The 57,671-nt window shown below is 37.7% G+C and carries 36 protein-coding genes and 1 pseudogene (1 of these 37 running past the window's edge); 22 read left to right on the top strand and 15 right to left on the bottom strand.

Translation table 11 applies throughout. The features are described from left to right. The 5 genes in view from ACM5QX_RS22845 to ACM5QX_RS22825 are tightly spaced (at most 27 nt apart) and all read left to right on the top strand, a layout consistent with a single transcriptional unit that may run on beyond the window. Window positions 1-586, top strand: partial view of a hypothetical protein gene (locus ACM5QX_RS22845; RefSeq protein ID WP_414755645.1) — the 3' portion only. Its footprint begins 44 nt before the window's first position; only the last 586 of its 630 coding nucleotides appear in the window; the start codon falls outside the window, past its left edge; the stop codon is at window positions 584-586. Between the two features lie 19 nt (window positions 587-605). Beyond that, window positions 606-3,539: a DUF1156 domain-containing protein gene (locus ACM5QX_RS22840; RefSeq protein WP_414755644.1), complete on the top strand. Its 2,934-nt coding sequence runs from the start codon at window positions 606-608 to the stop codon at window positions 3,537-3,539. Window positions 3,540-3,550: 11 nt separating this feature from the next. Beyond that, window positions 3,551-5,227 carry a DUF262 domain-containing protein gene (locus tag ACM5QX_RS22835; protein WP_414755643.1) on the top strand — a complete coding sequence of 559 codons (1,677 nt, stop codon included), beginning with the start codon at window positions 3,551-3,553 and terminating at the stop codon, window positions 5,225-5,227. Between the two features lie 6 nt (window positions 5,228-5,233). Next, complete coding sequence (locus ACM5QX_RS22830; protein ID WP_414755642.1) at window positions 5,234-8,416, top strand: helicase-related protein; 3,183 nt, start codon at window positions 5,234-5,236, stop codon at window positions 8,414-8,416. Window positions 8,417-8,443: 27 nt separating this feature from the next. After that, window positions 8,444-8,902, top strand: coding sequence for a GIY-YIG nuclease family protein (locus ACM5QX_RS22825; RefSeq protein WP_414755641.1), 459 nt, complete (start codon window positions 8,444-8,446; stop codon window positions 8,900-8,902). Window positions 8,903-9,085: 183 nt separating this feature from the next. Here ACM5QX_RS22825 and dpdA read toward each other — a convergent pair whose 3' ends face one another. Both dpdA and ACM5QX_RS22815 read right to left on the bottom strand, forming a co-directional pair. Next, window positions 9,086-11,194: a tRNA-guanine transglycosylase DpdA gene (gene dpdA / locus ACM5QX_RS22820; protein WP_414755640.1), complete on the bottom strand. Its 2,109-nt coding sequence runs from the start codon at window positions 11,192-11,194 to the stop codon at window positions 9,086-9,088. 103 nt (window positions 11,195-11,297) lie between these two features. Then, window positions 11,298-11,918: a hypothetical protein gene (locus ACM5QX_RS22815; RefSeq protein WP_414755639.1), complete on the bottom strand. Its 621-nt coding sequence runs from the start codon at window positions 11,916-11,918 to the stop codon at window positions 11,298-11,300. A gap of 270 nt (window positions 11,919-12,188) precedes the next feature. On the opposite strand from ACM5QX_RS22815, the gene ACM5QX_RS22810 reads away from it, so the two are divergent. Genes ACM5QX_RS22810 through ACM5QX_RS22790 form a run of 5 tightly spaced genes read left to right on the top strand, consistent with a single transcriptional unit; the run spans window position 12,189 to window position 20,204 of the window. After that, window positions 12,189-14,414 carry a DEAD/DEAH box helicase family protein gene (locus ACM5QX_RS22810; RefSeq protein WP_414755638.1) on the top strand — a complete coding sequence of 742 codons (2,226 nt, stop codon included), beginning with the start codon at window positions 12,189-12,191 and terminating at the stop codon, window positions 14,412-14,414. A 9-nt stretch (window positions 14,415-14,423) separates the two neighbouring features. Further along, complete coding sequence (locus ACM5QX_RS22805; RefSeq protein ID WP_414755637.1) at window positions 14,424-16,076, top strand: type I restriction-modification system subunit M; 1,653 nt, start codon at window positions 14,424-14,426, stop codon at window positions 16,074-16,076. Beyond that, window positions 16,073-17,380: a restriction endonuclease subunit S gene (locus ACM5QX_RS22800; RefSeq protein WP_414755636.1), complete on the top strand. Its 1,308-nt coding sequence runs from the start codon at window positions 16,073-16,075 to the stop codon at window positions 17,378-17,380. Before ACM5QX_RS22805 ends, ACM5QX_RS22800 begins: the two co-directional genes overlap by 4 nt. Before the next feature lie 35 nt (window positions 17,381-17,415). After that, window positions 17,416-19,275 carry a DUF3696 domain-containing protein gene (locus ACM5QX_RS22795; RefSeq protein ID WP_414755635.1) on the top strand — a complete coding sequence of 620 codons (1,860 nt, stop codon included), beginning with the start codon at window positions 17,416-17,418 and terminating at the stop codon, window positions 19,273-19,275. A 2-nt stretch (window positions 19,276-19,277) separates the two neighbouring features. Further along, window positions 19,278-20,204 (top strand): MIT C-terminal domain-containing protein, encoded by a 927-nt coding sequence (locus tag ACM5QX_RS22790; protein WP_414755634.1) that lies wholly within the window; start codon window positions 19,278-19,280, stop codon window positions 20,202-20,204. A gap of 261 nt (window positions 20,205-20,465) precedes the next feature. On the opposite strand, the gene ACM5QX_RS22785 is transcribed toward ACM5QX_RS22790, so the two are convergent. After that, window positions 20,466-20,840 carry a hypothetical protein gene (locus ACM5QX_RS22785; protein WP_414755633.1) on the bottom strand — a complete coding sequence of 125 codons (375 nt, stop codon included), beginning with the start codon at window positions 20,838-20,840 and terminating at the stop codon, window positions 20,466-20,468. 89 nt (window positions 20,841-20,929) lie between these two features. Here ACM5QX_RS22785 and ACM5QX_RS22780 point away from each other — a divergent pair, with 89 nt between their 5' ends. Further along, complete coding sequence (locus ACM5QX_RS22780) at window positions 20,930-21,949, top strand: endonuclease NucS domain-containing protein (RefSeq protein ID WP_414755632.1); 1,020 nt, start codon at window positions 20,930-20,932, stop codon at window positions 21,947-21,949. Window positions 21,950-22,161: 212 nt separating this feature from the next. Further along, on the top strand, window positions 22,162-22,569 hold the full coding sequence (locus ACM5QX_RS22775; RefSeq protein WP_414755631.1) for a nuclease A inhibitor family protein: 408 nt from the start codon (window positions 22,162-22,164) through the stop codon (window positions 22,567-22,569). A gap of 8 nt (window positions 22,570-22,577) precedes the next feature. Here the strand turns inward: ACM5QX_RS22775 and ACM5QX_RS22770 are convergent, their stop codons facing one another. Further along, window positions 22,578-23,402: a DNA/RNA non-specific endonuclease gene (locus tag ACM5QX_RS22770; RefSeq protein ID WP_414755648.1), complete on the bottom strand. Its 825-nt coding sequence runs from the start codon at window positions 23,400-23,402 to the stop codon at window positions 22,578-22,580. Window positions 23,403-24,158: 756 nt separating this feature from the next. Between ACM5QX_RS22770 and ACM5QX_RS22765 the strand changes: the two genes are divergently transcribed. After that, entirely contained in the window at window positions 24,159-24,893 is a 735-nt protein-coding gene (locus ACM5QX_RS22765) for a nuclease-related domain-containing protein (RefSeq protein ID WP_414755630.1), read from the top strand. Window positions 24,894-25,185: 292 nt separating this feature from the next. Here the strand turns inward: ACM5QX_RS22765 and ACM5QX_RS22760 are convergent, their stop codons facing one another. The 4 genes from ACM5QX_RS22760 to ACM5QX_RS22745 are packed head-to-tail and all read right to left on the bottom strand — an operon-like array spanning window position 25,186 to window position 27,874. After that, window positions 25,186-25,458 (bottom strand): hypothetical protein, encoded by a 273-nt coding sequence (locus tag ACM5QX_RS22760; RefSeq protein WP_414755629.1) that lies wholly within the window; start codon window positions 25,456-25,458, stop codon window positions 25,186-25,188. A gap of 36 nt (window positions 25,459-25,494) precedes the next feature. Next, complete coding sequence (locus ACM5QX_RS22755; RefSeq protein WP_414755628.1) at window positions 25,495-26,439, bottom strand: ParB/RepB/Spo0J family partition protein; 945 nt, start codon at window positions 26,437-26,439, stop codon at window positions 25,495-25,497. Further along, window positions 26,439-27,191, bottom strand: a complete 753-nt coding sequence (locus ACM5QX_RS22750) for a ParA family protein (protein ID WP_010994064.1) — start codon at window positions 27,189-27,191, stop codon at window positions 26,439-26,441. Before ACM5QX_RS22750 ends, ACM5QX_RS22755 begins: the two co-directional genes overlap by 1 nt. 41 nt (window positions 27,192-27,232) lie before the next feature. Then, window positions 27,233-27,874 carry a hypothetical protein gene (locus ACM5QX_RS22745; RefSeq protein WP_414755627.1) on the bottom strand — a complete coding sequence of 214 codons (642 nt, stop codon included), beginning with the start codon at window positions 27,872-27,874 and terminating at the stop codon, window positions 27,233-27,235. Window positions 27,875-28,134: 260 nt separating this feature from the next. Here ACM5QX_RS22745 and ACM5QX_RS22740 point away from each other — a divergent pair, with 260 nt between their 5' ends. From ACM5QX_RS22740 to ACM5QX_RS22730, 3 genes are all read left to right on the top strand, one after another. Further along, a complete protein-coding gene (locus tag ACM5QX_RS22740) occupies window positions 28,135-28,482 on the top strand; it encodes a hypothetical protein (RefSeq protein ID WP_414755626.1) in 348 nt (115 codons plus the stop codon). 155 nt (window positions 28,483-28,637) lie between these two features. Beyond that, window positions 28,638-29,048 (top strand): hypothetical protein, encoded by a 411-nt coding sequence (locus tag ACM5QX_RS22735; RefSeq protein ID WP_414755625.1) that lies wholly within the window; start codon window positions 28,638-28,640, stop codon window positions 29,046-29,048. 6 nt (window positions 29,049-29,054) lie between these two features. Continuing rightward, window positions 29,055-29,909 carry a hypothetical protein gene (locus ACM5QX_RS22730; protein ID WP_414755624.1) on the top strand — a complete coding sequence of 285 codons (855 nt, stop codon included), beginning with the start codon at window positions 29,055-29,057 and terminating at the stop codon, window positions 29,907-29,909. A gap of 15 nt (window positions 29,910-29,924) precedes the next feature. Here the strand turns inward: ACM5QX_RS22730 and ACM5QX_RS22725 are convergent, their stop codons facing one another. The 6 genes from ACM5QX_RS22725 to ACM5QX_RS22700 form a co-directional block, all read right to left on the bottom strand. Next, window positions 29,925-32,903, bottom strand: a complete 2,979-nt coding sequence (locus ACM5QX_RS22725; RefSeq protein WP_414755623.1) for a hypothetical protein — start codon at window positions 32,901-32,903, stop codon at window positions 29,925-29,927. 206 nt (window positions 32,904-33,109) lie between these two features. Further along, window positions 33,110-34,078 carry a tyrosine-type recombinase/integrase gene (locus tag ACM5QX_RS22720; RefSeq protein WP_414755622.1) on the bottom strand — a complete coding sequence of 323 codons (969 nt, stop codon included), beginning with the start codon at window positions 34,076-34,078 and terminating at the stop codon, window positions 33,110-33,112. 513 nt (window positions 34,079-34,591) lie between these two features. After that, entirely contained in the window at window positions 34,592-35,749 is a 1,158-nt protein-coding gene (locus tag ACM5QX_RS22715) for a trypsin-like peptidase domain-containing protein (RefSeq protein WP_414755621.1), read from the bottom strand. A gap of 141 nt (window positions 35,750-35,890) precedes the next feature. Next, window positions 35,891-39,571: a tetratricopeptide repeat protein gene (locus ACM5QX_RS22710; protein ID WP_414755620.1), complete on the bottom strand. Its 3,681-nt coding sequence runs from the start codon at window positions 39,569-39,571 to the stop codon at window positions 35,891-35,893. A 224-nt stretch (window positions 39,572-39,795) separates the two neighbouring features. After that, a complete protein-coding gene (locus ACM5QX_RS22705; protein ID WP_414755619.1) occupies window positions 39,796-43,830 on the bottom strand; it encodes a tetratricopeptide repeat protein in 4,035 nt (1,344 codons plus the stop codon). 184 nt (window positions 43,831-44,014) lie between these two features. After that, a complete protein-coding gene (locus ACM5QX_RS22700) occupies window positions 44,015-44,557 on the bottom strand; it encodes a COP23 domain-containing protein (protein WP_414755618.1) in 543 nt (180 codons plus the stop codon). A gap of 614 nt (window positions 44,558-45,171) precedes the next feature. Here ACM5QX_RS22700 and ACM5QX_RS22695 point away from each other — a divergent pair. From ACM5QX_RS22695 to ACM5QX_RS22685, 3 genes are all read left to right on the top strand, one after another. Then, a complete protein-coding gene (locus ACM5QX_RS22695) occupies window positions 45,172-46,464 on the top strand; it encodes an AAA-like domain-containing protein (RefSeq protein ID WP_414755617.1) in 1,293 nt (430 codons plus the stop codon). 18 nt (window positions 46,465-46,482) lie between these two features. Continuing rightward, entirely contained in the window at window positions 46,483-50,007 is a 3,525-nt protein-coding gene (locus ACM5QX_RS22690) for an AAA-like domain-containing protein (RefSeq protein ID WP_414755616.1), read from the top strand. Between the two features lie 813 nt (window positions 50,008-50,820). Then, the gene (locus ACM5QX_RS22685) at window positions 50,821-50,964 is read left to right on the top strand and encodes a hypothetical protein (protein WP_414755615.1); all 144 of its coding nucleotides are present in this window, start codon (window positions 50,821-50,823) and stop codon (window positions 50,962-50,964) included. Between the two features lie 914 nt (window positions 50,965-51,878). On the opposite strand, the gene ACM5QX_RS22680 is transcribed toward ACM5QX_RS22685, so the two are convergent. Then, the gene (locus tag ACM5QX_RS22680; RefSeq protein ID WP_414755614.1) at window positions 51,879-52,046 is read right to left on the bottom strand and encodes a hypothetical protein; all 168 of its coding nucleotides are present in this window, start codon (window positions 52,044-52,046) and stop codon (window positions 51,879-51,881) included. Between the two features lie 465 nt (window positions 52,047-52,511). On the opposite strand from ACM5QX_RS22680, the gene ACM5QX_RS22675 reads away from it, so the two are divergent. The 3 genes and pseudogenes from ACM5QX_RS22675 to ACM5QX_RS22665 all read left to right on the top strand — a co-directional run. Next, complete coding sequence (locus ACM5QX_RS22675) at window positions 52,512-53,018, top strand: hypothetical protein (protein ID WP_414755613.1); 507 nt, start codon at window positions 52,512-52,514, stop codon at window positions 53,016-53,018. A gap of 32 nt (window positions 53,019-53,050) precedes the next feature. Further along, window positions 53,051-57,028 (top strand): WD40 repeat domain-containing protein, encoded by a 3,978-nt coding sequence (locus ACM5QX_RS22670; protein ID WP_414755612.1) that lies wholly within the window; start codon window positions 53,051-53,053, stop codon window positions 57,026-57,028. A gap of 3 nt (window positions 57,029-57,031) precedes the next feature. Next, window positions 57,032-57,671, top strand: a pseudogene (locus ACM5QX_RS22665) (GAF domain-containing protein); the annotation flags it as partial.

Raw genomic sequence — 57,671 nt, 5'->3', positions numbered from 1 at the left:
AGAAAAACTTAATTCAGCATTAGATTGCGAAAAATCATTAATAAGCTGGATGACAGATACTTGCCATTGGAAAAAACAAGATTCGATTGATCAGAGTTATTCCGAGCTTGTAGAAGATTCGATAAGTTCTATTATTTTTTCAGGCCTTACTGTGGAATCTTTCATAAATTATTATGGAATAACTAGACTTTCAAAAAGTCAGTTTGATAATTATTTAGATAAGCTTGATTTATTATCTAAATGGATTGTTATACCAAAATTTATTACTGGAAAATCAATAGATACTGGTTCTCAATCTATTGAATTTCTAACAAAACTAATACAAAGCAGGAATAAATTAGTGCATTATAAATCCTCAGACAATAGCATAAAAGATTTTTATGACATGATTTCAAGTTTACAGAATAATATTCAAAAACAGCGTCCACCTTGGATAAAAGATGCAGAAATAAGCGTTCTAGCAATTTATAAGTTATTGGAAGATATTATTAAAATTGATTCTTCTATTACTCAAGAAGAACTTGAATGGAAAGAAGAAATAAATAATTTTTTTGAATTATGGTCAGTTGAAGATTGTACTAAATAGGCTAATTAAATATATTTTTATGGCTAAAAGATTAATAGAAGAGTGGCTACCTGTAGCAGAAATTGGTGAGGAAAGTGTTAGAGAAAGGCGTTCAATGACTGCTTTACCACCTATTTATTATCTTCATGTTTGGTGGGCAAGGCGGCCTTTGGTAGCGTCACGGACTGCTGTTTTGGCTTCTTTATTACCTGCGGATACTGATAAAAAGAAATTCTTGCACATTTTAGGTATTCATGGCGATCCAGTAGCAACTCGGAGAAAAATTGACAAAGCTAAAAAGACTGGAGAAAATCTAGGAACTAATATTTATGGATATGAACGAGCATTTTCTTATATTCCTTCAAATGAAGATAAAGAATGGTTGAGATATGAAACAAATAGAATAAATTTAGAAAATCCTGTTATTCTAGACCCAACTGCTGGTGGTGGTAGCATTCCTTTTGAGTCAATACGTCTTGGTTTTGCAACTATTGCTAATGATATTAATCCAGTAGCATCTATTATTCTTAAACAAACGTTAGAAGCACCTATAAAATATGGGCTAAAAATTATTGAAGAATATCAACGCATTTCTAAAGAATTTATTAAAAAAGCAGAACTAAAATATCAAGGTATTTTTCCTGCTGAACCTAATAATAATAAAGTTGATGGGTATCTTTACGCTCGTACTATATGCTGTCCCTATTGTGAAGGTATAATTCCCCTTTCACCTAATTGGAAACTTGCGCCAGATGGTACAGGAGTACGCTTAAAGCCTGATGTAAACAAGCGTATTTGTGAATTTGAAATTGTTCGCAAAATTAAAGAACAATCCCCAGGAACAGTTACCGGGGGTGATGCCCAATGTCCCTATTCTGATTGTGGAAGAATTGTCTCTGTGGATGAAGCAAGGAAACAAGCTCAAGCCGGAGAAATGGGAGAGCAATTATTTGCAATCGTTTATAAAGAAAAAATTCTTACTAAAACGAAAACTGGAAAAACTAAAGAAAAATGGGAAAGAGGATATCGCTCACCTTTACCCAATGATAATAATTCAGAAAAAATAAAATTAATATTAGAAGAAAAACTAATTGAATGGGAAGCTTTAGATATTGTTCCAAATGAAATTGTTTATGACAGTACAAAAACATCTTATCTTCTTCGCTATGGAATGAAATTGTGGCGTGATATGTTTTCATCAAGACAATTATTATGTCATGGAATAAGCGTAGAAACGTTCCGAGAATTAATAGAGCAAGAAGAAAAAGAAACATTGGATGAAGTGACTAAAGCAGCGTTTGGTTATTTGAGCTGTGCTTTAGATAAACTACGCGATTATAATTCTCGCATGACTCGTTGGCATAGTGGTAGAGAGGTAATAGTTAATACTTTTGACACACATGACTTTGGTTTTAGATGGTCTTATGCAGAGATGTCGCCTTTAAAAACTGGGTTGGGTTATGATTGGGCAATCGCACAAACAGGAAAATGTATTGAAGAACTAATCGAGTTAACTCGTCCTGATATTGAAATTAAAACAGCCAACAGTGAAACTTACCAACTTGACTTATTAAATCAATCATCTTTTACTTCACCTAATATTACCATTACCAACGATTCAGGAGATAATCTTTATCACTTAGAAGATCATAGTATAGATGCCGTTATCTTTGACCCGCCTTACTATGACAACGTAATGTATGCAGAGTTAAGTGATTTCTTTTATGTTTGGCTAAAGCGTACCGCAGGATATGTTTACCCTGAATTGTTCACTCGTCAACTCACCGATAAAGAAAACGAAGCAGTAGCTAACTCTGCTAAATTTCAAGGAGAAAAAGGCGCAAAGGCATTAGCTGCTAAAGACTATCAAGAACGCATGGCGAGTATTTTTAATGAGTGTCGCCGTGTATTAAAAGAAGATGGTATTCTCACCCTCATGTTTACCCATAAAGCCCAAGGCGCATGGGATGCTTTAGCCAGTGGTTTATTAGAAGCTGGCTTTACTATCACTGCTTCTTGGCCTATCAACACTGAAGCCGAGGGAAGTCTACACATCAAAGACAAAGCTGCTGCTAAAAGTACCATATTCCTGGTTTGTCGTCCCCGCCCTCCCAAATCTGAAGAAAATACTGTCTATTGGGAAGATGTAGAAAAAGATGTTGCCAAAGCCGTCAGAAAACGAGTTCAAGAATTTCAAAAATATGGCATCAAAGGCGTTGATTTATATTTGTCCTGCTTTGGCCCAGCCTTACAAGAATTATCCCAACACTGGCCTTTAACTCGTGGTACTCCCAAAGCCCAACCAAAAGCGAAACAAAAAAGCAAACAAACTAGCTTGTTTGATGAATTTGACCCCTATGCAGTCACCCCAGAGGATGCGCTAGATGCAGCTAGAAGGGAAGTAAAACAATGGCGCATGGAACAACTTTTAGGTACAAAACGCCAAACAAATTTAGACCCTATCACCGAATGGTTTGTATTAGCTTGGGATGCTTTTGAAGCCCCGCGTTTTCCTTACGATGAAGCCTTGCGGTTAGCTAGAGTTGTAGGTGTAGATTTAGACAGAGAAATTGTTGGTTATTTAGCCCAAAAACAATCCAGCGATTTAATTTTATGGGATAGTAGCCAACGTGCCGCTAAAGCTGCTCTAGGTTCCCCAGATGGTAGCCGCGCCATGATTGATGCACTACATCACGCTGCTAACCGTGCGCGTAGCAATGGGTTGGAAGCTGCCAAGAAATTGCTAGAAAGCAACCAAGTTGATAAAAACGCAGATTTCCAAACCGCCTTATTAGCAGTATTAGAAGTCTTACCTGTCTCCAGTACCTACACAGGTTTTACAGAAGAAGAAGGAGAAGTTGCAGAAGCTGCTAAAGATTTTGATGTCTTAGAAAGCTTGCGTCGTTTGGCATTTAGTGAAAAAGTTCCCCAACCCAAACAATTAGAACTGTGGTTGAATATTCAAACTGCATAAGGAATTGACTTATGAAAAATCAAAAAGAAACCATTCGGAAAATGGTTACTTATCTAAACAATGAAGAAAAAGATGGTGGCTTTTGGTTGCCTAATATTCAACGCCCTTTTGTTTGGTCAGAGGAACAAATCGAGCGATTATTCGACTCGATTATGCGTGAATACCCAATTAGCACTCTCTTAGTGTGGCGTACAAATGCCAAAATTAAGTGCCGTAAGTTTATTGACCATTATAAACAAAGTTTGAAACTTTTCGATTTTTATGTTACCGAAAATAACCAAGTTAAATTACTGGTTTTAGATGGTCAACAACGCTTGCAAGCTATGTTTATTGGCTTAAAAGGTAGTTATGAGAGAAAAGAATTATTTTTTAATGTTCTCAGTGGAGATTTAGTTGCACCAGAAGATATCCGCTATCAATTTAAGTTTTTAAATGCTGATAAGGTTAAATTTCCTTGGATTAAATTTAAAGATATTATTTTTAACCATAATAAATTTAATACGATCGCTCAATCGATTATTGCACTTCAAGATGATTTAAGTAATGAAGAGAAGAGCAGAATTTTCGATAATGTAGCATTGGCTATTAATCAATTCTGTTCATTAGAATTTTTAATATATCAAGAACTTGATAGCGTTGATAACCCAGAAGCCTATCAAGAAGAAGATGTTGTAGAAATTTTCATTAGAGCAAATTCTGGTGGAACTCAGTTAGGTAAATCTGATTTACTCTTTTCTTTGTTAACATCTAGTTGGGATGATGCAGATGAAGAGTTGGAAGCCTTGATAGATGAATTGAATCGAAGTGGCTATAGTTTTACCAGAGACTTTATTTTAAAAACCTGTATTACTCTACTTGATAAAGGAGCGCAGTATGACGTTAATAAGTTCCGAGATGGAGTAACTAGGGAAGAAATCATCAAAAACTGGGATAACATAGCTAATGCTATCAAAGATGTTAAAGATTTTTTGTTTGGTAAAACTTTTCTACAGACTGATAAAGCTGTTCCTTCTTACTTAGCACTAATTCCTATAATATATTTTCGCTATCATTATCCTAAAAAGTGGTCTAATATTCAGCAGTTAGACACCTATATTTTAAGAACCTTACTTACAGGTGCTTTTAGTGGTAATCCTGATAAGTTAATTGATAAATTAACCAGGAAAATTAAAGAAACTGAAGAATTTAATGTTAAGCAACTATTTGGTGTAATTCGTGCTGATGGCAGAAATTTAGAAATTACCGAATCGAATATTTTAGGACAGCATTACTCCTCTAAATATATTCATATATATTTTAATCTGTGGTATCAACGCTTTGATTATCATCCAGCATATTATGCTAACTTACCACAGATTGACCATATTTTTCCTCAATCTGTACTACGAAAAATTAAAACAATTAATCCAAATACAGGACGTAAAGATATCCTTAAATACCTGCAATTTGACCGCGATCAGATTGCTAACTGTATGCTACTAACTGCCCAAGAAAATGGTGCTGGGGGTAAAAAAGATATTCTCCCTGAACACTGGTTTAGTAATAATAAAGATGATACCTATTTAGATTTACATCTAATTCCCAAAGAGCGAGAACTGTGGAAATTAGACAATTATCAGCAATTTATTGAAGCCAGAAAAAAGTTAATTTTGGAAAAATTTAGTTTTATGATTCAAACTAATATCTAAAAATTTATGGCTTTACTTACAGATTATACTTGGGCAACTAAGTACGACTCTGATACATTGAGTCTGATTAAAGAGTTTTATGAACCTGCGCTTAGTTGTGCAGTACGCTATGAACGTTCTACAGGATTTTTTTCTGCACGTATTCTCACCCTAGCTGCACGAGGAATTGAGGGATTGATCCGTAATAACGGAACCATGCGCTTAATTATTGGCTGCACTCTAGGCGAATCAGAGGTAGAAGCGATCGCACGAGGTGAAAAACTCAGAGAAGTAGTAGATCGTTCTCTATCTAATTTTCCCTTAATCCCAGAGAATCTTGAAGAAGCAGACGCATTAGAACTTTTATCATGGATGGTTGCACAAGGGTATTTAGAAGTTAAACTTGCCTTGCCTTGTTCTCCTGAACGTCAACCTATACCCGTACAAGGCATTTTTCACGAAAAAGCCGGAATTATTGAAGACAAAGCTGGTAACAGGTTAGCTTTTAATGGCAGTGTTAATGAAACAGCTAAAGGTTGGGCAGGAAATTGGGAAAGTTTTCATGTCTTTACAGATTGGGGTGGTACAAAAACTTATGTAGATGATGAAGAACGAGGGTTTGCGAAACTTTGGACAAACCAAGCCAAACGCTGTTTAGTCATTGATGTTCCTACTGCGGTAAAAGAACAACTCCTCAGTTATCTCCCAGCTAACGATCAAAAACCGAAACGATTAGCAGGAATTGAAGATTTGCAAGATAGGACTCAGCACACTGTAGATATAGGTACTGCTGGTGCTGTAACTCCTCAAACAGATGAAAAAGCTGGCGACGAAAAAAATCAACCTCTAGATTTACAAGAACAATTTAAACAAATTTGGCGTTTAATACAGTTTGGCCCTGCAACCCCCGGACAAGGCGATCGCGTTGGTGAAGCTACTTGTGGAATCACCCCATATCCTCACCAAGTCAAGGCTTTTCAACGCCTTTATCAAAACTGGCCTCCCAAACTTCTCATCGCGGATGAGGTTGGTTTAGGTAAAACCATTCAAGCTGGATTATTAATTCGTCAAGCTTGGTTAGCTGGCAAAGGCAAGCGAATTCTCATCCTAGCCCCCAAAGCTGTTCTCACTCAATGGCAAATTGAACTCAGAGAAAAATTTAACCTCAATATTCCTATATATGATGGAAAAACTTTGAGTTGGTATAATTGCCCAGCTTTGAGAGTGCTAGGTAAGCCCATCATTAAACCAGTCAGTCGTCAAGAATGGCACAAAGAACCAATTGTCATTACCTCCAGCTACTTGATGCGGAGGGCAGATCGAGCAAAAGAATTGCTCAGTGAAGCAGAACCCTACGATTTAGTGTTCCTGGATGAAGCGCATCACGCCCGCCGCCAAGGAGTCAGCGGACTTCAACCTAAAGGGCCTAATCAATTATTGCGATTAATGCAGCAGCTAAAACATAGAACTCAAGGTTTAGTTTTATTAACTGCAACTCCCATGCAAGTTAGTCCTATAGAAGTTTGGGACTTACTCAATTTACTTGGGCTACCTCAACAATGGGATCTTCAAAGCTTCCGCCATTTCTTTGATTATGCCAGCACACTCAACCCTAGCCACGATCAATTTGAATTTATGGCACGATTGTTTCGTGCTGTCGAAGCGCAGTTTGACGAAACACCTCTGGAAGTTGCCCAAAAATTTGTTTCTGGTAGTAGTAAATTAGCTACAAAAAAAGTGCTGCAAGCACTTAGAGACGAAGCCACATTGCCCAGAAAACAACTCAGCAACGAAAGAAGACGGGATGCGATCGCAATTATGCGTTCTAACACTCCCGTCAATCGCTTGATTTCGCGCCATACCCGTGAACTATTACGTCGCTATTACGAAGCCGGGAAAATCAGTAGTCGCATTGCTACTCGTATTGTTGAAGACGAATTTGTGACTTTAACTGCTGCTGAAAGAAATGTCTATGAAGCAGTTGAAGATTATATTTCTACTACCTATAATAATGCTTCTCAAGCTGATAAAAACGCTGTCGGCTTTGTCATGACTATTTATCGCCGTCGTCTGGCCAGTAGTTTTGCTGCTTTAAAACATACCCTAAATCAACGAATTAATACTCTTAAAACTGGTAATACTTCCCAAGTTGAATCTAACGAAGAAAACCTTTCTGATGATGAAAATGCTGACGAAGCAATGGATATTGAAGAAGCTAATCAGTTAGAAATCAAAGCATTAAAAGCAGAAGAAGTACGCGAGCTAGAATTTTTATTAAAACAAGTCAAGCAACTGCCACCAGACACTAAAGCTCAGGTTTTACGTCAGAAATTACAACAGCTTAGGCAACAGAATTACCAGCAAATAATTGTTTTTACTCAATATACTGATACTATGGATTTTTTGCGTCAGTATTTAGTCGAAACCGAACGATATAAAGTTATTTGCTTTTCAGGACGGGGAGGAGAATTAGGTTTAAATAATGGTAATTGGCGATTTATTTCTAGAGATGATACTAAGCGAATTTTTCGGGAAGGTAAAGCTGATATTCTTTTGTGTACAGATGCAGCAGCCGAGGGCTTAAATTTTCAATTTTGTGGGGCATTAATTAACTATGATATGCCCTGGAATCCTATGAGAGTTGAGCAGCGAATTGGGAGAATTGACCGCTTAGGGCAAGCCTTTGAGAATATTAAAATTATTAATTTACACTATGAAAACACTGTAGAAACAGATGTTTATTTAGCTTTAAGAGAACGGATTGGCTTATTCTCTCAGTATGTGGGTAAATTACAGCCCATTTTAGCCACCTTACCTAGAAGTATTACCAATGCTGCTTTATCTAGCCGCACTCAACAAGAGGAACAACGAGCTTCACTGGTTAGCGAATTGGATAGTAGTATTCATCAAGCGCAAGCGGACAGTTTTGATTTGGATGTAATTACCGAAGCTGATTTAGAAGAGTTTCCACGTCCAGAACCACTCTATGATTTGAAAACCTTAGACCAAATACTACAAAGTCCTGCCTTACTACCTCCTGGGATTGATGCTCAACTCATGCAGGACGGCGAATACAAATTTTCTATGCCAGGAATGAAGGAAACTTTGCGAGTTACTACTAAGGCTGATTACTTCGATGAACACCCAGATAGTACAGAATTATGGTCGCCTGGGAGTCCTTTATTTCCTATTGTTGATGGTATTGAATAAAAACTATATATATTTTTACGAAAAACAATGAATATATTAACATCTGATGAAATGGACTTGATTATACAACTTGAAAGTGGAACATATTTTGAATTTAAAGACTGGAAAAACGCTAGCGTACCTAGAAAGGCTACTGGAGTTTATACAATTTGGCTTGAACAGAGACTGATATATGTAGGAATGTCTGAGAATCTTTACGGTCGCCTCAATAGCCATGCTTCTGGTCGCCGTAGTGGAGATCAGTTCTGTGTTTATGTTGCTGATCGCCTTGTTTTACCAACATTATCCCAAGAAGAAATTCAAGATATTGCAGCAGGTATACTTTTGTTTGATCAGCTAGTCAAAAACTATATTCATAAGTCTTTGGGTTATCGCTTTGTAAAGCTAGTAGACAAAGAAGAAGCAATTCAAATGGAAGAACTTATACGTCAAGGAAAAACTTCACTACAACAACCATTACTAAACCCCAGTAAGCTAAGAAACTAATACCTGTTGTAAAAAACTGTGGTTTGCAAAGTTCTTTTTATTAATGCTATTTATGGCATGAAATTGCTAATTTATGCGAATTTACTCTTTTTATTTTAATTTTTGAACAGACTGAAATCTGATACGAAATATTATTTAAATTTGAAAAAATAAAGTAAAATAACGGGTATTATCAATCTTACGTTACTCCTGCGATCGTAGAAATTCTTGAAATTGCTTATAGAAAACATAAGTGTTGTGAAAGCCACGTCTTCGGTTACGGTCGTTACCCCTAAAAATAATTGCCTCAACTCCTATTGTCTGACATATTTTACAATCACACTGTTTCCAAGGTTGGTCTTGTAATAGTTCTCTATACATCTCCGTATGTAACTTCTGTCGCCGTTCTTTCGCTTTAGGCTCTACCTTGCCGTTACGAGGTAACTCCAACAACTCATCGTAAGCTAATAATATCTCAAGTGTTTCATCTATTGATAAATTACCTTTATCAAATTCTCGTATTGATTGGATTGCATTTTGTTCAAGTAATACCAATTCGTCACGCGTGAAACCGCTTTCGAGTAAATGTTTAATTCGTATTGAGTGCTTATCCACAAAAGGAATACGAATGGCAGCATATTTTCTACCAGTCATAGTATAATAATTTGCCTTTGGATCTAACCAAGCACGGCGTAAAGGACTAGCTGAATCAAAACTTGTTACACCTAAGTGACGAAATACCGGAGTCGCACTAATTCGAGCTACCCCAAATAAGTGCAATCGAATCTTAGAAGTTAAATGAGGATGAATTTCTTTTAAGATTTCTATAATTTGTTGGCTCGGAGTTCGAGCTAATCCACCAATTGCAATATATTCATAACCCATACCTATATAGGCTTTGACAGCCTCAGCATAAGATTCAGGATTCCAACCCTGAACCGCACCAATGGGAGTAAATTTATATTCTCCACTCCGATGCTTTTGAATAAAATCTTCAGCATTTTTAATAGTTAAACTATAACGTTTTTCCCTGACACCTGGTTCAGCAAATAGCCCGACTATCAGATGGTCAATACTGACTCCATAGTTAAAACCTAAATTCTCATAATAATCCAAAATTTCTTCGGTACTGTAGGGAGGAACTTCTTCCTTAAAATAGCCAAAAGCTCCGCAATCTCCCATTACTGAACCTTGAAAGCGAATAAATTTATGGATGCCAATTTCGTTAATTTTACTTTTTTTATTTCTGCTATTTTCAACGACTACTTTAGAGACTAAAATTCCATCATAGTTAGAAAATTGAAAAATTTCATGAGCATATACATCATTCTCATAAAGGTTACGACTAGGTGTATTCACATCATTTAAAAAGTTATATCCAGGGTCTACCCTGTCATCCCAATCTGGAATGAAATACTGCATCCCTAAATGTATATTAGGGGCTGGAGGTAAATCCGGAATCGGAAGAAATTCATTTTCTTCTTGAGAGTTATCTTCAACTTTTTTTTTCTTAATTTGATTATCTTTAACTTTTACTTCAGGTAATCCTAGTGGTAGTTCTAGTTGAGTTGGTACACGCTCTACAGATTCGGTAAAGATTTCTGGCTTCTCATAAACTTTTTGCAGCAGTTCAGTATTAGTAGACACAGATTCAGCAAACTGCTTAAAAAGGAAACCTTTCAGCCCAACTAAACCATAGCGATAATGCTTTGCCTCTGCATTAGAAAGAGTCACAACAAAAGTTTTTGCAGTTAAATTTCGGATGTAAGATTTACTTGTTTTTGAAGCTAAAAATATCAATGTCTGCTCAGGTTTAGTTGTAACTGGAAGACTAAGCGATCGCAGATAGTTTTCTCCCAACAACAAAAAAACTAAATTATATCCAACAATAGTTTTTTCAAAAGCTTGATGGACTTCTAAAAACTTCGCCCATTCATCTACCTCATGTCCCTTCATTGTGTTGAAGGTAACTTCATAAGGTACAATAATTTGATTTTCTGGAATTAGCCCGTAGCCAGCAGAGAGAATGATCAAGTCTACGGCTTCTGAACCAAAAGACTGGCGTAGTAACTCGACTCCTTCTATTACCCGTAGATGTTGCAACCCAGTGTACATCTGACTAGCTGGACAAGCAAATTCCGCCAGTTCATTAAAGCGAGATTGTAGACGAGCTGAGTCTTTAAAATCTTCTAAGGTTAACTGGTTGGTTGGCTTAAACCTCTTCTCTCCTGTACAAGATGTAATAACTAGTACATGATTTTTATATTTCAAATCAGTTGAAGTTGAAGATGTTTTCAGAGATGATTCATTCATCTTCATACTGTATCCAAAAATTTCTACTTTTACACACTGGTACTTTGGATGAAATATTATGTAATTTATATTACATAATATTAATCGTACTGCTATCAGTCACTCATTTAACAGGCTGATACATATTTAACTGAGAGTTATATTGCCAACCCAGCCTACCAGGATCTCTTGACCTGCACCATCTCAAAAAATCTTCTGGACTGCTAGTTGTTCGCTCCTTAACTAAAGTAGCTGCATCCACTCCCAATCGTCGTGCTAAATTCTCCTCACTCATAGACTGAAGCTGTGATTGAAGCTGCGAATCATCAAAATATGGGGAATATTGCCTTTTAGTTGACCTTCTACTGTTTTGGAAGTTTTGGAAGCGCACAAATGCTGATTCTAGTTGTGTCAGCCTGTTAGAAATCATGTCTAACCTCTGCTCTAAATCGCTGGGAGATTTTGCAATCACATTGCTATCAAAATCACTATTTTCCAAGCGCGATTCTAAACTATCCATCCTATGTAATAGCTGCTTGAGGATTTCACTATCAGCACCAATATTGCTATCATTTTCCAAATCAATTGCCGAGATTAACTGCTCTAACCCTTTCAATACCTTGGCTGTACGTCCCTGTCTGTGTAAACGCGACAGTTCCTTTACAGCATCAATCAATGGTGTAGGAACGCGAATCATTTGACTTGGTGGAGGCTCTTTAACCTTTTGAGACTGCTTTTTGGGCATTACGATAGCAATATGATAACTGGATGCTAGCAATATTTTAGAGCATGATGGGTATTGAAATTCCGCAGAATACTCCATGAGAATTTATCAGTTGGAAATTCAAGAACAGGTGCAGCAGTGGTAGCAGTTGCGTATATATAATTTCCGTGTACCTAGATGAGATTTATCAACACTTGTCTCAAAAACTAGGAAGTCATTAACTCCAACTCGCAAAAAAAATAACAACGCTGGAGATAACCTCGTGCTAGTTTGGGGAAGAGGAGTGAGAAAATGAGCAACTTTAGCAAAGAAACAGACGCACGGATCAATATTGATGAATTACTGCGTCAAGCACGATGGAATCCTGCTGATAAGTCCCAGGTTTTGACGGAAGTTGCAGTAACTCTACCCAATGGGAAAACGGGAAGAGCAGATTATGTATTGCTGGATCAAAGAGGACGTTACCTTGCTGTTATTGAAGCGAAAAAGCTTGCTATTGAGCCTTATGTCGCCAAACAGCAAGCACTTCCTTACGCTCAACATCTGAAGGCATCATTTATTTTTCTCAGTAATGGAGAATTAACTTACTTCTGGGACTATCAAAATGATGACGCTCGAATTGTTAACTCATTTTTCTCTCGTCGTGATTTAGAACGATTAGTAGAGATGCGGGAAGTCCGTAAACCACTAGCTACTATTGAGATTCCTGAATACTACCTCAGACAAGGTGAAACTCGCTTAGTTCGTTCCTATCAACGAGAAGCGATGCAGGCGATAGATTATGCAATTGAATTAGGCAAGCGGCGATTTTTAATTGAACTACCAACTGGAACAGGGAAAACAGATTTAATTTGCTTGCAGTTAAAACGTCTAATTCAATCGGGATATGCAGAAAAAATCCTGTTTTTAGTGGATAGGGAACAACTGGCTAAACAGGCATTAGAGGCAATTCAAGATATTTTAGAGCAGTATGGTAGTTATTGGCTCAAACCAAGTGTAATACGCCAAGAGCAGCAGATTACAGTTTGCTTACTCCAAACAATGATTAGCCGTTATCGAGAGTTTACTAGCGGCTATTTTGATGTTGTTGTAGCTGATGAATGTCATCGTTCAATATATGGTGCTTGGCAAACAGCACTTACCCATTTTGATGCCTTTCACATTGGCTTGACTGCCACGCCAGCAGCCTATATTGAACGTAACACCTTTGATTTTTATAAATGCCGGAATGAGCAGCCAGATTTTACTTACTCTATTCAAAAGGCATTTGAAGCAAAATATCTTGTTCCCTATCGGTTCGCTACTGGCATTACTGAAATTATTGCTGAAGGTGCTGAAGTAGATGAGGTTTATTATGATCCAGCAGCTTTTGAACGCAAATGGACGAATGAGGCAACTAACCGCCTAATGATGCAGGAATTTGATAGGCTGGCTTGGGAGAATTACCAAGAGTTAGCTCCAGGACATAAGATAGGGCCTGGTAAGTCAATAGTATTTGCTCTTACTAAAAATCATGCAGCACGGTTAACCAGATATCTGAACGAGTTACATCCAGAATGTAAGGGGCGTTACGCTGAAGTAATTACGAGTGATGTTGCTAATGCTGATGACCTAATTCGCCAATTTAAGTATGAAGATTACCCACAAGTTGCAGTCAGTGTTGATATGCTCAATACTGGCTTTGATTGTCGGGAAGTATTGCATTTAGTTATGTGTCGTACAATACGAAGTCCAATTCTTTATCAGCAGATTCGTGGACGGGGGGCAAGGACTGCACCACATATTGATAAACAGAAATTTGTTATTTATGATTTTTTCGGAAATCACGAGTATTTTAATGACAGTGATACTGACATTTATGCTGAAACTGGTAGAGGTCATGTATCAAATAGAAACAAATTGCCACAATCTCGTCCTCGCTCAGAATTAATTGAATTAGGACTTAGGGATAGATGGCAGCAATATGTTAGTTATGTAGAAGTAGGTACAGAAGGGGAACGGGTTGATAAACGTGATTACGTCACAAACTGGGAGCAAACTATTCAATCTGCTGTAATTAATGATCCAATCCTCCAAAAAATCCGGGATGGAGAAATGTTAACAGAAACAGAAGAAATGGAACTGGTACAGCGTTTAAATACACCCCGATACTACTTTAATGAAGAAAACCTGCGGAGAGCCTACCGCAATTATAATGGCAGCCTGATAGATTTTATTAGGGCAGCATTGGGAATATTAAAGCTTAAAAGCAAGGAAGAATTACTAGAAGAAAACTTTAGAGCTTGGTTGGTTTCTCACTCCTTTGCACCAGCCCAAGCTCAGTATCTCTCATTATTAAAAAATCGGGGTATTGCTAAAGGTCAAATAACCATAGATGATTTATTCTTGCCACCCCTCTCAGTTCTCAATGCCGCTAATTTAGGTATAGAACTGTTTGGCGAGCAAGGATTACGGGATATTTTTGATGAATTAAACCGCTCTGTGTTCACGGTGGATGCTACAGGTACAGAGGGATAAAAGAAAAATATGGATCAAGAAATTCGGCGCAAACTCAACCATATTACTGATACTTTATGGGCTGGTGGAGTAACAAATCCTGTCACATACATTGAGCAAATTTCTTACCTGATATACCTGAAGCTATTGGATGAAGAAGAAGCAAATCGTGAATTACGCGCTCGTCTCATGGGAAATAATGGGAATGCTAAATTATTATTTCCTCAGCAAGCAGAACGTTATCGCTGGTCAAAATGGCGTTTCAAGAGTGGTACTGACCTGCGTGACTTTCTGAGGGATGAAGTTTTCCCCTATATGGCAAATTCTTTAGTGAAAGATGAGCCAAAAGTTGCGGAATATTTCCGGGATGCAGTTTTAGAAATAAATGATCCAAATGTTCTCAAGTTGGTTGTTGATGAACTCGATACCTTGGATTTCCTCAAAATGGGTCAGGATGTCAAAGGTGATATTTTTGAGTATTTATTAACGCATTTAGGTCAATCTGCGCTTAATGGTCAATTCCGTACTCCTCGACAAATACGGGCGTTTATGGTGGAAATGGTTGATCCTGATTTGGGAGATACTATCTGCGATTTGGCTTGCGGAACAGGAGGATTTTTGATTGATAGTATTGAGTATATATTAGCTAAGTACAGTGAAAATCCCATAGAAGTACCAATTTATGGCGAAGATTGGCTAGAAAAAAGAGGGCTAACCTTAGCAGAAGCAAAACAACAAATTTCTAATCTCCAAACTTACCGCAAAGGAAATGGGGATAGATTACCTGACTGGAAACTTTTGGAAGAGTCAATTTATGGCTTTGATGTCTCCCGTCAAATGATGCGAATTGCGATGATGAATTTGGTACTGCATGGAATTCGCAACGCCAAGCTGAAGGTAGCAAATGTTTTATCAAATATGGGGGGATTGACAGAAGATGATTTGCGCCGACGCTATAAGGTAATGTTTGATAATCCCCCGTTTGCGGGAACGTTACCTAAAGATTCTATTCGTGGGGATTTACCCACAAATTCCAAAAAAAGTGAATTGCTGTTTTTAGCAGCAATTATGAAATCTTTGGTAGTGGGCGGAATGTGTGCAGTAGTCGTCCCAGAGGGGTTACTATTTGGTTCTACTGCTGCTCATGTAGATTTGCGTAAAAAACTTGTGACAGAATACGATTTATTGGCGGTAGTTTCCTTACCTGCCGGGGTGTTTAAGCCATATACGGGTGTGAAAACTGCTGTGCTGGTAATTCGCAATCCTTTGGAATCTGCGGAACGTCAGGTAAATCAAGTTTGGTTCTATGAAGTTAAAAATGATGGTTACGATCCTGATAAAATTTCAGGTGGGGGTAGACCAGAAACACCAGAACTTAACGATATTCCCAATTTGTTAAAACAGTGGAAGGTTTATCGGGATTCAGGTTTTCTGCAACCTCCAGGGGTTGAAAAGGGAGAATTGTTGAAGCCAGGTAGTGAAGAACCCCGATGCTGGTGGGCATCTTTAGATACTATTACTGAAAATGATTACAATTTAGCTGCTGGGCGTTATAAGCCACAGGTAATTGGGGCTGTTTCTGATGATGATCCGGTTGAGTTAATTAAAGAAGTTTTGAAGATTGAAAAAGGCATTACTTCCAGTTTAGAAAAGTTGCTTCGTGATGTGGAGGAAGTTTCATGAAGTGGCAAGTATTTAACCTTAATCAGATAATGACAAGCCTAGAATCAGGTTCAAGACCTCGTGGTGGAGCTATTTTAGATAGTGAAGGAATTCCAAGTATTGGTGGTGAACATATAGGGAATGACGGCAAAGTTAGATTTAATAATTTGAAATTCATTCCAAAAGATTATTATCAAACTTTAAATAAAGGGCAAATCATTATTAATGACATTCTTATAGTAAAGGATGGTGCTACAACTGGTAAAACCGCTTTTGTTAGTAATGACTTCCCTTTTAATGAAGCTGCTGTTAATGAACACGTCTTTATTGTTCGACTTAATTCTAAAGTTATAAATCCTAAGTATGGATTTTATTGGTTATTTTCATCTCAAGGACAGCTACAAATTCTTTCTGATTTTCGTGGCTCTGCTCAAGGCGGGATAACACGTAACTTTGTATCTCAGGTAAAAATTCCTCTTCCGCCAATATCTGAACAATATCGTATAGTTGAGATTCTGGATCAAGCTGATGCACTGCGAAAAATGCGGTCTGATGCTGACACCAAAGCAGAGCGAATTTTGCCTGCACTTTTTATAAAAATTTTTGGCGATCCTTTAACTTGGACAGATGTTAATACGGAACCTCTAGGGAGTTTAGTTAACATTCAGAGTGGAGGAACACCCTCGAAAAAAAATCCAGATTATTGGGATGGTGATATTCCTTGGGTATCTCCCAAAGATATGAAGCAGGATGTAATTGTTGATTCTATTGATCATATATCTCAAAAGGCAATAGAAGAAACAAATATAAGATATGTAGAACCTGGTGCAATTTTAATTGTAGTTCGGGGGATGATTCTGGCGCATACAATTCCTCTTGCTATAGCAGCTACTAGAATAACAATTAATCAAGATATGAAGGCACTTTATCCAAATTGTAGTGCTATTGATTCAATATATCTACACGCTGCATTAAAAGCATCTAGCCGTAGAATCTTGTCCCAAGTGGGTACAGCAGGACATGGTACAAGAAAATTTGATACAGATGAACTACTAAAGCTGCCAATTTTAATTCCCTCTCAGGAACAGTTGAGGAAATTCCAGTTAGCAGTTACAGACTGTAGAGCAAGTTTGGCTGGTATCAGTAATACTAAAGAAAAACTTGACAAATTATTTAATACCCTCCTCGAACGTGCGTTTTCTGGTGAACTCACCGCAAAATGGCGAGAAGCACATATAAAAGAACTACTTGCAGAAATGGAGGCACAAGCAAAAGCCCTCAATTTGAGAAACAACGGAGATTATCAGCAGCTTTCTATGTTATAAAAACCCAATAGATTATAAAATTATACTGTATTAATATGCGTAAGAGCAAAGCCAAATCGCCCATAACTGGCTTCCGTATAGGGAATTTCAAAGCATTTGCAGGCACTCAGTACATACCCGTTCGTCCTATCACCCTGATTTATGGTGCTAATAGTTCCGGTAAATCGAGTGTACTTCACAGCCTTTTATTAGCACATCATGCCATCACCAACAAAGGTGAGTTGGATGTTCATCGCACAGAAGCGGGGGGTGATTCTGTTGATTTGGGAGGTTTTGGGCAATATGTTCACAAACGTGAGCGTAGCAATGTGATTGAGTGGGCAGTTGATTTAGATCCCAAACATCTAGATTTACGAAATATAGAACTTAATATTGATCACTTAGAAAGCCTTTTAAAAGATGTTAACAAGTTGACTGCACGGATTCGGATTGGTATTTCACCAAAAGAAAGAAGGCTACGAGTGCTTTCATTCTTTATTGACGCTGATGATAACAGCATATTAAGAATGTCTCACATTCCTGGAGGTAATACTCTTAAATTAAATGATATTGGTGATACTCCAAGTATTAATCAGTTGAAGGATGCGATGCTAGAGAGGATGAAATCTACCTCAACACCACGTCCCCCGTCTCGCCAAGAACTGCAACAAGCTATTAATGAATTAGTACGGGAAACTACAGTAGAAGTTTCTCGCTTATTACCAACACAAAGAGAAATAAGAGATGATGAATCTATTTCCTCTTCTGGAAATCGTCAATCTGAGCTAACAACAGAAGTTTTAGCTTCTTTTTTATCGTCTAAATTCATTGGACATTTCACCTCATTAATAGAGATAATTCATGACACTGTAGAAGATGAAATTGGTCGTTTACACTATTTAGGGCCATTTCGTACCTATCCACCCCGTAATTTTGCCCTTTCTCGACAGAAAGATCCCAGTTGGGAAGGTGGTGGTGGTTATGCTTGGGAAATTTTGTTGAATAATGATAAAGTTCGCCAAAAGGTAAATGCTTGGATAGGTGATAGCGACAGAATGAAAACTCCCTATGAGTTAAGGGTGCGTACTTTATTACCAGATTCACATTTAGAGGATAAACTTTACTCCCTTCTTACCAAAAGCTTACACGATTTCACTGTTGAGTTGGTTTTTCACGCGGCAGGATTTGGTGAAAGTATTCAAGAAGAAATTGAACGAATAATAACTGATTTAGAAGATACAGATGTTGGGAACAGTCAATTTTGGCAAATATGTTGTTTGAAGTCAGCAGTAGATTCAAACTCATACAGCTTAATGAGGTATTTTTTTTCCGGTTTGGATTATCCTAACCGTACTCTCCCGGAAATTGAAGATATTGTTTCGATAATAACTGATATCGAGAATCTATCAAAAATCTGGGTAGATGATATGACTTCAGAAGGCGAGTGCATATCAGATTTAGTCTTGTTTGATCACAGAACTAAAACAATAGTCAGTCATCGTGATGTGGGAATTGGTATTAGCCAAGTTATTCCAGTTCTTGTATCTTGTTATGGTTTATCTGATGCCTTAATTGCCATTGAACAACCAGAAATCCATTTACATCCCAAACTGCAAGCAGAACTTGGAGATGTCTTGATTGAGTCAGCTTTGGGAGCCAACAAAAATACATTAATTGTGGAAACTCATAGTGAAAATTTGCTGCTTCGTATTATGCGGAGGATGCGGGAAACTTTCAATGAAGAACTCCCTAATGGAACTTCACCAGTAACACCTGAAGACATTTCTTTACTCTATGTAGAGCCTCTTGGAGAGCAGACTGTAGTGCGAGAGATACCATTAAATGAATGTGGTGAGCTTCTGGAGTTATGGCCAGACGGTTTCTTTGAAGAGAGATTAAAGGAGATATTTCCCTAATTATGCTTGCTGAATACGCACTAGGTTCATGTATTTTTGATATTGAATGTTACACTGGTGATGAGAAAGAGCGTCGCCAGTTATGCTATTCAAAATTGAGAGAAATCAAAGAGATTATTTTAGAAGAAGAAGCCCTAGTTCGTGATTTAAGAAATGGGGCATGGAGTAAATATGTTTCAAACTATCCTTCTAAACATTCAGATACAAAATATATTATAGAAAAGCTACGGTTGCGTAAAGTTAAAGCAGCTAAAGCTACAACATTACCATCTAGTCATGATGAGTGGTGTCAAGAAGCTGTTGATTCTCATATAAATGAGACTTTAAATGCTATTTTAACTTCTCAGAAAACAGCAGAGAATTTTCCTGGTGTAGCAGAAGTCTGTTCTATTGAAAAACTGACTATTGCAAGATGGTTGCAAACCCATAGTTGTTCTGTTCGTCTTAAAAGAAATATTCGAGAATATCTAAAGTATTTAGCAGTAGTTTTCAATCAAGCTAAAATGATTAAATTTATTGATCCCTATTTTGAGCCAACGCGAAAAGATTACAGTAATTTTCACGATCTTATCAACGCAGCAAGAAGAGAAGCAAAAGAACCAAAAAAGCTTATTGAAATTCACTTAAAACATACTTTAGAAGAAGCAAAAGCAAAACAACAATTTCAAATTCTCTCTCCTACTCTACAGAGTGCAAATCTAACTGCTCAAGTTTTTTTCTGGACTGATTTTCATGATCGTTATCTTATTACTGATATTATTGGTATTAATCTTAATAATGGTTTGAACACTGATAATCAGCTAACCACATGGACAAAATTAAGCAAATCACATAGAAATAATATAAATGACGAGTTTAAACCAGACCCTGTCAGTAAAAAATCCTTAGTAGGTGATCATCTGTTGTGTTACAAGTTCAGTTTGCCGTAAAACAGAAACAACTTCCAGTGGCGCATCAGCAAAGTATGCGATAAGTAATCAAATCATGTCAACTCCAGGGGGCGATTGCCTGTACCGAAGTGTAGCTCATCGCCAGGAAGATTTCATTTTTCTATTTATTCAATTAATGCTCCCAACCCCCATCCCTGCCGCGTCCCCCCTAGATCGCCAAACCTGCAATAGTCCATCTAAATGGCAATTAACCCTAATCCCTGTTGTGAAATTTAGTTTCTAGGCGATGTCTACGACGGGCTACGCCAACGCTGTTGATTCTGATAACAATCCCGACATATCCAAAACACGCTCTGACCACAAGCTCACTTCAGTTTGAACCTGGGTTAAAGCTGTGCTGTCAGTCCTAATTTTGTCCCAGCTAAATAGCCAACGTGTTAAAGTCCGTCCCAATTCCACTAACTCAGCTGCTTGGTCAACATCTGTCTGCACCATGTTAGGCACAGTCCACTCAATAAAATACAAACTTTCTTTTAAAAGACTGGCTACTGCATCTTGAGGCGTTACATGATCACAAAAAGATTTAATTCGGGCTAAGTTAGCAGCTAAGTGACCCAAGCGAGTAGGGATATTATATTGCAGGAAGCGTTCTTGTTTTTGAGTCCAGTCAGTCATAATTTAAATCATAAATTAAACACTTTATTCATCGCACCTCATTTCAGGGTAAACTAGCTGTGGCTTGATTTTTAGACGCTGATTGAGAAATGATGTTGGTGGGTGCTGCTTTAAGAAAAACGGGTGAGGGTTGGGAATTTGCATCAGAAGCCGCACTAGAAGATTTTATTTGGAATAACCTACAGCAGTTATTAGGATTGACCCCGCTAAAGCGACAGTATGCTGTTAAGGGTGAAGTATGCGATATTTTAGCATTGAACCAGACGAAACAATTAATAATCCTAGAACTTAAAAATGCTGAAGATAGATATGTTATTCAGCAGTTAACTCGTTACTATGACAACCTATTAGATGAAAAACCATTTGTAGAACAAATAGACTATGACCAGCCAGTTAAACTAATAGCAGCCGCACCATGCTTTCATAGACATAATCTGATTGACTGCAAGTATAATTTGCTAAAAATTGATTTATTACAGGTTAGTGTCATAAAAAATAATCAAGATTTCTACTTGCAATTACAAAATATTAATACTCATCAAACATCGTCAATTCCTATTCCTTATCAAGAGCTAACTTTTAGCAGCACATCTCAAAATATCCCAGAAACACCACAAATGCTATTAGATTGGCTTGGTAGTTGCACTGGGTCAGAACAGCAAGCGATTCTCAAGCTCAGAGAAAAAATATTGAGTTTTGATGAGCGAGTGAAGGAAGAGATTGAAGGTAGAAATACTATCAGATATGGCAGAGGTAAAAGTAAACCTATAGCCGAAATTTGTTATCACAGAAATACTCATAAGCCGATTATATTTCTTTGGCTACCAACTCCCACATCACAACAAAAAGAAGTAATTGGTAGGTTGCGGCTATGGATAGATGGTGAAACGGTTACTCATGTTGGTCATGTGCCGGACGGCTTTGGCAGAATGAAACTTCAATCGGAATGGGACGCTATGCCAAGAGAAAAACGACCTGGAAATTTGTATTGGAGTCGTTCTCACAAATCATTTATACCAGTAACAATTTCTAAAGGTTACAACAATGTTCCTAACACTTTAGAATCACTAGCAGATTTAGCACTTACTAAGTGGCTGGCAAGGATTTAAGGTATTTGGCTTTAAAAGATGCTGCTTTGAGCGATGCCTACGGCGGACTATCGCCTACGCCTGGGTGTGGGGCGTAAGGTCATTGCTGACTTTTCCTCTAAGAAAATGGCACTCATCGCATCGGTGAATGAATACAACTTACGGGTGTGGTGAATATGCGGCGGTATGAATGATACTGTTTGATTGCTCGGATGCTTTTATTATTGTCTTATATGAATAACACCAATTCAGACATCCTCGAACAACTCAAACTTGCATCTGATGGCTTGCTATTTATGAGTGAGTCAGATTACCCATTTGAGGTTTTTTTGTGGGAAGAAATCGCACCTCCTGTGACACATGAAATAGTCTTGCAGCAAACAAGTCATGGACAAGATACACCTGTTGAAGTAGTGAACATTGACAGTTTTTTTAGCAGAGCTACGACTCCCCAAGACTGGCATGAAGATGAAGAAAAGGCTGTGGTCGTTAAATTTCAAAAACTACTAGAGGTAATAAAATTGAACTTAAAAAACCCGCAGGTGTATCGCTTGGGAAGGATTGAAATCGATGTTTATATTATTGGTGAAACTCCCACCAGAAATTTAGCCGGTCTTTCTACTAAAGTTGTGGAAACATGACTTGTTGACTAGTTATCAACTTTACTCTCAATAATAGCTTGAATATTGGGGGAAACATTAGACAAGAAATCGTAACCCGTCAATGTTTCTAATTCATCAACACTGACTTTATAAGCTCTCCAATCATTATTTAATTCTGGTTCGTTGGGAATATTTACTGCGATAACGCGAGTATTAGCTGTAATACCCGTAAGCCCTGAGCCTGGGCTATCTAGTACAATAACTATCTTCCAAGTGGATTGAGGAACTGTCACTTTACCTTTGAGGGGTTGACCTTGACTACCGCTAGGGCCAGCGACAATATAAAGTTCTTTACCTTGGCTTACCAATTCTCGACAATAATCTTCTAAATTACCCCAAGTGTTCCGGTTGTTATCGGGTGTTTGGGGCATCATGTTTGTCATGAGGAAAGTAGCCCCATTATCCTCTGCTGTTCGCGTGCGATCGCCCGATGGTGCAATATGCCCTCTGTCATATCCACTTCCAGAGTACATAGAAGGAGTCACTCGCACCCAACCAGCAGGCAATGTGTTATCTGGGCGGAAGTTATTCTGCCTATCTGCATCTCCCAACCATGAGGAATTCAGCTGCCAAGCTACCCAGTTAGCAGTTCCCTTGCTGTTGTTGTAGGAGAGTGCATATTGATTTTTGACCATCAGGTAATTATCAGGTGTAAGCTTTGTTGGCGTTGCATCACTGGGATTTCCCAGCAGTAAATGCACGCTGATTGATGGGGAAAGTTCAGTTAATGGTGGCACTTGAGATTGGACAGGCGAACACCCGACAATCAACGCTACCAACGCTGCTACGCCCAAATTTCGACAAATTCCCATAATATTCATACACCCCTAGAGATTGATTTCACTTCAGGATTTCTGATTGTATTTCCTGAGTTTCACTCAAATTTGTTGCAAATTGTCAAATTTTATGCCCCACTATCCCTGATTTGTTATAGTCGATGGGCAGTGCCGCTACACATCTGTGTTCAATCCCGGTATGGATGATGTAGATGGTATAGAACAGGATAGAAAAACCCGTCTATACCAAATAAAGAGAAATTAAAGCATTCAGCCAAAGAAACTAATTCAGAAACATTTTACTAATTTACAGTCTTCATACTTTAGTGCGTTTCAAGCAAGCGATCGCCTACAGTCAGAGCATTGTCATCAGGGAATGGATTTCTTCTAAAAAAATGCTGATGAGCGGCGTTCGCTTGATTCTTGTCCTTTAGATGAATGCTGATTGAAGGTTTAGACCCAAAGGGCGAATTTTCCACACCCCCAGCGTCTCCCTGACAGGTGTAGGTTTTTTACGCTGTGTACCAAAAACCTTGGTTTTGGGGTGTAGGGGTGTGGCTGTAAGGGTTAGTAAAACGATAATTCTTTCGTTAGTCTGAGAGTCATTACTCGCTGCTAGGTTAATTCAAGCAGCCTGACAATGATTGCGCTCCAACTCTTGATAATCCAACTATACCTAAACGAGAAACAGCAGATCGCCCTTTGGTTCTGGGAATCATAAAAATGACAGTTACAGACCTAGTGGATAGGTAAACACTGTCTGGTAATTATCTAAACATTACTAAAATTTTTATGAAAGTTCTGCAACAATCACCTGCACTAAGGGCAACATTCCAACAACAAATAGATGCTAAAAAATCTACCAAACACCAAGAAATTCATGAAAAATTAGGTAATGGTTTTTTGGGTGGTTTGGGGTCATTTATGTATGAGTTTAACCAAGCCAAAAACAAAGTCAAAGGCAATATAGGGGAATGGGGAGTTTCCTTAATTTTGCAATCATTTCCAGATACATGGGTGATATTTAATAATGCGTTAATTCCCACTAATTCAGGCTCTTTAACAGAGATAGACCACCTAATCATCGGTCACGGTGGCGTTTTTTTAGTAGAAGTCAAAACCTGGAAAGGGTCATTTAGTGCCTATAAAGACAAATGGAAACGACGGGAAGGTAATAACTGGGTAGCAGTGTCTAATAGTCCGACTTCTCAAAGTATGTACCATCAGAAAATGTTTAATCAATGGATTACTTCTTTAATGCCTAACCTTCCTGATGGGTTGGTTGCAGCCCCAGTAGTCTTTCCTGTTGCTCAATGGATAGGAGCTAAGGAATGCTCAGTTCCAGTTTTACAAGGTGTTCCCGCACTGCTACAGATGATTGGCAGTTCTCCTACTTATTTAAACACAACACAAGTACAAGCAATTGCAGAAGCCGTTGCCCTCCTTGAACTTCCTGTAAAAATTACACCTGTTCCTAAACCAATGCCCAAGCCCAAACCTGTTAAGCGTCAAAATCCTACAAGTTGAATTTTATAGAAATCACCTAAAGGTTTCTCAGCACTGGTTTTAGAGAGATTGCAACCAAGCTTAAGGAGGAAGTAATGCAATTTTTTGACATTTGGTGCAAGATAAATTCAATCTGTTGGAGTTGACGGGAAACGTTTCCCGTCAACTTAAAATCACCTTGTTTGCATGGGATTAGTCATTTGTAATGTCAGTAGAACAGTTTAAATATTCGTAGTCGAGATCAGGTAGTCCCAAGGAAATAAGTTTTACTGCCTAGCACGAAAGAGGCACTGGGGATTGGGTACTAGGATTTTTACTCAGCACGCTGCTCACGCCCCGCTCCGCTAACAGCACTTCGCACGGTAAATTCAAACTGACGCTGATGCAATACTTCCATTACATCTGCTGGCGAAGAGCGCAATGCCAGGAGCTTTGTTCCAAAGCTTGACACATTGAATTTACCAAAGCCAGTCCAGAAAAATTCAATCTGTTCGAGTTGACGGGAAACGTTTCCCGTCAACCCCAAATGACGTTTTTTAGCATAGGATTGGCTAATTATTGATGCACATTCCTTTGGTCTATCCACCGCCAAGTAACATTAAGGACTCAAGACTATCAATAATTAGTTATTCGACATCTCGGATTCGTCGAGCAGCTTTTCTAAGTCATTCAACAGCCGCTCTAACTTCTTGCGTTTTTTATCGTCCTGCCACAATTTTGTTTGTTGTAAACGCTTGCCTATTTCTGTATAACGTTTGCTCAATACCTTTTCTGGTGTCGCTGCTGCTGGTGTCGTCTGGGCTGATTCCAGTTGCTTGATTAATTCCTTAATTTGAGTTAACGACAGATTTTGAGTAATTGCTGAAGATAGAAGATCAGCACGCTGTTGCTGGTCTTTGACTCGTGCTATGGTTCGTGCCTTAGTAAATTCAAGCTGACCCTGACGCAACACTTCCATGACATCTGCTGGCAAAGAAAGCAACGGCAGGCGGCTCGTCCGAAAGCTTTCCGCATTAAATTTACCAATGCCAGCCAAGATAAATTCAATCTGTTCGAGTTGACGGGAAACGTTTCCCGTCAACTCCAAATTACGTTTTTTTGCATTGGCAGCTTCGTTGAGAATTGATTTGACATCTTCAATGCTGACATCTAAATCTATCGCCAAAAGTTCCAGTATGGCTTCAACTTCTTCTACTGGGTTTAAGTCTTCGCGCTGTAAATTTTCAAGTAAAGCGACTTGCAGAGCTTGTTTATCAGTCAGTTCCTTACTCACAATAGGGACTTCAGCTAATCGAACTTCCTTTGCTGCCCTCAGTCGCCTTTCCCCTGCAATTAATTCATATTCTCCATTGCCGAGCGGACGGACTAACAAGGGTTCTAAAATCCCGTGTTCCCGTACCGACTGCACAAGGTGTGACATTTTTTCAGGGTCAAACCAACGGCGTGGTTGTTTGGCAACTCGAATTTTGTGGATAGAAATAGTAGTAATTGGAGATGCGTCCACATCCATAGTTAATAAATCTTCAACGCCGCGCATCTTGGGGACTTCCAGGCGTTTTTTCGTCATTACAACTTCTCCATTCCTTGAGCAATCTTCTTTAAAACTGTAATTGCTGGATGTTTTGGGGCATAAACTGCTAGAGGTTGACGACTCATGGCCGCATCAGCAAATGCGGTAGCACGAGGAATTGCCGGATATACCTTAGCTAGAGGTGATAACTGCTGTTCTAAAGCTTCCAGGATAACTTTATCTTGATTGGCGTTGCTATAAAGTGTAGGAACTATCCCTGATATCGCTAGCTGAGGATTAACGTGTTTTCTCACCTGTTTAATTGTATCGAGCAGCAATTCCGTTCCTTTGAAAGCTTTGAAGTGTGTCTGGATAGGAATTAAAACATGAGTTCCTGCTGTCAGACCTAAAATGCTCAATACTCCCAAGGATGGCGGACAGTCGATGAGGATGAAATCATATTGATTGCATATAGGTTCTAAAGCTTGCTTGAGCCGAATCTCCCGCGCCATCACGCTAGCTAGTTGTAATTCCACTGCACTCAGTGAAATATTGGCAGGTAATAAATCCATACCATGTAAATCATGATGAATTGGTAATGGCGTTTCTTCATTGAGAATCGCATCACCAACAATGTGTTCAAGTTCGTGTGGTTCTAAACCCATAAAAGTTGTCAGACTTCCCTGTGGGTCTAGGTCGATGAGCAGCGTTTTATGTTTTTTCAAGTGCAGGTGGTAGCCGAGGTTCATGGTGAGGCTGGTTTTCATGACTCCGCCGGCTTGGTTGAAGACGGTGATGACTTTAGTCACTGGTGTAATCTGAGCTTTTTGTTTTGCCTTTACAGCATAGTTTATGTTGAGATCATCAATTTGGGAAACTTCTGGGTCAGATTTTGTCCAAAATAATACTGACACCAAAACTCAGCCACTTCCAGCAGCATAGGAACGGAGTCGGGAATCAAACCTGTGCCATATTCAGGTTTATAGCCTTCTATGAATTCCCTAGCTAATTTATAAGCATAGTAGGAAAAATCCTGCTCAACAAAACAGCGTATAGCATAATCTAGTTTGAGCAGTTCACCGCTCTTGACAAAACGTACAGTAGCCCAGGGGACATGACGATAATCGTCTCCTTGCAACTCATCGATTTGTCTTAACAGCTGACGAAGGGATTGCTTTCCCTCAAGAGTGGGAGTTTCCAGGTAACGTTCCATCTGAGCAATAGCATCAGTAATCAGATTTTTGTACGTCTCCCATTCTTCAGGACTCTGGTGGCTAAGACAGTCGGCATCGTTTATTTGCTGCTGAACCCGTTTTGAGAGGTAGAGAGCAAATTGCTCTGCGGCAATTTCATCATGACAAAGGCTTTTGATGCTAGTCAATCGCGTGATAGGTAGTGCTAACCTAAAATTTTCGGTGCGAAGTTCTTTAGCTGTTTCAACCCACTTTTTGATTTTGGTGGCGTATGCTGCCTGATAACTTTTCTGTTGCATGGGGGTATAGCAGTTAGCTTCTACAATGTTGTTGAAGCTAAGGTTTCTTTATTTAGGTGGCTCTCATCTTAATATTTTGAGAGCATGATTAATCATAGTGGGTGGTATGTCACAGTGAAAATTGACCGTCACAGGAAGTTAAAGGTTTTCACCAATCTAATTTGGCAATCAAACCGTTTTTGCCCTGCTACTAAGAAACAGCCATCGAGCAGCAGCATTCCCTCGAATTCCACACGATGATTACCTAAAATAATTGTGTTATGACTCAATCTCAACCTGCATTGCCCCAACCCCAGCTAGAAAAAGCTGGTATTACCTTTGAACAGTATGTAGAATTTACCCCAGAAAAGCTGGAACTGAGAAACGGATATCTCGGCTATGGCGGACAAGACCAATTGGGATTTCATTTGGCTGTTCTCACCAACATGGGGTTATTATCAGCAATTCAGCATACAGGCTTGTCATTGTGGCTAGAAGCCCTTGACCGTTGTGTACGGGAAAAACTAGCAACGGTCAACGCTGACCCAGAAGTAGCCCAAGCAATATTAAATCGATTTAATCAAGCTATGGCAGACCTAACGGCGGTGGTAGAGTATCTTGAGGAATAAAATTAATAGACTAGAAAATAGAGTCACCTGTAGACTTAGGTATTGCCGCTAGGGTTGCTAGAGAGCATATTCCAACTGCGGTTTCATCCCAGAAATCTACCCCATAAAATGTCAATTAGCTCCAAATAAACTGAACTTACTGTTAAATAAAAACAATGAATACTGAACAGACAGTCTTAGAAGTTTCAGGAGTAGAAATTACCAAAACTCTCTTAGGAGATTTACAAAAACTTCAGCAATATACTGGAGAACCAATAGCAGCCGTCTATGCAGACAATCTACTGCGTACAATGCGGAAGTTGCGCGATAAATTACCTTTTGACCCCTATACAGAAGTGGTAATGGCACTGCATGATGCACTCTTCTTTCAAAACCGATGGATTGATTACAATGCCAATCAGTACAAGGGAGTTTGTGAATTATTAACATTCCTAGTAAATCAAGAAACCATTAACAATTCCTCAGTCGAATCAGCCATTTTAACTTTAGAAAACTTAGGCTTTGATACCCTACCATTTGGTGTAAACATTGACGATAACCTAGATACAAATGAAGATGAGGAATAACTCAGAATGGATAATAATTCTATTCCTCACCACTTTTTAGACACCTCGGTTCTACGTTCTCTGCTACTAGGTACACAAGTTTATAAGCAGTATTTTAAATCTCAATTTACTGACCAACCGCTTTATATCTCTAACTATGTACAGATGGAGATGAAGCGCAGTTATCTAATTAATCTTATTTCCTTCTACTTTGTCCTGCGCCTAGAAACTATCAACAATATTGGAGATGCTATTACTCTGTGGAGTAATAGATTTAAAGCTAGTGAACTCAAAGCTATTTTACAACTTATACCCCAACTTTTTAGCACCCATCAACTCAACTTTAGCAGTCCCGAAGATAAAGAAAAAGCCCTGGCTGTTTTAGGAATTTATATTAAACGTTTTGAACTGCTACTCAGAAAAAAATTTAACAACACCAACACTGATGCTACCGCCTGCACCCGCGCCCTTGTACCCCTTAACCTTGATTTGCAAAATGCAGCAGCAGGATTAAAGCAATTTGCTGATGAATTTGGAGATGTAGAGATTTGTCGCAGCCAATGTCAAATTGACCAGTTTCTTTTAGTGCAATACCGTTCAGAAATTGAGCAATTAGTTCAAATTGCCTCCCAATTACCCAAGAATTCAAATACCAGGGGATTTATCAAAATTGTTAATAATCTCAAAGAAATATTGACTCAAGGAGCAGCAGCCTGTGACTGCAAGCGTTGTGCAAAGATTGGTGATGCAGTTATTGCTTTAAATGCGCCCCGGAATATGCAACTGGAACATACTGATAATTCTTTTGACTATTTATGTCCCCCGATTAATCAACCTCATTACAAACATCCGTCAGAAAATCAGATAGTTACTAATATATGACTGATTATTACAGCATCAAACAAAGTCATTTAAATTAGAGTTATCTATGTCAGTTAGTTTTATTAGATAACCTTTAAAGTCTTGGTGTTTTTCAAATTCTAAATTTTCATAAATCTTGATAATAACTTTCTCATCCAAATGATTTCTTTGTTGCACTTGGTCTCCCTCTTCTGTTAACCAATCGGGTGGATTCTGTAAAATACTATTCATTAAATCTTCGTTTTCAGAAAAAGACTGAACATTAATGTAAAAACTGTCTACTAAATTTTCATAATCTTCATCCATAACAGGTGAATATTGGGTTATCTTACCCAAGTTAAACTTATCAAGTATTAAAATTCTTCTATCTTGCTTGTTACAATAAACTTCAAAAACAGGAATTTCATGATTCTTACATCTATACCAGCCTTTAAAACCTTTTACTTCCAGTGTTTTTGAACTATTGCTGGAACTGCGTGTAAAGTTTAGATTCTTTACGAAAAATCTGTTTAGATCTGAGTTGATTGCAATAATAATGACATTATGTAAATCTTCTTGAAGAGAATCAAGTATTCTATCAAGTTGACTCACATCAATTTCTTCACAATATTGTTCTATCTCATCTATAATTTTGGAATCCTCATCTCTTGCTAACCCTCTACCGAAATCACCACCTGGGTTAAACCAATGCGAATACCATTCTTCAAAAAATGCTTCTTTGTTTATAACTTCACAAATTCCATAAAAATGTTGAAAATTTGAATTATTATTAATTTGATTTTCGTATAAGCCCAAAAAATTCATAATGTTTCTTACTACTGTAGTATTAGTAAATTCCTTAATAAAATTTTGTTTAAATTCATTTACTTTTATATGACTAATATTTTGTTCTTTTATCAATCTTTTTAACTGTAACTCTACCAGTGGTTTTAAATTTTCTAAAAACGGTATTAAACCTGAATCAATATCATTTACTACTTTTGTGATTTCAAATCCAATACTTTTCAAAGCATCTATTTGACTTTTCAAGTCTTGTGCTATTTCTACGAGATTGTCTACAGAATAATTAATATTGTTCAAGGAGTGACAATCTAAGTAATCTGGGAATCTAAAGTCATTAATTAATTTTTGTATCTCGCTAGGCCCATTTTTTTGGAATTCCCTAAGCAGTAATAATAAAAAATATTGCTTATAGTATAATTCACTACCATGATGATTTTCCCAAAATAACTTAAATCTCTTGTGAGAGAGACTATTCCCGAAATATAAATTTATCAAGAAATTGAGGGAACTAGGTACAATATCATGACCTATCCAGAAAGCATCTGAATCCGCAGGTTGTTTGTAATTCCAAAGGTATTTAATGTAATTGTATTTCTCCTTGAAGATACAGTAAGCTCCAACGCTAAATATAATATCAATTAGATTATTGTACTTGAAATTGGCAATTAAAAATTCTTTAATACTCACATCTATTTTTTGAAATTCGTCCTTGGGATAGTTATTAAAGTAAGGTTCAATTAATTTTTGAATATTAGTAAGAACTTCTAGACATTCATTTAACTTATTTGTTGTACGCACATTATGGCTTATTTTATTAAATTTTAATAATTGTTCTTGTATATTTTTGTTTTGAATAAAATCAATATAGTTTTGATAATTTAAATCAATGAGTAAATTATTATATGTATCGATATTTATATAATTAGCAGAGGGTCTGATATCCCCAGAATCTATTAAACTCGCTACCATTGATTCAAAAGTACGAATTTGACCCTCTGAAATTAAGTATTGAATACTGTCAAAAAAGTATCTATCTAATAAATCCTGATACGAAGAAATCTCAAAATTCGCCTTAAAAACTACGTTAATATACCATCTGATAGAGACATAATATAGTATTGAATGGTCTGGTTGTTCACCATTATTTCTTCTGATATCAGCAAGAGTTTTAAGTAATTGCTCAATAAGTAATCTATTATTGGGAATTTGACATAAATCTGCAAGTAGCCAAATGATATGATAAACTGCATGGCGACCAATCTCAAAATTTTTAACTTCTATGGCGGCTTCGTGTACTCTTAATAATTGGTTGACAGATGTAGTAAAAGAAATGAGATGTTTTTCAGTATTGAATGCTAATAATAATTGTGCATTAAGTGGGTTCTCATTATGTATATTTAAATAATCTTCAGATAAAAGTAAAATCTCAAACTCCTCTGGTCTATTTTTTTGAATATCAAGAAATTGCTTTATTTTATCACCTATTTTATTTAAACCGCTTTCAATATCTATATTTTTCTTCTTATTTTTCGTATCGAAAACTAATATGTCGCCCGTACCTTCTAAAGCTTCTACCAATTGTTTTTGTTTCCTGCTTAAAGTTTTTTTATCAACTTTTATTTTTTCGGTCGTTAGGGAAAGTGATTCTTCTATATCCTTTAATAACTGTTCTAATAGAAAGCTAGTATCGGTGGTGTAGTGTCTAAGAGTTTTAAAAAATACATATAAGATATATATCGTCATTAAAAAAATGACAAAGGTTAGCCATGCCACAACTTTCCAGTAGCCATTAATTGAATCGGTTTGACCAAAAAATTTTAAACTTACAGCCATGAAAATATCAATTATTAATAATATAGGAAGTAATTTTATTTCCCATCTTTGATTAAACTTTCTCGTAATTACACCTGATTGATAGCGTTCGGATATTCTAGAGATAATTTCTAAACTTAGAGGCAGAGCAATAGCAATCACTGCGCCTTGTACCGCAATCACATCAGAAATGAAAGCATTTTTAGGCGTAAAGTTAACTATATTTTTGATAAACCATTGAACAAGAGGATTATCTAAAATCATGGTATTCAAATTATTATGCAAGTAATTGTAACTAACGAAACCTATTTTTTGAAAAAAAACGTGGAATCTAATAAATCCTAAAAAATAACCTAAAGTTAGACCCATACTAAAATAAATTGCGAAAATAACTGTTTTTTTATTAAATATGTTTTTCATTTATTATTACCTAATTACATAGCTTACAACGTAGTCAGCAGTAGTTTTAACTAAAAAAGACCCTATGCAAAAATAAACGCCATGTCTTTACACTCAACCCACATGATGTTGACACTCAGTATTTAAAATACTATTTATTTTTAAACTTAATTTAATGGTCTCAATTATGGTGCTATCACCGTAGCAGCCCATCCCATCCACATCAGTCAAACCAAATCCGCCAGCACACTACTCACCTTCAACTGGTGCTGCTGTCGATTATCGTCATAAATCATCAACGTCTCCAACTTAGTGTGCCGACTCAGCTTCTGCACCTCCCGCACACTCTGCCCCGCATCCAACGCCGCCGTAATCGAACTGTGCCGAATGCGGTGCGGTGATAACGGCTTAGTAATACCGGCTTTTTTGGCCCGCGTTCTCACCATCTTGGCCAGCCCCGTATCTGACAAAGGATGCCCCGGCGTATTCGGATCTAACGCCACAAACAACGCATCTTTAGTTGATGCCAACCCCCGAAACGCCAACCAATAACAAATCGCATCCCTAGTCTTGGGAGTTAAATCAATCGCCTCTCGCTGACTACCCTTTCCCTTACCCAAAACCATGAGTCTGCTATTTTGACGGTCAAAATCCCCCATCTTTAACTTTGCAATCTCCCCCCGCCGCAGCGCATTATCCCAAAGCAAGCGCAGCAGAGCATAATCCCTAACCCCCTTCGCCGTCGTTGGATCGCAAGTCAAAAGAATCTGCTTAAATTCTTGGGGAGTAACACCACTGGTATCTCGGTACTTAATGACAGTCTCACCCTTGATATCCTCCAAGGTGTAACCACAAACCCCCAACACCCTACCTTGATGCACCAGCGCCCGTAGAGCTGCTAACCGTCGGTTAACCGTGGCTTCCGATAACCCCGAATCTATTAGCTTGGCTTTGTACTTAACCACCCACCCCAAGGCTTGCGCCCCCGGCAGTGCCAAAAATCGTACCACCCATTCCGCCGTCGATTCCACCCCAAACATCCTGGCAAAAAAATCTTTAATGTCCCAGTCATAGGCTCTACGAGTGGACTGACTGCGCTTCTGTGCCAACAACATCGCCAACACATCCGGTTGAGTCCACCATTCCATTACCGAAGGCAGAGTATCATTATTGACTTTTACGATGCGACCAGACATAAAAACTAGGTTACGATAATGTCTCTTTACGTAACCTTATATCCTAATTAGGGATACAAAGCCTATCTTTAAAACCTGTTTGTCCCAATCAAGGTTTAGCTGTCCCAAAAAATGCTCTCACGCCTTCAATTGGGTCATCACTCCTTACTAGCCATTTCGGATATTCATGAATACTTTAACCTCTATGTAAAAATCCATAACATTGAGTAAATTTTGTGATTCCTGGTAAGGTATCTGACTGCATCGGTGAGAGGTTAAGGTGAAATGTTTAAATCGCTTAAAGACGATGACCGCCATACAGCGATCACAATCAGAAAATATTCTACTTACCAAGAGCAATCGCAAATTTGGTGAATGCTCTTTTAGGAAAAAGATGAAATTCTACACGATTAAGAAACTGAGTAATTAATTTCTTTACAAGGGTTGTCAAAGCCCAGGTATAGCAAGGTTTTATCGGGGTGCGACATCGCAACCTTCTTGCCCGTCTGGGGTTAAATTAACTTCGGAGCTATTTTATTTCTGAGAAATCACAGCCCGTAATCTGTAACTACCGGATTCTCCTCCTTCAAAAGTGTTAGCTAGCAGATAGTAAATGCCATCTTCAGGCAAAGTCACAGTAAATTTAGCATTAAAATTCTTTGGAGAAATATCGTCGTTTTCCCCTACTAGCGTCTCTTTAGCAGGAAGCAGTAAGTATAAATGAGAGTCTATTTCTTTACTATCCATTTCAATAGTTACTTGTTGACCTGCTTTCCCTTCAAAGACATAAATGTGATAATAGCTATTGTTTGGGAAAGTACGATCGCCTTTTTTTAAAGCCGCTTGTATAAATTGACCATTCAAGGGTAAATCCTGTTCTTGATTATTACTAGGTCTTTGGCGCTGAGTCACTAATTCAGCATTACCCTGTTTTACAGCTACCAAAAAAGGCTGGACTATATCTGTAGGTATTGCTAAACTAATGCCAATAAATCTTTTAATCTCGGTATCATTAAAAAGCCAAGTATTGACACCAATTACTTGACCATTCGAGTTGAGTAATGGTCCTCCTGAATTACCAGGGTTAATAGCAGCATCATGTTGAATTAAGCCTGATTTCGTGTCGATGCGACTGATAACCCCAGAGGTTAAAGTATTTCGTAATTCCAAGTCCAGGGGAGTACCAATAGCATAAACCGATTGACCAACTTTCACTGAACCGGGAGATGATAAAGGCAGGAAGGGCAAATTTTTCTGATTACGAATTTTGAGTGCTGCTAAATCCAAGCCACCAGATGCAAAACCAACCACATCAGCTAATACTTGTCTACCATCAGCCAACACCACAGCCATAGTCTTAGGGCTATCTTCGACAACGTGAGCATTAGTCAAAACTAGACCATCTGGACTCACAATAAAACCACTACCATGTCCTCCTGTCCCAAGAGCAATGGCAACTACAGCCGGACTAGCTTTTTCATAGAGGCGAATCCGGTTTCGTTCTTCAGAGTTGTCTGCTAGGAGAATTCTTGATGTTCCTTCTTTAGTCTTTTTATCTAGCAAGGTAGGTTGAATTTCTTCATCATTTTTAATAGTTGGCAATTGATAACCCAATACATTATCAATACCAATTACACTAATTACAGTCGTCAAAAATGTTGAAATTCCTATCTTTAATAAATTGCTTTTCATTGGAGATTTTTCTCAATAATTAATAGCTTTACTATTTATCATCTTATTTGTCTTCACCAACCCCAGTCGAAATTTGAGAATAAATTCTCCCAGGTGAGACTAGGGTTGATTTTGGTGAAGTTTTTTTCAACAACAACTAACTTATTTCTTGACTCGCAATGCTTGGATATTAGGATGAGAGAGGAGCTTTTCTCCCTCTGCAATTAGTTTTGTACCCCAAAGAGTTTGTTTGAGAACCTCAACATCAGCTAAAGTTTTATCCACACGCAAGGTAGCTTGTGCCATATTTAGAGCCTTTTGTTGCTCACCTCTGCTATGTAAAACTACTGCAAGTGCTAATTGTGGCCCTGTTAAGTCATTATCAATTTGAATAGCCTTTTGCCACTCTTGAATTGCCCCTTCAATATCTCCCCTTTCATATTTGATGTAGCCAATTTTTGCGTTAGCTCCGGCAAATGTTTTGTCTTTGGCAAGCGCCTGAGCATATTCTGATAGTGCGGCGTTATCATTTCCTTGCTTTTGGTAGATAACGCCCCGACAGTAGTAGCCCACGGCATCATTTGGTTGAAGTTTAATTGTTTGATTGCAATCTGCTAGTGCTGCTTGATAATCTTTTAACTCTTTGCGGACGAAACCCCGCCAGTAGTAAGCGTTGGCATTATCGGGTTGAACTTTAATTGCTTGATTTAAATCTGCCAGTGCTGCTGGATAATCTATTAAGAAATAGCGGACAACACCCCGCCAGTAGTAAGCATTGGCATTATCGGGTTGAACTTTAATCACTTGGTTGTAATCTGCTAGAGCTGCTTGATAATCTCTCAACCAATAGTTGACATTACCCCGACAGTGGTAAGCACTACCATTATCAGCTTGAAGTTTAATTGCTTGATTGCAATCTGCTAGTGCTTCTTGATACTTTTTCAACTCTTTGTGGACATTACCCCGCAAAACGTAGTATCTGCTATTATTGGGTTGAAGCTTAATCGCTTGATCATAATCTGCTAGTGCTGTTTTATAATCGTTCAACGCAACGTGGACAATACCGCGCAAAGCGTAGTTATCGGCATTATCAGGTTGAAGTGTAATCGCTTGGTTGTAATCTGTGAGTGCTTCTTGATACTTATTTAGCAAAAAGTGGACATTACCCCTCTGCTGATAGGTGTTGGCATCATTGGGTTGAAGCTTAATGGCTTGGTCGTAGTCTGTTAGCGCTGCTTGATAATCCTTTAAATCTCTGTGGAAACTAGCCCGCAAAGAGTAATTAAGATGATTGGGTCGAAGTTTAATCGCTTGATTGTAATCTACTAGGGCTTCTTTATACTTGTTCAACTTTTTGTAGACACTAGCCCGGAGAACGTAGTTGTTGCTATTGTTGGGTTTAAATTTAATCGCTTGATTGGCATCTGCTAGCGCTGCTTGATAATCCTTCAAATCTTTGTGCAAATTACCTCGCCAGTAGTAAGCCTTAGCATTATCAGGTTGAAGTTTAATCGCTTGCTTGTAATCTGCTAGCGCTGCTTTGTTATCTTTAATCTCAACGTATAAATCACCTCGTGAAACGTAAGCATCATAATTATCAGGTTGAAGTTTAATTGCTTGCTTGTAATCTGCTAAAGCTGCTTGATGCTTTTTCAACCTAACGTGAATATCACCTTGGAGAACGTAGTTATTGGCGTTATTAGGTTGACGTGTAATTAATTGTTTAGAACTTGCTAATGCTGCTTGGTAATCTTCCAATTGATAGAGGACATAAGTCCGCATTAAGTAGTTGATATCAAGATCCTGAATCTTAATCGCCTCGTTAATTGCTTCTAGTGCCTCTGGATTTCTATTTAATCGAAATAAGATCGACGAACGAAACAAATAAAGACTAAAGTCTTTATCTGTACTGTATTCAATAGCCTTGTCAACTGCTGCTAGAGCTAATGGGTATTTTTCTAAACCTATTAACACAGAAGTTTTCCATTTCCATGCTTCATAAAAATCTGGTTTGAGAGTAGTTACTTTCTCAAAAGCAGCAAGAGCTTCCTCAAGTTTATCTTTTTGATTTGTTAGTACTAAACCTAGTACAAAATGAATTTGATAATAATTTGGTTTAGACTCAACTATTTTCTGTAAAATAGCAGCAGTTTCTGAATACTTTCCGATTCGCCATATTTGATTAGCATATTGTAACCACTCATATTCATTAGCATTGGCTGCTGGCTTTTGGATAGCAAATAATGGATGTTGCCACAGTGAATTAATTTCTGAATCTTGTATAGTTTGTGGTTGAGATATATTACTATTGTTGACGAGCCTTAACAATTTTTTATTCAGTCCTACTTTCGTCGCTAAACCCAGAAGTGTATTGCTGGGTATTCCTAAACCAAAACCAATATCAACTGGTTGTCTATTTTTATCATTAGTATCAATTTGTTTGAGCTTTCTAGGGTCAGCACCTAAGTTAATCCCAATTACTTCTCCCATAAAATTTAGTACTGGACCTCCACTCATTCCGCCTAGTGATAAATTGGAATAACGCAAATCATGACCATCTTGAAGTAAATTTTTTATATAATCATGGTTTTCTACTTCATTGCTGTCTACATCAAAAAATAAATTTTCTTTTACTGTTAAAAAACCGACAGTCAATTTATGCTTTCCCCTATCTACTCCAGGAAAACCAGATACAAATACCAACATATTTTTTTGATCAGTGTTATCAAGAGCAGAGCGATTCTCTTTAGAGATAGTTGCAACCGTATAGTTTTTATTGCTGGTAAACTTTATGAGGGCTGCGTCAGTTCCCTGTGACGTAGTTATTTCTGGTTGTACTGCATATCGCTTACCATCTGGGGTAATAATTTCATAATAATCTGACTTTTCTACTACATGACGCGCCGTAGCTACATAGTAAGTTTGCCCTTGTCGAGCAATTATTACACCAGAACCATTACCATGATTTTTCGAGTCAATCCTGACAGTAATCTTTTGAGCTATATTATGAATTTTATCCGCTAACGTATTACCTACTGCCGGTTTTCCAGCTTGCTGTTGATTCCGCCATTCAGGGGGAATAACAGCTAAATTTGGGGCGACTTTCGCTAAAGTTTGAATGGGAACAGCAAAACTAAATTTTTTCAATCGTTGAATTTCTTCTGCATTAGGAACACTCCCATCTTCATAGGTGTAAGTATCGTTTAAAATCGCATTATTATTTAAACCATTTATCCCGATTAACTTACCTTCTTGATTTAATAGTGTCCCTCCACTCATTCCCTGTCGAATTTCATTGGTATACCCGATTTGATATCCACCGATTAATGGTTGAGGAGATAGCAGAGATATTTTGCCATTGGTGATGACCAATTCTTTACTATCATCGGGAAAACCAGCAGCCCATACTTCTTGATTTTCTGATAAATTCGAGTTGGTTGCTAAGGTAACAATTTGGTAATTCTCTTGAGCTTGAAATTCCAAGACAGCTAAATCATTACCTGATAAAGAATTACCACTGCTAATAACTGTAGCCTTATGGGTTTTACCATCAGGTGTTTGGATGCTATGAGTGCCTTTGTTACTAATAACATGGGCATTAGTGAGAATGGTGTAAGTTTGCCCTTGTTTACCAATTAATACTCCACTTCCACCTTTATTAGAACTAAATACTTTAACGGTGACAGCTTGAGCTAATTGACGAACTTTTTCTGGAGATAGGGTATTACTTGCAAGTATAGGATTGCTTTGATTAAATGCTTGCTGAGGTATTTCAGCATCGACGCTAGGGAGCATGAGGAGACTACTTAAGCCAGCGAGAGCAAAAATATTAAAACGCTTCATTTTTCAATTGATTAAAGTAATATTGAGTTAACCTATAGATAAAAAATGCTTGTGGTAAGCAGAAAATTGCTTCTTAATAAAAGATAAGTTGTGGTATACATCTAAATTTTTATAGCGCTTAATCGCTTACTACGAGCATATTTACTGAGATAGCAGCAGTCTGGTATTAGCAAGAAAAGATTGCTGCTTGAGACACCTTAATTATCCTCACAACAACAACTAACCTACTTCTTGACTCGCAATGCTTGGATATTAGGATGAGAGAGGAGCTTTTCTCCCTCTGCAATTAGTTTTGTACCCCAAAGAGTTTGTTTGAGAACCTCAACATCAGCTAAATATTTATCCACACGCAAGGTGGCTTGTGCCATATTGAGAGCTTTTTGTTGCTCGCCTCTGCTATGTAAAACTACTGCAAGTGCTAATTGTGGCCCTGTTAAGTCACTATTAACTTGAATGGCTTTTTGCCACTCTTGAATTGCCCCTTCAACATCTCCCCTTTCATATTTGATGTAGCCAATTTTTGCGTTAGCTGCGGCAAATTTTTTGTCTTTAGTAAGTGCTTGAGCATATTCTGATAGTGCGGCGTTATCATTTCCTTGTTTTTGGTAAACAACGCCCCGACAGTAGTAGCCCTCGGCATCATTTGGTTGAAGTTTAATTGTTTGATTGCAATCTGCTAGTGCTGGCTGATAATCTTTTAACCCATTACGGACAAAACCCCGCCAGTAGTAAGCATTGGCATTATCGGGTTGAAGTTTAATTGCTTGATTCAAATCTGCCAGTGCTGCTGGATAATCTATTAAGAAATAGCGAACAACACCCCGAAAGTAGTAAGTATTGGCATTATCGGGTTGAAGTTTAATTGCTTGATTTAAATCTGTTTGTGCTGCTTGATAATCTCTCAACCAATAGTTGACATCACTCCGCCAGTAGTAAGCATTAGGATTATTTGGTTCAAGCTTAAGAGCTTGATTGAAATCTGCCAGCGCTGCTTGATAATCGTTCAACTTAACACGGAGATTACCCCGCGTAACGTAGTTGTTGGCATTATCGGGTTGAAGTTTAATAGCTTGATTGAAATCTGCTAGCGCTTCTTGATACTTGTTCAACAGATAGAAGACATCACCCCGCCAGTAGTAGGCATCAGCATAATTGGGTTGAAGCTTAATCGCTTGATTGTAATCTGTTAGCGCTGCTTGATAGTCTTTCAACTCTTTATGGATAATACCCCGCATAACATAGTTATTGGCATCATTGGGTTGGAGTTTAATCGCTTGACTCAAATCTGCTAATGCTGCTTGATAATCTTTCAATCCTTTATGGATAATACCCCGCATAACATAGTTATTGGTATCATCGGGTTGAAGTTTAATTGCTTGATTCAAATCTGCTAGTGCTTCTTGATACTTATTCAACATATAGAGAACATCACCCCGCGCCCTGTAGGCAGCGCTGTAGGCATTGGCATTATCGGGTTGGAGTCTAATCACTTGGCTATAATCTGCTAGCGCTGCTTTATACTCTTTCAACTCTTTATAGACAGCACCACGCAAAATGTAGTTACTGATATTATCGGCTTCAAATTTAATCGCTTGGTTAACATCTGCTAGCGCTGCTGGATAATTTTTCAAATTTTTGTAGAAATTACCTCGCCAGTAGTAGGCGTAGCCATTATCGGGTTGAAGTTTAATCGCGTGATTATAATCTGCTAGCGCTGCTTTATCATCTTTCAAATTTTCATAGACACTACCTCGCCAGTAATAAGGCTCAGCATTATCAGGTTTAAGCTTAATCGCCTGATTAAAATCTGCTAAGGCCGCTTTATTATCATTCAATTCAGCATAAAAGATACCTCGCAAACTATATCGAAGCGCATTATCAGGTTGAAGTTTAATCGCGTGATTATAATCTGCTAAGGCAGCTTTATTATCTTTTAATAGCTGGTAGAAATTACCCCGCCAGTGATAGGCATCAGCATCATCAGGTTTAAGATTTATCGCCTGATTAAAATCTGCTAGTGCTACTCGATAATCTTTCAAGTTTTTATAGACATTACCCCGCAAGTAGTAGGACGTGCCATTATTAGGTTGGAGTTTAATAGCTTGATTGTAATCTGCTAAAGCTGCTTTATTATCTTTTAATTTAACACGAATATTACCTCGCAAAAGGTAAGCATTAGCATCATCAGGTTTAAGCTTAATCAATTGATTAGAATCTTCTAGTGCTGCTTGGTAATCTTTCAAAAGATAGAGGAGATTAGCCCGTATTAAGTAGTTGAAATCAAAACTCTCAATCTTAATCGCCTCGTTAATTGCTGCTAGCGCATCAGGATATCTTTTTAATTGAAGTAATATCGACGAACGAAGTAAATAAAGACTAAAGTCTTTATCACTGTACTCAATAGCCTTGTCAACTGCTGCTAGAGCTAATGGGTATTTTTTTAACCTATGTAATACATCAGTTTTTAATTTCCAAGCCTCAGAGCTATTTGGCGTAATAGCAATTGCTTTATCAAAAGCATCTAGAGCTTTTTCATGTTTATCTTCTTCATTAGATAATACTAAACCACTTACGTAATGAGCTTTATAAGAGTTTTTATTTAGCTTCAGTATTTGTTGTAAAACAGCTACTGTTTCTGAATATTTTCTGATTCGCCATAGTTGATTGGCATATTTAAATAACTCATTCTCGTTTGCATTGGCTGGCGGCTTTTTAATAGCAAATAATGGATGCTCCCACAGTGAATTAATTTCTGAATCTTTGATGCTTGGTGTCTCGGAAGTGACGACTAACTTTATTCCTTCTTGTGTGGCTAAACCCACAATGCTACTACTGGGTGTACCATACCCAAAACCTATTTCAGTCTGTTGATTGTCAATACCTCCATTAATCCCAATTACTTGCCCCTTAACATCTATTACTGGGCCTCCACTCATTCCACCCAGCGATAAATTGGAGTAGCTCAGATTCAACCTATAACCATTATTAAGGAAACCAGTCAACAACTCACTATTGTCTGTATTTGCAAATAAATTTTCTCTTTCTTGAAGATACCCTGGATTTAATTGCGGCTTTACACTCTTTTCGGGAAAACCAGATAAAAATACCCAAAATTTTTTTTGTTTTTGGTTAATGGAATCTAAAACGGATTGGTTATATGTAGAAATAGTTGCAATATCATAGCGCTCATTGCTAGTAAATTTAATCAATACAGCGTGTGTTAAGTCTGACTTAATTATATTTTCTGGTTTCACTGCATATCGCTTACCATCAGGGGTAATAATTTCATAAGAATCTGGATTTTTTACTACATGACGCGCTGTAGCCACATAATAAGTTTGCCCTTGTTGAGCAACTATTACACCAGAACCATTACCATGATTTTTGGAATCAATCTTGACAGTAATCTGTTGAGCTATGTTATTGATTTTATCCGCTAATGTATTACCTACTGGCGGTTTTACAGCTTGCTGCTGATTTCGCCATTCTGGGGGAATAATTGCTAAATTAGGAGCGACTTTCGCTAAAGTTTGAATGGGAACAGCAAAACTAAATTTTTTCAATCGCTGAATTTCTTCTGCATTAGGAACTGTCCCATCTTCATAGGTGTAAGTATCGTTTAAAATCACATTATTATTTAAACCATTTATCCCGATTAATTTACCTTCTTGATTTAATAGTGTTCCTCCACTCATTCCTTGTCGAATTTCATTGGTATACCCGATTTGATATCCACCGATTAATGGTTGAGGAGATAGCAGAGATATTTTGCCATTGGTGATGACCAATTCTTTACTATCATCGGGAAAACCAGCAGCCCATACTTCTTGATTTTCTGATAAATTCGAGTTGGTTGCTAAGGTAACAATTTGGTAATTCTCTTGAGCTTGAAATTCCAAGACAGCTAAATCATTACCTGATAAAGAATTACCACTGCTAATAACTGTAGCCTTATGGGTTTTACCATCAGGTGTTTGGATGCTATGAGTGCCTTTGTTACTAATAACATGGGCATTAGTGAGAATGGTGTAAGTTTGCCCTTGTTTACCAATTAATACTCCACTTCCACCTTTATTAGAACTAAATACTTTAACGGTGACAGCTTGAGCTAATTGACGAACTTTTTCTGGAGATAGGGTATTACTTGCAAGTATAGGATTGCTTTGATTAAATGCTTGCTGAGGTATTTCAGCATCGACGCTAGGGAGCATGAGGAGACTACTTAAGCCAGCGAGAGCAAAAATATTAAAACGCTTCATTTTTCAATTGATTAAAGTAATATTGAGTTAACCTATAGATAAAGAACGCTCGTAGTAAGCACTTTAGTGCGTCTTAATCAAAGATAAATAGTGGTATATATCTAATTTTACTAGCGATTAATCGCCTACTACGAGCATATTTACTGAGATAGCAGCAGCCTGATATCAACAAGAATTGATATTATTATTTTTCTACAGGGGCTGTTTGCAGAAACTTCTTAATGTCAATTTTGTAGTAAACTTGAGGTTTCTTAGAGCTATGTTCTATTGGTTTAGTACTACGCCCTCTCAGGATTTCTTTGAGTTCATTAAGAATCTGCAAGGAATCATCTTGAGGTCGTAAAGTTAGCAGTACAGTATCGCAAGGAGCATCTACTTGTTTGGCTGTGCAAATGACTGCTTGTCCATTAGCTGTACCATTCGTGATGTAAGACAAGCTTTGATTGTTATAAGCTTTCTGAAATCGTGACGATACTTCTTCACAGCGTTTGTCAGGAGTAATAGTTTGACTGTTGAACCAACGATATTTCCAACGAATAACTGCTATTTTCCCCCGTGATGTCCAACCGTAAGTTGTGGGAAAGCGTTTATCAGTTTGTTGGTCGTAACCCGAAGCACAGATAAAGCGAACTTCGTCATCAGCTTTGGCTTGACTAATCATAGAAGTGATGCAGGTAGCAGTCAAAACGCAGCCAGTGAACAGGGAAACGATTAATTTGGAATTCATATTTTTTCTCCTTCAACGTCAATCAAGAAATCTTTTGGGATAATTGCGAGCTAGTTATATTTTCAAAACTAGCAAAATCAATAAATGTCAGAATTACTGTCCTTGCTTTGTTAATATTCATCTTAAAAGCTGACTTATATACATTTCATAATTTGACAATAAGTTCATCAATTTAAGTTCAACATCTGTGTTGGTGAAGTTTTCTTCAACATTGTTAATGTCTATCTGACTGCTGCTAAAGTAAAACTGGAAAGTCAATTTATAAATTAATTATAAAATTTACATATTATGTGTTCTTATAATAATATATGCAGAAGATTTTGCTAATTACACAAACAAGAACTATCGCCAGCACAACACAAATCTTGTACGTCATATAAAATCACGCACTCTAAATATTGCTGAGATTAAATTTATTTTGTAATTTGAAGCAAAAGCGGGAAGATAGTATCATTTACAGCAAATACAAGTCAATTTACTTTGTTTCTTTTTATACGTATCTATACTGAATTTGCAGTTTTTCACATCTTTCTTCTTAACTCAAGACTGCTCATAGTCCACTGATTTTACAAACACGTTAAATAAAAAAAATCAAGCAAGCCATCAATATACTTATGAATCAAGAAGCTTTTGAACACATATATCAATACGAATTAACTCCGAAACAGAAGAAGGTTTTACCATTATTTTTAGGTGGACAGACAGATGAACACATAGCCAGAGAACTTGGAGCTACGCATCGTTCTACTGCTAGCCATCAACTCAGAAATATATCTACTAAATTTGGCTTTCCTCCTGAAACAGAACCAGATTACCGTTGTAACTTGGTTGAAATATTTGCTAAGTATAAGCCGGAGTTAGTCAGTGTTAAAGCTTTAGAAAAATGCGGACATATCATTCAGAATATCAGGTTTCCAGAAGGGCCAGAACCAGTTAACTCTGCCTTTTATCAAGAACGCTCTCCGATTGAATCTCGTTGTTATAGTGCTATCAAAGAACCAGGTGCGCTCATTCGGATTAAAGCCCCCAAGCAGATGGGTAAAACTTCACTTTTAAAAAGAATTAGGGCTGAAGCTAAGAAGAGTAATTATAGTACAATTTACTTGAATTTCAGCTTAATAGAAACAAATAAATTTACTAATGCCAATGATTTTTTACGCAGTTTTTATGCTTATGTAACTAATCAACTGTCTTCAGCACCTCCACTACCAGCTTGGGATCTAGATACTCCCAGTATGGTCAATTGCACTTTTACATTCCAAAATCTGCTAAAAAAATTAGATGGTGTTTTAGTTCTCGCTTTAGATGAAGTAGATAAATTATTTGAATATCCTGAAATTTATGAAAATTTCTTCCCCATGTTGCGTAATTGGAATGAAAATGCTAATGAATCAGAAACATGGGAAAAATTGCGGCTGTTAGTATCACATTCTACAGAAGATTATGGACGTTTAGATATTAATCAATCTCCTTTTAATGTAGGTTTACCAATTAAATTAGAAGAATTTACTGAGGAACAGGTGAAAAGTTTAGCTATTCGACATGGTTGGGATAGTAAAAATATTTTTCCCATTATGTCTTTAGTGGGAGGACATCCTTATTTAGTGCGATTGGCACTTTATTATCTAGTACGTCAGGATGTAACTATTGAGCAGTTAATCAAAGAAGCAGCTACAGATATAGGAATTTATACTGAGCATTTACGACGACATTTAGAGACACTCCAAGAAAATCAAGAATTAGGAAGTGTATTTAAAGCCATATTGAATACTCGTGAAGTAGTTAAATTAGAATCTAAAAATCGCCAAATCTATCAATTAGATAGTATGGGACTAATTAAAATTACCAATAATATTGTTATACCACGCTGCCGTTTGTATCATGAATATTTTTGCGCTCGCCTCTAATGAATTGGTGTAAAAACAATGAAATTTGACAACTATTATAAAGTCGGTGGTAGTTTAAATGCGAATCATCGCACCTATGTATCCCGAAAAGCCGATGCACAAATCTTTCAACTGTTGAAGACTGGGGAGTATTGTTTTGTATTTAACTCACGACAGATGGGTAAATCTAGTTTGCGAGTACAAGCAATCAAAAAATTCAGAGCAATAGGAATAAAATGTGCTTCTATTGATTTGACTATTCTTGGTGGTCATGTCAGTCCAGAAAAATGGTACAAGGGATTTGCAAATCAATTGTTAACTAGTTTGGAAATTGATGATATAGATTTTAATAGTTGGTGGTTACAGCATGACTCTTGGACAGATGTACAGCGATTAAATTTACTTTTTGAGTCCTTGGTTTTGAATAAATTATCAGCGAATATAATCATTTTTATTGATGAAATTGATACCTTACTCAAAACTGAATTTAAAGATGATTTTTTCGCTTTAATTCGCGCTTGTTACAATCAACGTGCTGAATCTCCTAAATATGAACGTCTAACTTTTTGTTTGCTAGGAGTAGCGACACCAGGAGATTTAATTAAAGAGAGAGAACGTACACCGTTTAATATTGGTAGTTCCATAGAACTAACCGGGTTTAGCTTTGTCGAAGCGAAAGAGGCATTAATTCCAGGGTTAGCAGACACAGTAGAGCATCCAGAAGTCGTATTACAAGATGTGTTACATTGGACTGGTGGACAGCCATTCCTTACACAAAAATTGTGCAGCTTAATTGCTCAAGAAAGAACAAATAGCTGTCTGAATGTTAACGAATTAGTTAATAAATATATTATAAATAATTGGGAAACCCAAGATGAACCAGAGCATTTAAGAACCATACGAGATCGTCTACTGCGGAATGAACAAAAAGCAAGCAGACTATTGGGATTATATCAACAAGTTTTACACCCAGGTGTGAGGGTAATCGTAGATAGTAGTCAAGAGCAAACAGAATTGAGACTATCAGGTTTAGTAGTCAAAAAAGATAATTATTTAAAAGTATATAATCCCATCTATCAAGCGGTTTTTAATCAAAATTGGATTGAACAAGAGTTAGATAAACTTCGCCCCTATAGTGAAGCAATTAATAACTGGTTAAATTCTCAACAAGAACCATCCTGCTTATTGCAAGGGAAAGCTTTAGATGAAGCTTTAACATGGGCAGTTGGTAAAAATCTTAGTAATACTGATTATGAATTTTTACAATCTAGCCAAAAAATTACTACAGAATTACAAATTGAAGCTAATCATAAATTGACTGAAGTTAATCAGAAATTAGCTGATGCTAATGAAATAGCTAGACAAAAACTGAACGAAACCAATGAAAGGGGAAAACAACAATTAGCTAAAGCTAATCAGAAAGCGATGTATATCATTTGTCTAGGAGGGATTATTGCAACTATTCTGGTTTTGGTAGGACAAAATATACTACATAAAGCCGAGGAAGCTAAGAGACTTACACAAGTGGGATATAATACCGAGCAACAATTTAAATCTAAACAATTTGAAGCTTTACTTTCAGCCATGAAGGCTGTTCAAGATTTAAAACCTCTTGTGTATAATAAATCTTCTTTGGGAGAATATCAAACAACTACCCCCTTATCTGCTTTACTAAATATTCTCGTCAATATTCATGAATATAATCAATTTGACATTGGTCAAAAAATAAATGGTGGTGCTGTGAGTTTTAGTCCCGATGGTGAGCTTATAGCTTTTACGAATGATGACCGTACTATTGATAATAATGACGGTACTTTTAAACTCTGGAATAGAGATGGTACTCCCATCAAAACCCTTTCTGGGCATAAAAAGAGGGTGAAAAGCTTGAGCTTGAGCCACGATAGCCAATTCATAGCTTCTGCTAGTGATGACGGCACTATTAAACTTTGGAAGAGAGATGGTACTCTAATTAAAACCCTCGTTGGACATCAACGTTCGGTAGTCAGTGTGTCATTTAGTTCTGATAATACTATTGTTTCTGCCAGCATAGATGGAACTATAAAACTTTGGCAATTGAACGGGAATCTGATTACAACTATACCCGTGCAAATGCAGAGTTTAACTACAACTGCTGCAATCAGCCCTAATGGGGAAATTATTGCTGTTGGTAGTGAAGAAGGAAATATTGAACTTTGGAACCGCAATGGAACCTTCATTAAAACTCTTTCTGGGAATAAAGGTTGGCTAACAAGTGTCACTTTTAGCCCCGATGGTGAAACTATTGCTGCTGCTATTGTTACTGATAATGTTGGAACTATCAAACTTTGGAAACTTAATGACAACTTAGTTAAACCTATCGAGTGGCATACAGATAGAATAAATACCGTTCGTTTTAGCCCAAATAGTAAATTTATTGCTTCTGGGAGTAGTAACCAAACTATCAAACTCTGGCAATTAGATGGTACTCTAATTACTCTAATTAATACCTTTGTTGGACATAGTGATTCAGTCACTAGCATCAATTTTAACCCGGACGGTAAAGCGATCGCTTCTGTTGACAGAGATGGCAAAATTAAACTTTGGCGCTGGGATATACCTCAAGTAACAAAATTAAATGGACATCAAAATGAAATCGGTAGTATAACTTTTAATACCCAAGCAAATGTCATAGCTACCAGTGGTAATGGGACTATAAAACTTTGGCAACAAAATGGAAGCCTAGTTGAGACCCTACAAGGATATAAAGGTCTGAAGAACGATCTCGGTTTCAGCCCAGATGGAAAAACTATTGTTGCTGGTATGAATCAAGGCACTGCTAAACTCTGGAGATGGGATAGCAAGCAAATTAAAACTCTCCCTGCTTTTAAAGAGTGGCTAACAAATGTCAGTTTTAGCCCCGATGGTAAAATTATTGCTTTTGGTACTAGCCAGGGTAATATTCAAATCTGGAAACAGGGTACTCCTACTCTGATTTCATCTCCCAGTAAAGATAGCCACAAAAATTTTGTAACCAGTATTGCCTTTAGTCCAGATGGTAAAACTATCGCTTCTGGTGGTGATAGTGATGATAGAACTATAAAACTTTGGCACATAGATGGGACTTTAATTACTACTTTAAATGGACATAGAAAAGAGATTAATAGTATAAGTTTCAGTCCCGATGGAGAAATTATTGCTTCAGCGAGTGCAGATCAAACTATTAAACTTTGGCAAAGGAACGGAAAACCAATCACTACTCTGACAGGACATAACAATTCAGTCACAAGCGTCAGTTTCAGCACCGATCCCGATGGTAAAATCCTTGCTTCTGGTAGTTATGACACAACTATCAAACTTTGGAAACGAGATGGAACTCCCATTACTACCCTCACTGGACATAGCAAACCAGTGACAAGCCTTATTTTCAGCCCTGATGGCAAGACTATTGTTTCTGCTAGTGAAGATGGCAAAGTAATTTTGTGGAATTTGGATTTAGATCATTTACTAGCACAGGGATGTCAATGGCTTCAAGATTATTTTGTTACTCATCCAGGAGCGCGTGATAAGCTGCGTTTATGTAACTAATGAGTGACAAAAAGTGACAAATCTCAGTTGTCACACTCTAGAAATAGTGTACTTCTGGGGCTAAAGACTGCTGTACCACATACCGGAACGATCCCGGAACCCCCTGGTGACCGAGAGATTAATGCTAAAGAAAAGCTAAGATGAATTATGAGCAGTTGTAGACAGAAACGCCCCAATAGATCAACTGCGCTACAACCAAATCAAAGCTTTAAAAAATTGCAATAAGTCAGCAATCGGCATGGTGTCGGTTCGCGGACTAATTGAAAAATTTTCAACGTAGTTATGTGGGTTCGCACATAAGATGAAATTTGAACAACGAATTTATAGGGGTTTGGGGCATCGAGATTCGCGCATAAATTGAAATCGATTATGAGGCAAGGGTTTGAGCCAAATAGTCAATTCGCAGATAAAGTGAAATTTTCTGCTTTGATTTAACATCAGCCCGAATGCTTTTAAAAACCTACTTTTCAAGTGCGATCGCCCGGTCTAGAAAATTGCTAATACACCTTGATAAGAAGGTAGCTAAGTAGCTGTTGTACGTAACATTTAGGTTGTTAGGTATAAAGCTCTATCACTCTTACAAGAAATACTGTGAATTTCTGTGATGAGATGCAAAATTTCAATTTATGTGCGAAATCGCTAAGAGGCTCAAACGCTTACTCCATAATCAATTTCACCTTATGCGCGAATTAGAGAGGCTGAAACCTCTGTAAATTCGTTCTCAAAATTTCACTTTATGCGCGAACCCACACATTTTTTCCCCACTGCTATACAAAGGCGACAAAGTGAAAATTTGTCGCAGACTAATTGAAAATGACCTGGTGTAACCCTTATTCTCTCGTAGTACACGGCGATCGCTACTTACAGAATTATTGCTCCAAAGCCTTATACTGGAATGAGTTGCGCCCTTTTATTCCCATTGGGCGGAAAATTTCAATTAGTCCGCGAATTTGGTAGGAATTTTTCATCTACTCCGCGACAAATTTTCACTTTGTCTGCGACAAGAGGAGCTAGAAACCCTATAACTGTGGGTTCGCGCATAAAGTGAAATTTTGAGAACGAATTTACAGAGGTTTCAGCCTCTCTAATTCGCGCATAAGGTGAAATTGATTATGGAGTAAGCGTTTGAGCCTCTTAGCGATTTCGCACATAAATTGAAATTTTGCATCTCATCACAGAAATTCACAGTATTTCTTGTAAGAGTGATAGAGCTTTATACCTAACAACCTAAATGTTACGTACAACAGCTACTTAGCTACCTTCTTATCAAGGTGTATTAGCAATTTTCTAGACCGGGCGATCGCACTTGAAAAGTAGGTTTTTAAAAGCATTCGGGCTGATGTTAAATCAAAGCAGAAAATTTCACTTTATCTGCGAATTGACTATTTGGCTCAAACCCTTGCCTCATAATCGATTTCAATTTATGCGCGAATCTCGATGCCCCAAACCCCTATAAATTCGTTGTTCAAATTTCATCTTATGTGCGAACCCACAAATGGTCGCTAAGAGTAACTGTCCCATTTTCGGTCATTGGGGCAACTACAGTTAGCAAGCTGCATCAACGCAAAATCATGCTTGAACAGGATCAACTGTCCCACTATTGACTAAAAATGGGACAGTTAACCCCTTCAAATATCAAAGTAGGCTGAATTGATAATGATTGTTGAAGTGCTTGTTATGGCTAGGTTTCAGCACCATCAGTTTCCTTAGCGACCAAAATTTCTCCATTGCTATACAAAGGCGTTTGTCTGCGACAATTTTCATCTTGTCCGCGAACCGACACGACAATGGGGAGTGTCACTGTAACCAAAAGTTTGCCGTTTTTGAAACCATAACCTTGCCGGAAGCAAGCTCAAAAGCTTAATTTACCGTTAAGCGATGGCGCAAGCGCCCGCCGTAGGCGATCGCTGCCCTAATATTTCGCTTTGAAACCATAAAATTGCCGAAAGTTCAAAAATCAAGCATAAACGTGCCGAAAGTTCAAAGCTGACGCGCCCCAAAAAGCTGGAAATAACAAGATTATCTTTTGAAAGCCCCAAAATTTTCTCCTGTCGCAAGTCCATTTGAAACCATAAACGTGCCGTTCCGGCAAACTTATGCTTACAGTCACAGGGAGTGTCGAAAAATTTGTGCTGTCAAAAATAAAAGTTTATACCGTAGTTTTTATCGTATAAAAGATAAGGGTATCTTATTTTGTATCTCTATGTACAACCCCAGGTCAAGTAAAAAGATGCGTAATAAAGCTACCTGATTTATGTAAGCTTTTAACGCTAAATTAATTATTTCAGCTTTTTACTGAGTTATAAAGTTATATCAATTTTTATTGGTGCAAGATGTGAGTTGACGCTTCTTTGATCGGCAATGTGAAGAAATATTTCGCCTGACCAGGAACGTTAGACCACTAACCAATCTGGGTATGCTTTCTTGTAAGGTAATGATATCTACATCAAATTTCGGTTAGATGTTATGAGTCTTGTCATTACCCTATTGATGACTAAAGGGATATGCCGAAAATGCCTCAAAATAGCCGATTATCAGATCTGAAGAAAAACCTTCAACTCCTTTATGAAAAATTGGCAGGAATGGAGCGTAGCCGTATTACAGCATATGATGCTGAAGCAAAAATTTCTATTGAAATGCGAATTAGGGAAGAGATTCTTCCAGACATTCGTCGCTACGAAGCAGAGTATTGGCAAGTTCTATATCAAGAATTCAATACATTGTCTATTGATGAAATAGATGCGAATGATGTAATTATTGAAGTAACTCAAACAATCGAGCAAATAACTAAACATAGGTTTAACGGATATCCAGATGAGATAATTCATCTACTTATTGAGATTCGAGATAAACTGAGAGAGCCAGAGAAATCTTCTACTGCCAAATTAAAAGCTACGCTTCCGCTATTTCCTCCTTTTGTATCTTACGAAATTGAATTTGGTACACAAGGTATACTTCAACAATTTTTCCCCACATTCAGTCGTCTACTGGATAAAACTAAAAAAAAGTAGTTGACCTCGTTACAGATTGTCCGTATCGGGGTTTGTCAGCATTTCGCTTAGAAGACGCAGATGGTTTCTTCGGCAGGGAAGTTTTTTTGGAAGGTTCGGAAAGTACCCTTGGCTTAGTAGATGCTGTTCAGCAGTATCCAATAGTTGGTGTGATTGGCTCTTCTGGTAGTGGCAAATCCTCAGTTGTATTCGCTGGGTTGCTTCCAAAGCTACTTATCAAAGAAGAGTGGCTTTGGATAAGCTTTAGGCCAGGCAATCGACCTTTTTATAATTTATCCTACCAACTTACCAGTCTACTTTATTCTAAAGAATCTGAAGTTGATTTTCTAAGAGAGAATAGTAAATTAGTCAAATCTCTAAGAGAGCAAGAAGTTCAACTAAGTGATGTAGTAGAACATATTTTACGAAAGTTAGATAAGAACATCAAATTTCTTTTAATTGTTGATCAGTTTGAAGAACTTTATACACTTTGCCAAAGTAATCATGAGAGAGAGAGTTTCTTACAGCAACTATTGAATTCAGTGGAATTAGCATCTCCAAGAAGTGGGGTGAAACTACATATCGTCTTTACATTGAGGGCTGATTTCTATGGATATGTCCTTGCTTATCGTCCTTTCAGAGATATTTTGCAACAATACCCTCCACAATTACTAAGTGGAATGACTTGTGAAGAGATGAGGCAAGCGATCGAGTGTCCTGCTATTCAGCTTGGTATCAAGTTAGAAGAGAAGTTAGCAGACCGTATTTTAGATGACGTTGGAGAAGAGCCAGGAAATCTTCCTTTAATGGAATTTGCTTTAACCTTGCTTTGGAGTAAGCAGCAACAGGGCTTACTAACCCACGTAGCTTATAGCCAAATAGGAGAAGTTAAGCAGGCACTTGCCAATCATGCAGAAAAAATTTACGCAAGCCTTTCAGAATTTGAACAAAAATCTGCTGAGAAACTATTTTTGCAGTTAGTACATATATCTGAAAACGCTCTTGATACAAGAAAGATCATAACTCGCTCGGAAGTTTCTAATTGGAATTTAGTAACTTATTTAGCTGGTCAAGAAGCTCGTTTAGTGGTGACTGGGTATAATCAAGATACAGGTGAGGAGACAGTTGAAGTAGTTCATGAAACATTAATTAGAGGATGGGATCGATTACGTCAATGGATACTTGCTGATCGAAAGTTTCGGATTTGGCAAGAGAATCTCCGATCTATCATTAGGCAATGGTCAAGAAACAATAAGGATGAAGGTTCTCTTGTTCGTGGACAAGCTCTTGCTGAGGCTAGAGAATGGTTCTCTACTAGGAGAGCAGACTTTACCCTAATTGAAGAAGAATATATTGAAGCAAGTCTAATTCTACAGAGAAAAGAACAAAGAATCAAAAATGCTCAAAGAAAGCGAACTATTATAGGACTTCTAGTTTTTTCTATCATTGCATCCTCTCTTGCTATTATCGCTACTATAGGATGGTCAAATGCTTCAACGGCTCAAGCAAATGCAGAAGTCATTTCTCAGATTGCTACAGCAGAGACTATGTTTTCTTCAAATCAAGAAATCGAAGCTTTATCAAATAGTCTAAAGGCTGGTATAGCCCTAAAAAGATTAAGAAATTCAGGTAAAGCAAGTGAAAAGACTGTAGCGCGTACTTTAACTTCTTTAAGACAGATCGTATATGGAGTTAAAGAAAGAAATCGCCTTCAAAGTCATAGTTCAGAAGTAACTATGATTGATTTTAGTTTAGACGGTAATCAGATTGTTTCCTCTAGCTTAAATGATGTGAAACTTTGGAAGTTGGATGGCACTTTACTCAACACTTTCCAAGGAGGTGCTTTATTGGGTTTTAATGGGGCTAAAAGCGTTCAATTTAGTCCTGATGGCAAACTTATCGCATTAGGGGGTAATGGTATCGTTAATTTATATGAAATTCAGAGTAAGAAGTCTATTCAATTGAAGCATGGTGGACGTGGAATACTAATTCGTGATGTAAGTTTCAGTCCTGATGGAAAAATGATTGCTTCCGCAGGTGATGATGGTACCACTAAGGTATGGAGTCGTGATGGCAACTTAATAAACACTTTACGTCAGGACGATAAAAGTATTGCAGTTAATAGTGTAAGTTTCAGCCCTGATGGTCAAACAATTGCAACCGGTAGTGGTGATAGCACTCCAAATACAAGAGATTCTGTGGTGAAACTATGGAAACGCGATGGAGCGTTTATTAAGAGTCTATCGTTATCTCCTATGAACTCAGAATATACCGAATGGGTTCCTGTAACATTTAGTCCTAATGGTCAATTGCTTGCTACTGCTGCTGGAAGCTCTGTGCAATTGTGGAGTTCAGATGGCTCCTTGCTACACAGTATGTCTGGACATACTAATGGAATTAGAACAGTGGCATTTAGCCCTGATAGTCAAATTATTGCATCAGGTGGTTATGACAATACTATCAAACTTTGGAGAAGTGATGGGACATTGCTGAGTACTCTCAACGGACACAATAGCTTTATAACTAGTTTGCGTTTTAGTCCTGATGGCAAAGAACTTGCATCGTCAAGTCAGGATTCAACCATACGGATTTGGAAACTCAAGGGGCAATCTTTGGAAACATTAAATATTCACCCTCGCACTTCTAAGCCTTTTTTAGCGACACAATTTTTTAGCTTATCTCCTGATGGGAAATTAATTGCAACAGCAACTGACGATGTTGTTGAAGTTTGGAAAATGGATGATTCGTTGGTAACCAAGATAAAACCTAATATTAAAGTAACTAGTTTGAACTTCAGTCCAGATGGACAAATTATTTCCATTGCTGGAATTAGGGATAAAAGACAGCATACAGTTCAGTTATTAACTAATGATGGAAAGCATATTGCTGACTTTAGCTGGAACCTGGAAGAGAGTAAAAATGATGAATCACCGACAAATAAGAATACTGATAATTCTTCCCAAAACGATGAGACTATTCCTAAATTGAGTGGTGTTAAGTTAGATTCAGAGGCAAGTTATGATAATGGTCCTATTACTATATTTGATTCTAGTAACAAGAGGATATTTTCTTTTGGTGGTGATAATGTAGTACGTATATGGAACTATGATGGAAAGTTATTATCTCAGTGGGAAGATCATAGAGCAGGAATAGGTGCTTATATTGGGTATGACAATAATACATCACTCCCTTTTATTGGCAAGGTTATTGAAAATTCACCTGCATTCTTGGCTGGTTTGAAAGTAGATGATCAAATAATTGAGATTGATGGTGTCTCAACTAAGGGACTAAAAGCAGAAGAGATATCTTACAAAACTCCTTTACATAAAGTCCTAAATAGAGTAGGAGAGACAGTTAACCTAAAAGTCTTGCGTAATAGAGAGAATCTCACATTCAAAGTTACATCTGTTAGAGCTAATATAAGTCCTAGTGATGTATGGACTAGTGGTGTGATTAGCCGCCGCAAGAATTTGATTGTTCTAGGTAGTAGAAGCGGTATTATTAAGATATTTAAGCTTGATGGTACTTTATTGAAAACATTTAAGGGGCATACTGAATCGGTTTCTGACATTAGTATTAACGCAGAAGAAGCCATGATAGCTTCTACTAGTACACGTACTTTTAGTTTACCCTTTTATAAAGGATCTCTCAAGCTTTGGGCGATTGATGGCGATTCTGTAAATGGTCAAACTCTTGCTGAAACTCAAGGTGGCTTTGCTAGTGTTAGCTTCAACCATGACAATAATTTGATTGCAGCAGCACCAAATCGAGAAGATAGTTTTATTGAAATGTATCAAAATGATGGAAGCTTGGTTGGCAAACTTGGAGAACAGAAGACTTATACAAAGCTTCAATTTAGCACCAACGGTAAAATTCTTGTTTCTTCTGGGCGGAATCCATTTGTAGTATTATGGAACTTTGACTTGGATAAGCTTTTGAACAAGGGCTGTAGTTGGCTTGAGGACTATCTCAATACGAATCAAACTCTCAGTCAATCTGACCGAAATATATGTCAAGAGATTATGAAGTGATATCTGGATTTAGAATACAAAATCCTAGATACACCATCTGAGGCTACTTTTGATGACCTCACTCACTTAGCATCATATATTTGCGGTACTCCCATTGCTTTAATCAAGATAGTTGATCAGAATCGCCAGTGGTTTAAGTCAAGAGTTGGGTTAAATGTATGAGAAACGTATCGAGATGTGGCATTTTGCGCTCATGCCATTCTGTAATCGGAGACGTTCATCGTACCTGATGCTCAATCTGACGACAGGTTTGCCACCAATCCCTTAGTTACCTCAGACCCTCATATTCGTTTTTATGCTGGTGTCCCCCTCACTAACCCTGAAGGCTATAATCTAGGAACACTTTGCGTCATTGACTATGTACCCCGAAATTTGACTACTGAGCAGATTGAGGCACTACAAGCTCTAGGTTGCCAAGTCATCAAGCAAATGGAATTACGGCGTAACTTAGCTGATTTAGCACTCATCACCCAGCAACGCAAACATGGTCAGAAGGTACGTAGACAATTCTTCAAGGCGATCGCTGGGGGTTTTGGGTTAGCATCGATTATACTGGCCTTTATTGGTATAGCTTCTTATCAGAACACGCCTGAAGGGGTGACAAAGAAGCTACAAAGCAGACTGGATAAGAGACATAGCACGT

The sequence above is a fragment of the Anabaena sp. CCY 9910 genome, assembly GCF_963920875.1.
GTDB classification, from domain to species: domain Bacteria; phylum Cyanobacteriota; class Cyanobacteriia; order Cyanobacteriales; family Nostocaceae; genus Trichormus; species Trichormus variabilis.
This window is presented reverse-complemented; position numbering and strand designations above follow the sequence as displayed.

Excerpts from the sequence above, each read along its gene's own strand:
- ACM5QX_RS22840 (WP_414755644.1), top strand. The coding sequence starts at position 606 with ATGGCTAAAAGATTAATAGAAGAGTGGCTACCTGTAGCAGAAATTGGT.
- ACM5QX_RS22835 (WP_414755643.1), top strand. The coding sequence starts at position 3,551 with ATGAAAAATCAAAAAGAAACCATTCGGAAAATGGTTACTTATCTAAAC.
- ACM5QX_RS22830 (WP_414755642.1), top strand. The coding sequence starts at position 5,234 with ATGGCTTTACTTACAGATTATACTTGGGCAACTAAGTACGACTCTGAT.
- ACM5QX_RS22825 (WP_414755641.1), top strand. The coding sequence starts at position 8,444 with ATGAATATATTAACATCTGATGAAATGGACTTGATTATACAACTTGAA.
- dpdA (WP_414755640.1), bottom strand. The coding sequence starts at position 11,194 with ATGAATGAATCATCTCTGAAAACATCTTCAACTTCAACTGATTTGAAA.
- ACM5QX_RS22815 (WP_414755639.1), bottom strand. The coding sequence starts at position 11,918 with ATGCCCAAAAAGCAGTCTCAAAAGGTTAAAGAGCCTCCACCAAGTCAA.
- ACM5QX_RS22810 (WP_414755638.1), top strand. The coding sequence starts at position 12,189 with ATGAGCAACTTTAGCAAAGAAACAGACGCACGGATCAATATTGATGAA.
- ACM5QX_RS22805 (WP_414755637.1), top strand. The coding sequence starts at position 14,424 with ATGGATCAAGAAATTCGGCGCAAACTCAACCATATTACTGATACTTTA.
- ACM5QX_RS22800 (WP_414755636.1), top strand. The coding sequence starts at position 16,073 with ATGAAGTGGCAAGTATTTAACCTTAATCAGATAATGACAAGCCTAGAA.
- ACM5QX_RS22795 (WP_414755635.1), top strand. The coding sequence starts at position 17,416 with ATGCGTAAGAGCAAAGCCAAATCGCCCATAACTGGCTTCCGTATAGGG.
- ACM5QX_RS22790 (WP_414755634.1), top strand. The coding sequence starts at position 19,278 with ATGCTTGCTGAATACGCACTAGGTTCATGTATTTTTGATATTGAATGT.
- ACM5QX_RS22785 (WP_414755633.1), bottom strand. The coding sequence starts at position 20,840 with ATGACTGACTGGACTCAAAAACAAGAACGCTTCCTGCAATATAATATC.
- ACM5QX_RS22780 (WP_414755632.1), top strand. The coding sequence starts at position 20,930 with ATGATGTTGGTGGGTGCTGCTTTAAGAAAAACGGGTGAGGGTTGGGAA.
- ACM5QX_RS22775 (WP_414755631.1), top strand. The coding sequence starts at position 22,162 with ATGAATAACACCAATTCAGACATCCTCGAACAACTCAAACTTGCATCT.
- ACM5QX_RS22770 (WP_414755648.1), bottom strand. The coding sequence starts at position 23,402 with ATGGGAATTTGTCGAAATTTGGGCGTAGCAGCGTTGGTAGCGTTGATT.
- ACM5QX_RS22765 (WP_414755630.1), top strand. The coding sequence starts at position 24,159 with ATGAAAGTTCTGCAACAATCACCTGCACTAAGGGCAACATTCCAACAA.
- ACM5QX_RS22755 (WP_414755628.1), bottom strand. The coding sequence starts at position 26,439 with ATGACGAAAAAACGCCTGGAAGTCCCCAAGATGCGCGGCGTTGAAGAT.
- ACM5QX_RS22745 (WP_414755627.1), bottom strand. The coding sequence starts at position 27,874 with ATGCAACAGAAAAGTTATCAGGCAGCATACGCCACCAAAATCAAAAAG.
- ACM5QX_RS22740 (WP_414755626.1), top strand. The coding sequence starts at position 28,135 with ATGACTCAATCTCAACCTGCATTGCCCCAACCCCAGCTAGAAAAAGCT.
- ACM5QX_RS22735 (WP_414755625.1), top strand. The coding sequence starts at position 28,638 with ATGAATACTGAACAGACAGTCTTAGAAGTTTCAGGAGTAGAAATTACC.
- ACM5QX_RS22730 (WP_414755624.1), top strand. The coding sequence starts at position 29,055 with ATGGATAATAATTCTATTCCTCACCACTTTTTAGACACCTCGGTTCTA.
- ACM5QX_RS22725 (WP_414755623.1), bottom strand. The coding sequence starts at position 32,903 with ATGAAAAACATATTTAATAAAAAAACAGTTATTTTCGCAATTTATTTT.
- ACM5QX_RS22720 (WP_414755622.1), bottom strand. The coding sequence starts at position 34,078 with ATGTCTGGTCGCATCGTAAAAGTCAATAATGATACTCTGCCTTCGGTA.
- ACM5QX_RS22715 (WP_414755621.1), bottom strand. The coding sequence starts at position 35,749 with ATGAAAAGCAATTTATTAAAGATAGGAATTTCAACATTTTTGACGACT.
- ACM5QX_RS22710 (WP_414755620.1), bottom strand. The coding sequence starts at position 39,571 with ATGAAGCGTTTTAATATTTTTGCTCTCGCTGGCTTAAGTAGTCTCCTC.
- ACM5QX_RS22705 (WP_414755619.1), bottom strand. The coding sequence starts at position 43,830 with ATGAAGCGTTTTAATATTTTTGCTCTCGCTGGCTTAAGTAGTCTCCTC.
- ACM5QX_RS22700 (WP_414755618.1), bottom strand. The coding sequence starts at position 44,557 with ATGAATTCCAAATTAATCGTTTCCCTGTTCACTGGCTGCGTTTTGACT.
- ACM5QX_RS22695 (WP_414755617.1), top strand. The coding sequence starts at position 45,172 with ATGAATCAAGAAGCTTTTGAACACATATATCAATACGAATTAACTCCG.
- ACM5QX_RS22690 (WP_414755616.1), top strand. The coding sequence starts at position 46,483 with ATGAAATTTGACAACTATTATAAAGTCGGTGGTAGTTTAAATGCGAAT.
- ACM5QX_RS22685 (WP_414755615.1), top strand. The coding sequence starts at position 50,821 with ATGACCTGGTGTAACCCTTATTCTCTCGTAGTACACGGCGATCGCTAC.
- ACM5QX_RS22675 (WP_414755613.1), top strand. The coding sequence starts at position 52,512 with ATGCCGAAAATGCCTCAAAATAGCCGATTATCAGATCTGAAGAAAAAC.